The sequence below is a fragment of the Bradyrhizobium sp. USDA 4354 genome (genome assembly GCF_054060315.1).
The window spans coordinates 4,840,653-4,894,664 of record NZ_JBSSDC010000001.1 but is presented as its reverse complement, the minus strand read 5'-3'; the positions used below and the strand labels follow the sequence as shown (position 1 = coordinate 4,894,664).

58 protein-coding genes and 1 pseudogene (2 of these 59 running past the window's edge) are annotated in these 54,012 nt (G+C 65.0%); 25 read left to right on the top strand and 34 right to left on the bottom strand.

Features of this window, described 5'->3' with window-relative positions; translation table 11 throughout:
* Nucleotides 1–2,241: the 5' portion of an ATP-dependent Clp protease ATP-binding subunit ClpA gene (clpA, locus tag ACVIIV_RS22600; RefSeq protein WP_456746125.1), read on the bottom strand. Its footprint begins 168 nt before the window's first position; the window shows 2,241 of its 2,409 coding nt (coding positions 1–2,241); the start codon lies at nucleotides 2,239–2,241; its stop codon lies beyond the left edge, outside the window.
* Between the two features lie 289 nt (nucleotides 2,242–2,530).
* On the bottom strand, nucleotides 2,531–2,863 hold the full coding sequence (clpS, locus tag ACVIIV_RS22595; protein WP_453955262.1) for an ATP-dependent Clp protease adapter ClpS: 333 nt from the start codon (nucleotides 2,861–2,863) through the stop codon (nucleotides 2,531–2,533).
* A gap of 438 nt (nucleotides 2,864–3,301) precedes the next feature.
* Between clpS and ACVIIV_RS22590 the strand changes: the two genes are divergently transcribed.
* Complete coding sequence (locus ACVIIV_RS22590; RefSeq protein WP_456746124.1) at nucleotides 3,302–3,529, top strand: hypothetical protein; 228 nt, start codon at nucleotides 3,302–3,304, stop codon at nucleotides 3,527–3,529.
* Here the strand turns inward: ACVIIV_RS22590 and ACVIIV_RS22585 are convergent.
* Nucleotides 3,510–3,848 carry a phasin family protein gene (locus ACVIIV_RS22585; RefSeq protein WP_212377466.1) on the bottom strand — a complete coding sequence of 113 codons (339 nt, stop codon included), beginning with the start codon at nucleotides 3,846–3,848 and terminating at the stop codon, nucleotides 3,510–3,512. The two genes, ACVIIV_RS22590 and ACVIIV_RS22585, sit on opposite strands and share 20 nt — an antisense overlap.
* Before the next feature lie 387 nt (nucleotides 3,849–4,235).
* Between ACVIIV_RS22585 and ACVIIV_RS22580 the strand changes: the two genes are divergently transcribed.
* Entirely contained in the window at nucleotides 4,236–6,077 is a 1,842-nt protein-coding gene (locus tag ACVIIV_RS22580) for a D-alanyl-D-alanine carboxypeptidase (protein WP_456746123.1), read from the top strand.
* A gap of 229 nt (nucleotides 6,078–6,306) precedes the next feature.
* Here the strand turns inward: ACVIIV_RS22580 and ACVIIV_RS22575 are convergent, their stop codons facing one another.
* From ACVIIV_RS22575 to ACVIIV_RS22560, 4 genes are all read right to left on the bottom strand, one after another.
* Nucleotides 6,307–7,032 carry a DnaJ domain-containing protein gene (locus ACVIIV_RS22575; RefSeq protein ID WP_456746122.1) on the bottom strand — a complete coding sequence of 242 codons (726 nt, stop codon included), beginning with the start codon at nucleotides 7,030–7,032 and terminating at the stop codon, nucleotides 6,307–6,309.
* Nucleotides 7,033–7,105: 73 nt separating this feature from the next.
* Nucleotides 7,106–7,855, bottom strand: coding sequence for a VWA domain-containing protein (locus ACVIIV_RS22570; RefSeq protein ID WP_456746121.1), 750 nt, complete (start codon nucleotides 7,853–7,855; stop codon nucleotides 7,106–7,108).
* Nucleotides 7,856–8,002: 147 nt separating this feature from the next.
* A complete protein-coding gene (locus tag ACVIIV_RS22565; protein ID WP_456746120.1) occupies nucleotides 8,003–8,863 on the bottom strand; it encodes an alpha/beta fold hydrolase in 861 nt (286 codons plus the stop codon).
* A gap of 343 nt (nucleotides 8,864–9,206) precedes the next feature.
* Entirely contained in the window at nucleotides 9,207–10,130 is a 924-nt protein-coding gene (locus tag ACVIIV_RS22560) for a division plane positioning ATPase MipZ (protein ID WP_456746119.1), read from the bottom strand.
* A 284-nt stretch (nucleotides 10,131–10,414) separates the two neighbouring features.
* Here ACVIIV_RS22560 and panC point away from each other — a divergent pair, with 284 nt between their 5' ends.
* Nucleotides 10,415–11,266 carry a pantoate--beta-alanine ligase gene (gene panC / locus ACVIIV_RS22555; protein ID WP_456746118.1) on the top strand — a complete coding sequence of 284 codons (852 nt, stop codon included), beginning with the start codon at nucleotides 10,415–10,417 and terminating at the stop codon, nucleotides 11,264–11,266.
* Here the strand turns inward: panC and ACVIIV_RS22550 are convergent.
* The 4 genes from ACVIIV_RS22550 to ACVIIV_RS22535 form a co-directional block, all read right to left on the bottom strand.
* On the bottom strand, nucleotides 11,263–11,703 hold the full coding sequence (locus ACVIIV_RS22550) for a DUF1489 family protein (RefSeq protein ID WP_100174643.1): 441 nt from the start codon (nucleotides 11,701–11,703) through the stop codon (nucleotides 11,263–11,265). The two genes, panC and ACVIIV_RS22550, sit on opposite strands and share 4 nt — an antisense overlap.
* A gap of 43 nt (nucleotides 11,704–11,746) precedes the next feature.
* A complete protein-coding gene (locus ACVIIV_RS22545) occupies nucleotides 11,747–12,736 on the bottom strand; it encodes a hypothetical protein (protein ID WP_456746117.1) in 990 nt (329 codons plus the stop codon).
* 158 nt (nucleotides 12,737–12,894) lie between these two features.
* Nucleotides 12,895–13,098: a hypothetical protein gene (locus tag ACVIIV_RS22540; protein WP_456746116.1), complete on the bottom strand. Its 204-nt coding sequence runs from the start codon at nucleotides 13,096–13,098 to the stop codon at nucleotides 12,895–12,897.
* A 303-nt stretch (nucleotides 13,099–13,401) separates the two neighbouring features.
* Nucleotides 13,402–14,064, bottom strand: a complete 663-nt coding sequence (locus ACVIIV_RS22535) for a glutathione S-transferase family protein (protein ID WP_456746115.1) — start codon at nucleotides 14,062–14,064, stop codon at nucleotides 13,402–13,404.
* Between the two features lie 124 nt (nucleotides 14,065–14,188).
* On the opposite strand from ACVIIV_RS22535, the gene ACVIIV_RS22530 reads away from it, so the two are divergent.
* Nucleotides 14,189–14,905: a DUF599 domain-containing protein gene (locus ACVIIV_RS22530; protein ID WP_456746114.1), complete on the top strand. Its 717-nt coding sequence runs from the start codon at nucleotides 14,189–14,191 to the stop codon at nucleotides 14,903–14,905.
* Between the two features lie 1,052 nt (nucleotides 14,906–15,957).
* Here ACVIIV_RS22530 and ACVIIV_RS22525 read toward each other — a convergent pair.
* The 4 genes from ACVIIV_RS22525 to mgtE form a co-directional block, all read right to left on the bottom strand.
* On the bottom strand, nucleotides 15,958–16,878 hold the full coding sequence (locus ACVIIV_RS22525) for a hypothetical protein (protein ID WP_456746113.1): 921 nt from the start codon (nucleotides 16,876–16,878) through the stop codon (nucleotides 15,958–15,960).
* A gap of 49 nt (nucleotides 16,879–16,927) precedes the next feature.
* A complete protein-coding gene (locus ACVIIV_RS22520; RefSeq protein ID WP_456746112.1) occupies nucleotides 16,928–17,746 on the bottom strand; it encodes an aldo/keto reductase in 819 nt (272 codons plus the stop codon).
* 121 nt (nucleotides 17,747–17,867) lie between these two features.
* Complete coding sequence (locus ACVIIV_RS22515) at nucleotides 17,868–18,170, bottom strand: helix-turn-helix domain-containing protein (protein WP_456746111.1); 303 nt, start codon at nucleotides 18,168–18,170, stop codon at nucleotides 17,868–17,870.
* 231 nt (nucleotides 18,171–18,401) lie between these two features.
* On the bottom strand, nucleotides 18,402–19,823 hold the full coding sequence (gene mgtE, locus ACVIIV_RS22510) for a magnesium transporter (RefSeq protein WP_456746110.1): 1,422 nt from the start codon (nucleotides 19,821–19,823) through the stop codon (nucleotides 18,402–18,404).
* 83 nt (nucleotides 19,824–19,906) lie between these two features.
* Here mgtE and ACVIIV_RS22505 point away from each other — a divergent pair, with 83 nt between their 5' ends.
* Together ACVIIV_RS22505 and ACVIIV_RS22500 are read left to right on the top strand one after the other, a co-directional pair.
* Nucleotides 19,907–20,713: a polysaccharide deacetylase family protein gene (locus ACVIIV_RS22505; protein WP_456746109.1), complete on the top strand. Its 807-nt coding sequence runs from the start codon at nucleotides 19,907–19,909 to the stop codon at nucleotides 20,711–20,713.
* 156 nt (nucleotides 20,714–20,869) lie between these two features.
* Nucleotides 20,870–22,132 carry a polysaccharide deacetylase family protein gene (locus tag ACVIIV_RS22500; RefSeq protein WP_456746108.1) on the top strand — a complete coding sequence of 421 codons (1,263 nt, stop codon included), beginning with the start codon at nucleotides 20,870–20,872 and terminating at the stop codon, nucleotides 22,130–22,132.
* Between the two features lie 4 nt (nucleotides 22,133–22,136).
* Here ACVIIV_RS22500 and ACVIIV_RS22495 read toward each other — a convergent pair whose 3' ends face one another.
* On the bottom strand, nucleotides 22,137–22,511 hold the full coding sequence (locus tag ACVIIV_RS22495) for a hypothetical protein (protein WP_456746107.1): 375 nt from the start codon (nucleotides 22,509–22,511) through the stop codon (nucleotides 22,137–22,139).
* 387 nt (nucleotides 22,512–22,898) lie between these two features.
* Between ACVIIV_RS22495 and ACVIIV_RS22490 the strand changes: the two genes are divergently transcribed.
* The gene (locus ACVIIV_RS22490; RefSeq protein WP_456746106.1) at nucleotides 22,899–23,156 is read left to right on the top strand and encodes a hypothetical protein; all 258 of its coding nucleotides are present in this window, start codon (nucleotides 22,899–22,901) and stop codon (nucleotides 23,154–23,156) included.
* A gap of 85 nt (nucleotides 23,157–23,241) precedes the next feature.
* Here ACVIIV_RS22490 and ACVIIV_RS22485 read toward each other — a convergent pair whose 3' ends face one another.
* From ACVIIV_RS22485 to ACVIIV_RS22450, 8 genes are all read right to left on the bottom strand, one after another.
* A complete protein-coding gene (locus ACVIIV_RS22485; RefSeq protein ID WP_456746105.1) occupies nucleotides 23,242–23,430 on the bottom strand; it encodes a hypothetical protein in 189 nt (62 codons plus the stop codon).
* A 10-nt stretch (nucleotides 23,431–23,440) separates the two neighbouring features.
* Nucleotides 23,441–23,770, bottom strand: a complete 330-nt coding sequence (locus ACVIIV_RS22480) for a four-helix bundle copper-binding protein (protein ID WP_456746104.1) — start codon at nucleotides 23,768–23,770, stop codon at nucleotides 23,441–23,443.
* 104 nt (nucleotides 23,771–23,874) lie between these two features.
* Nucleotides 23,875–24,777 (bottom strand): NAD(P)/FAD-dependent oxidoreductase, encoded by a 903-nt coding sequence (locus tag ACVIIV_RS22475; RefSeq protein WP_456746103.1) that lies wholly within the window; start codon nucleotides 24,775–24,777, stop codon nucleotides 23,875–23,877.
* A complete protein-coding gene (locus ACVIIV_RS22470; protein ID WP_456746102.1) occupies nucleotides 24,774–25,850 on the bottom strand; it encodes a flavodoxin family protein in 1,077 nt (358 codons plus the stop codon). Before ACVIIV_RS22470 ends, ACVIIV_RS22475 begins: the two co-directional genes overlap by 4 nt.
* Nucleotides 25,851–25,912: 62 nt before the next feature.
* Nucleotides 25,913–26,113: a hypothetical protein gene (locus ACVIIV_RS22465; protein ID WP_456746101.1), complete on the bottom strand. Its 201-nt coding sequence runs from the start codon at nucleotides 26,111–26,113 to the stop codon at nucleotides 25,913–25,915.
* On the bottom strand, nucleotides 26,113–26,322 hold the full coding sequence (locus tag ACVIIV_RS22460; protein WP_456746100.1) for a hypothetical protein: 210 nt from the start codon (nucleotides 26,320–26,322) through the stop codon (nucleotides 26,113–26,115). Before ACVIIV_RS22460 ends, ACVIIV_RS22465 begins: the two co-directional genes overlap by 1 nt.
* Nucleotides 26,323–26,620: 298 nt before the next feature.
* On the bottom strand, nucleotides 26,621–26,821 hold the full coding sequence (locus ACVIIV_RS22455) for a hypothetical protein (RefSeq protein WP_456746099.1): 201 nt from the start codon (nucleotides 26,819–26,821) through the stop codon (nucleotides 26,621–26,623).
* 135 nt (nucleotides 26,822–26,956) lie between these two features.
* Nucleotides 26,957–27,139: a hypothetical protein gene (locus tag ACVIIV_RS22450; protein WP_456746098.1), complete on the bottom strand. Its 183-nt coding sequence runs from the start codon at nucleotides 27,137–27,139 to the stop codon at nucleotides 26,957–26,959.
* Between the two features lie 295 nt (nucleotides 27,140–27,434).
* On the opposite strand from ACVIIV_RS22450, the gene ACVIIV_RS22445 reads away from it, so the two are divergent.
* Nucleotides 27,435–27,629 carry a hypothetical protein gene (locus ACVIIV_RS22445; RefSeq protein ID WP_456746097.1) on the top strand — a complete coding sequence of 65 codons (195 nt, stop codon included), beginning with the start codon at nucleotides 27,435–27,437 and terminating at the stop codon, nucleotides 27,627–27,629.
* A gap of 298 nt (nucleotides 27,630–27,927) precedes the next feature.
* Here ACVIIV_RS22445 and ACVIIV_RS22440 read toward each other — a convergent pair whose 3' ends face one another.
* From ACVIIV_RS22440 to ACVIIV_RS22425, 4 genes are all read right to left on the bottom strand, one after another.
* Entirely contained in the window at nucleotides 27,928–28,686 is a 759-nt protein-coding gene (locus ACVIIV_RS22440) for a Crp/Fnr family transcriptional regulator (protein ID WP_456746096.1), read from the bottom strand.
* Nucleotides 28,686–31,856, bottom strand: coding sequence for a CheR family methyltransferase (locus ACVIIV_RS22435; protein ID WP_456746095.1), 3,171 nt, complete (start codon nucleotides 31,854–31,856; stop codon nucleotides 28,686–28,688). Before ACVIIV_RS22435 ends, ACVIIV_RS22440 begins: the two co-directional genes overlap by 1 nt.
* Nucleotides 31,857–32,213: 357 nt before the next feature.
* A complete protein-coding gene (locus ACVIIV_RS22430) occupies nucleotides 32,214–32,480 on the bottom strand; it encodes a hypothetical protein (protein ID WP_456746094.1) in 267 nt (88 codons plus the stop codon).
* A gap of 10 nt (nucleotides 32,481–32,490) precedes the next feature.
* Nucleotides 32,491–33,498, bottom strand: a complete 1,008-nt coding sequence (locus ACVIIV_RS22425) for a chemotaxis protein CheB (protein ID WP_456746093.1) — start codon at nucleotides 33,496–33,498, stop codon at nucleotides 32,491–32,493.
* Nucleotides 33,499–33,584: 86 nt separating this feature from the next.
* Here ACVIIV_RS22425 and ACVIIV_RS22420 point away from each other — a divergent pair, with 86 nt between their 5' ends.
* Complete coding sequence (locus ACVIIV_RS22420; protein WP_456746092.1) at nucleotides 33,585–33,989, top strand: response regulator; 405 nt, start codon at nucleotides 33,585–33,587, stop codon at nucleotides 33,987–33,989.
* A 50-nt stretch (nucleotides 33,990–34,039) separates the two neighbouring features.
* On the top strand, nucleotides 34,040–34,228 hold the full coding sequence (locus ACVIIV_RS22415; protein WP_456746091.1) for a hypothetical protein: 189 nt from the start codon (nucleotides 34,040–34,042) through the stop codon (nucleotides 34,226–34,228).
* Between the two features lie 359 nt (nucleotides 34,229–34,587).
* Here ACVIIV_RS22415 and ACVIIV_RS22410 read toward each other — a convergent pair whose 3' ends face one another.
* A complete protein-coding gene (locus ACVIIV_RS22410; protein WP_456746090.1) occupies nucleotides 34,588–35,370 on the bottom strand; it encodes an SDR family NAD(P)-dependent oxidoreductase in 783 nt (260 codons plus the stop codon).
* Nucleotides 35,371–35,537: 167 nt separating this feature from the next.
* Here ACVIIV_RS22410 and ACVIIV_RS22405 point away from each other — a divergent pair, with 167 nt between their 5' ends.
* The 12 genes and pseudogenes from ACVIIV_RS22405 to ACVIIV_RS22350 all read left to right on the top strand — a co-directional run bounded on the left by ACVIIV_RS22405 (nucleotide 35,538) and on the right by ACVIIV_RS22350 (nucleotide 46,128).
* Nucleotides 35,538–36,713 carry a zinc-dependent alcohol dehydrogenase gene (locus tag ACVIIV_RS22405; RefSeq protein WP_456746089.1) on the top strand — a complete coding sequence of 392 codons (1,176 nt, stop codon included), beginning with the start codon at nucleotides 35,538–35,540 and terminating at the stop codon, nucleotides 36,711–36,713.
* A 12-nt stretch (nucleotides 36,714–36,725) separates the two neighbouring features.
* Nucleotides 36,726–37,295, top strand: coding sequence for a hypothetical protein (locus ACVIIV_RS22400; RefSeq protein ID WP_456746088.1), 570 nt, complete (start codon nucleotides 36,726–36,728; stop codon nucleotides 37,293–37,295).
* Complete coding sequence (locus ACVIIV_RS22395) at nucleotides 37,276–38,880, top strand: alpha-amylase family glycosyl hydrolase (RefSeq protein ID WP_456746087.1); 1,605 nt, start codon at nucleotides 37,276–37,278, stop codon at nucleotides 38,878–38,880. Before ACVIIV_RS22400 ends, ACVIIV_RS22395 begins: the two co-directional genes overlap by 20 nt.
* Nucleotides 38,881–39,048: 168 nt before the next feature.
* Nucleotides 39,049–39,228 (top strand): CsbD family protein, encoded by a 180-nt coding sequence (locus ACVIIV_RS22390; RefSeq protein WP_456746086.1) that lies wholly within the window; start codon nucleotides 39,049–39,051, stop codon nucleotides 39,226–39,228.
* Complete coding sequence (locus ACVIIV_RS22385; protein WP_456746085.1) at nucleotides 39,225–40,379, top strand: DUF305 domain-containing protein; 1,155 nt, start codon at nucleotides 39,225–39,227, stop codon at nucleotides 40,377–40,379. The genes ACVIIV_RS22390 and ACVIIV_RS22385 overlap by 4 nt, the downstream gene beginning before the upstream one ends.
* A 73-nt stretch (nucleotides 40,380–40,452) precedes the next feature.
* Nucleotides 40,453–41,010, top strand: a complete 558-nt coding sequence (locus tag ACVIIV_RS22380; RefSeq protein ID WP_456746084.1) for a c-type cytochrome — start codon at nucleotides 40,453–40,455, stop codon at nucleotides 41,008–41,010.
* Entirely contained in the window at nucleotides 41,007–42,017 is a 1,011-nt protein-coding gene (gene coxB / locus ACVIIV_RS22375; RefSeq protein WP_456746083.1) for a cytochrome c oxidase subunit II, read from the top strand. Before ACVIIV_RS22380 ends, coxB begins: the two co-directional genes overlap by 4 nt.
* Nucleotides 42,014–43,928: pseudogene (gene ctaD, locus ACVIIV_RS22370) on the top strand (cytochrome c oxidase subunit I). Before coxB ends, ctaD begins: the two are co-directional and overlap by 4 nt.
* Nucleotides 43,925–44,527, top strand: coding sequence for a cytochrome c oxidase subunit 3 (locus ACVIIV_RS22365; RefSeq protein ID WP_456746082.1), 603 nt, complete (start codon nucleotides 43,925–43,927; stop codon nucleotides 44,525–44,527). Before ctaD ends, ACVIIV_RS22365 begins: the two are co-directional and overlap by 4 nt.
* A complete protein-coding gene (locus ACVIIV_RS22360) occupies nucleotides 44,524–44,868 on the top strand; it encodes a hypothetical protein (RefSeq protein WP_456746081.1) in 345 nt (114 codons plus the stop codon). The genes ACVIIV_RS22365 and ACVIIV_RS22360 overlap by 4 nt, the downstream gene beginning before the upstream one ends.
* Nucleotides 44,856–45,740 carry a cytochrome c oxidase assembly protein gene (locus ACVIIV_RS22355; RefSeq protein ID WP_456746080.1) on the top strand — a complete coding sequence of 295 codons (885 nt, stop codon included), beginning with the start codon at nucleotides 44,856–44,858 and terminating at the stop codon, nucleotides 45,738–45,740. The genes ACVIIV_RS22360 and ACVIIV_RS22355 overlap by 13 nt, the downstream gene beginning before the upstream one ends.
* On the top strand, nucleotides 45,721–46,128 hold the full coding sequence (locus ACVIIV_RS22350) for a c-type cytochrome (RefSeq protein ID WP_456746079.1): 408 nt from the start codon (nucleotides 45,721–45,723) through the stop codon (nucleotides 46,126–46,128). Before ACVIIV_RS22355 ends, ACVIIV_RS22350 begins: the two co-directional genes overlap by 20 nt.
* Before the next feature lie 5 nt (nucleotides 46,129–46,133).
* On the opposite strand, the gene ACVIIV_RS22345 is transcribed toward ACVIIV_RS22350, so the two are convergent.
* Entirely contained in the window at nucleotides 46,134–47,051 is a 918-nt protein-coding gene (locus tag ACVIIV_RS22345) for a c-type cytochrome (protein WP_456746078.1), read from the bottom strand.
* A gap of 227 nt (nucleotides 47,052–47,278) precedes the next feature.
* Between ACVIIV_RS22345 and ACVIIV_RS22340 the strand changes: the two genes are divergently transcribed.
* Nucleotides 47,279–48,061: a Crp/Fnr family transcriptional regulator gene (locus ACVIIV_RS22340; RefSeq protein WP_456746077.1), complete on the top strand. Its 783-nt coding sequence runs from the start codon at nucleotides 47,279–47,281 to the stop codon at nucleotides 48,059–48,061.
* A 68-nt stretch (nucleotides 48,062–48,129) separates the two neighbouring features.
* On the opposite strand, the gene ACVIIV_RS22335 is transcribed toward ACVIIV_RS22340, so the two are convergent.
* The 4 genes from ACVIIV_RS22335 to ACVIIV_RS22320 all read right to left on the bottom strand — a co-directional run bounded on the left by ACVIIV_RS22335 (nucleotide 48,130) and on the right by ACVIIV_RS22320 (nucleotide 51,481).
* Nucleotides 48,130–48,738, bottom strand: coding sequence for a cysteine hydrolase family protein (locus tag ACVIIV_RS22335; protein WP_456746076.1), 609 nt, complete (start codon nucleotides 48,736–48,738; stop codon nucleotides 48,130–48,132).
* A gap of 139 nt (nucleotides 48,739–48,877) precedes the next feature.
* Entirely contained in the window at nucleotides 48,878–49,681 is an 804-nt protein-coding gene (locus ACVIIV_RS22330) for an N-acyl homoserine lactonase family protein (RefSeq protein WP_456746075.1), read from the bottom strand.
* A 27-nt stretch (nucleotides 49,682–49,708) separates the two neighbouring features.
* Complete coding sequence (locus ACVIIV_RS22325; RefSeq protein WP_027575101.1) at nucleotides 49,709–50,095, bottom strand: carboxymuconolactone decarboxylase family protein; 387 nt, start codon at nucleotides 50,093–50,095, stop codon at nucleotides 49,709–49,711.
* A 27-nt stretch (nucleotides 50,096–50,122) separates the two neighbouring features.
* The gene (locus ACVIIV_RS22320) at nucleotides 50,123–51,481 is read right to left on the bottom strand and encodes an MmgE/PrpD family protein (RefSeq protein WP_456746074.1); all 1,359 of its coding nucleotides are present in this window, start codon (nucleotides 51,479–51,481) and stop codon (nucleotides 50,123–50,125) included.
* A gap of 248 nt (nucleotides 51,482–51,729) precedes the next feature.
* On the opposite strand from ACVIIV_RS22320, the gene ACVIIV_RS22315 reads away from it, so the two are divergent.
* Both ACVIIV_RS22315 and ACVIIV_RS22310 read left to right on the top strand, forming a co-directional pair.
* Entirely contained in the window at nucleotides 51,730–52,623 is an 894-nt protein-coding gene (locus ACVIIV_RS22315; protein WP_456746073.1) for an NAD(P)-dependent oxidoreductase, read from the top strand.
* Nucleotides 52,624–52,654: 31 nt separating this feature from the next.
* Nucleotides 52,655–54,012 carry the 5' portion of an MmgE/PrpD family protein gene (locus ACVIIV_RS22310; RefSeq protein WP_456746072.1) on the top strand. Its footprint extends 37 nt past the window's final position, so only the first 1,358 of its 1,395 coding nucleotides appear in the window; it begins with the start codon at nucleotides 52,655–52,657; its stop codon lies off the right edge, out of view.

The following is a 54,012-nucleotide window of genomic DNA, read 5'->3' as shown; positions in this document are numbered from 1 at the left end:
CTCGTCCTTGACCAGAACGACGCGAACGTGGCCGCCGCCCTTGAGCTTGCCGAACAGCACCTCGTCAGCCAGCGGCTTCTTGATGTGCTCCTGGATCACGCGGGCCATGGGACGTGCGCCCATCTGCTCGTCGTAACCATGCTGGACCAGCCAGGCCTTGGCAGGCTCCGACAGCTCGATGGTGACGTCGCGATCGCCGAGCTGCGCCTCGAGCTGAAGCACGAACTTCTCGACCACGGTGCCGATCACCTCGACGCTGAGATGGCCGAACGAGACGATGGCATCGAGGCGGTTGCGGAATTCCGGTGCGAACTGCCGGTTGATCGCCTCGTGGTCGTCGCCTTCCCGCTTGGAGCGGGTGAAGCCGAACGCCTGCTTGGCGAGATCGGAAGCACCCGCGTTCGTGGTCATGATCAGGATCACGTTGCGGAAATTGACCTGCTTGCCGTTGTGGTCGGTGAGCCGGCCGTGATCCATGATCTGCAGCAGCACATTGTAGAGATCGGGATGGGCCTTCTCGATTTCGTCGAGCAGCACCACGCAATGCGGATGCTGGTCGACGCCGTCGGTCAGCAGGCCGCCCTGGTCGAAGCCGACATAGCCGGGAGGCGCGCCAATCAGGCGCGACACGGTATGCCGCTCCATGTATTCGGACATGTCGAAGCGCAACAGCTCGACGCCGAGGCTTGCCGCGAGCTGCTTTGCGACCTCGGTCTTGCCGACGCCGGTCGGACCCGAGAACAAATAGCAGCCGATCGGCTTCTCCGGCTCACGCAAGCCGGCGCGCGCCAGCTTGATCGATGCCGCGAGCGACTCGATCGCCTTGTCCTGGCCGAACACGGTGCGCTTCAGGGTCTGCTCGAGATGCTTGAGCACCTCGGCATCGTCCTTCGACACGCTCTTCGGCGGGATCCGTGCCATCGAGGCGATCGTGGTCTCGATCTCCTTGATGCCGATGGTCTTCTTGCGCTTGTTCTCGGCCACCAGCATCTGCGCCGCACCGGACTCGTCGATCACGTCGATCGCCTTGTCCGGCAGCTTGCGGTCGTGGATGTAGCGCGAGGAGAGCTGGACCGCGGCCTCGATCGCCTCGTTGGTGTATTTCAGCCGGTGGTAGTCCTCGAAATACGGCTTGAGCCCTTTGAGGATCGCGATGGCGTCCTCGACCGTCGGCTCGTTGATGTCGATCTTCTGGAAGCGCCGCACCAGCGCGCGGTCCTTCTCGAAGTGCTGGCGATATTCCTTGTAGGTGGTCGAGCCCATGCAGCGGATCGTGCCCGAGGCAAGCGCCGGCTTGAGCAGGTTCGAAGCGTCCATCGCCCCACCCGACGTCGCGCCCGCACCGATCACGGTGTGGATCTCGTCGATGAACAGGATCGCGTTGGGATGCGCCTCGAGCTCCTTGAGCACCTGCTTCAAGCGTTCCTCGAAGTCGCCGCGATAGCGCGTGCCGGCGAGCAGCGTGCCCATGTCCAGCGAGAACACGGTCGCGGCCGCCAGAACTTCCGGCACCTCACTGTCGACGATGCGCTTGGCAAGACCTTCCGCGATCGCGGTCTTGCCGACGCCGGCCTCACCAACGAACAGCGGGTTGTTCTTCTGCCGGCGGCACAGCACCTGGATCGCGCGGTTGATCTCGGAATTGCGTCCGATCACCGGATCGATCTTGCCGTCACGCGCCTTCTTGTTGAGGTTGACGCAATAGGTCTCGAGCGCCTCGCCCTTCTTCTTGGCGTCCTCGTTGCCCTTGGTCTCGGTCTCCTCGTCGACGCCGCGCACGGGCCGTGCCTCGGAGACGCCCGGCCGCTTGGCGATGCCGTGGCTGATGTAGTTCACCGCGTCGTAACGCGTCATGTCCTGCTCCTGCAGGAAATACGCAGCATGACTCTCGCGTTCGGCGAAGATCGCGATCAGCACGTTGGCGCCGGTCACCTCTTCGCGACCGGACGACTGCACGTGGATCACTGCGCGCTGGATCACGCGCTGGAAACCGGCGGTCGGCTTGGCGTCGTCGGCGCCATCCGTCACCAGGTTCTCGAATTCGGTCTCAAGATAGTTGACGAGGCTCGTACGGAGCTTGTCGAGATCGACGCTACAGGCGCGCATGACGGCGGCTGCATCGGAGTCGTCGATCAGGGAGAGCAATAGATGCTCGAGCGTCGCGTATTGGTGATGACGCTCGTTTGCGATCGCCAGCGCACGATGCAGGGATTGTTCAAGGCTTTGGGAAAAAGTCGGCATTCGCGTCCTCTATGGCCCCCACCATCATGATCGTCATCGCCCGGTCAGGCAACAACAACCTTTGTCACATATAGTTATACAAGATCGCGGCGAAAGACCGGTTCCGCGACTCGGCGGCGACACGCCTGCGGTACTTTCGATGCAAAACCCGTTCCGATTTGGGCGGGATCGGCGCCGGTGCAGAATTCCGTAATCTTGCCGGCGGCAACGGACATCGCGCGCAGCCGTCACGCCACAATCAGACTGCAACAGACAAGAGAGCCGGTCTCAAGACGCGCCGTGCGGTGACTTACTTCTTTTCCATCACGCATTGCAGCGGATGCTGGTGCTTGCGGGCGAAGTCCATCACCTGCGTCACCTTGGTCTCGGCGATCTCGTAGGTGAACACGCCGCACTCCCCAATACCGTGATGGTGAACGTGCAGCATGATCTTGGTCGCGGCCTCGACGTCCTTCTGGAAGAACTTTTCCAGCACGTGGACGACGAACTCCATCGGCGTGTAGTCGTCGTTCAGGATCAGCACGCGGTAGAGGTTCGGTCGCTTGGTCTTCGGCTTGACCTTGGTGATGACAGAGGTGCTCGGCCCCGTCGGACCGCCCGAACGGTTCTCGTCATTGCTCATCCGGGGAGCGAGGGCGGCGGTGGCCGCGGACAGGTCGAGTCTGGACAACGGTTGCGGCATGGCTCAGGCGTTCAAATTCCCCACGGAAGCGTATGACGGTCCGCCGCAGAGCCCCGGCCTTCGGAGCTTCGCACAGGCGCGCCGCCTCGTTGGATCGCCGCTTCCAACCGATCCGGTCCAAGCCGTATCGATCGTCGACAATATGGGCCCGCCCCCGGCTCGCCGCAAGCGTGCAACGGTCCGGCCGATGCGGCCGCGGCGGTCCCGATTCCCGATCCGGACGATCCTGACCGAGGTTAATCAATCCGCACCGATTTGACAAAAATTTCCGCGCCGCTTGTTAGAACGTATCGGTCAGGAACCGGCCGGCCAACTGCTGCGACGGTTTCGCGCGGGATCATCTCCGGACTTCTACGGTCCAGGGACCCGCGAACAATCATGATCTTCGTGCAGGTGAACGCGGGCAGCGAACCCATCGCCGGCGCATTGCAATCTTGCGCGAGCGACACCGGCGAGCTCATCCTGGTCCACACATTCAGGAAGATCGACCGAAAGCTTAGCGTGGTGCCCGGGACGAACCCGTCGCGACAAATGAAAAGCCCGGCTGTTCAGCCGGGCTTTTGCTTCCTGGATATCCGGGAAAAGCTTAGTTGGCGGCCGGGGTGAACTTCGACACAATGGTCTCGACCGGCTTGAACGCCTGCTTGGCGAGGTCGCTGTAGAGGCCGGCGATCTTCTGCGATTCCGCAACGAAGGTCTCGTAGCTGGAACGGGCAAAGTCGGTCTGTGCTTCCATGGCCTTGTCCAGCGACTTCACGCCGGAAAGCTTCTCGACGAAGGACTTGGTGTCTTCAAACGACTTCTTCGTATAGTCGCCATAGGCGCTGGCGATCGCCTGGAGGCCGTGCTGCACCGAGGTCGCGGAGGCAACGCACTGCTCGAACTGCTCTTTCCCGTAGTTCTGAAAGTCTTCAACCTTGAACATGTCGGAATCCTTTTCCCTGGCTCGCGTCGGGAAGCCCCGGCTCCCTGACTGTGCCCATAATTAGTGCAACGCACAATAAAGTCAAGAATCTTGTGCGTCGCACAAAATTGGATGCAAATCGCGGAAATTTCCGGGTTTTCCCGCAAGGGTTCCTTAAGCTTTTGGAAACCGCGGCCCCCTACCCTGATTCCCTGGACGTGTTCACTTCCGCGAGCGGCCAAAAGCCGTTTTAGAACATCACCTTAGCCAGAACAGCGGCTCGGGTCCAACGTCCCCCGCGGCGAACACCAGCGGAGGGACAGCCTGAGCAGGTAATGATCCCGGGTCCATTGGGCACAATTTCGCCTCACGAGCCGGTGATCAAGTCAGAAACGGGGACGGGGTTCCATGCTTCGTAAAAACTTGTCTTCCTCGCGCTTGGCGCGGGTTGGCGTTTTCGGGCTTCTTACGGTCACCACCGCAGTCATTTTCACCACCGATGCAGCCGAGGCGCGGCGCCATCGCCGACACTATGCGCACCACCGGGTGCAGCGCGATGTATCCGAGAGCTCCAGCCCGAAATTCGCGTCCATCATCGTCGACGGCAATTCTGGTGCGGTGCTCCAGTCGAACAATCCGGACGGAATCCGCCACCCCGCCTCGCTCACCAAGATCATGACGCTCTATCTGCTGTTCGAGCGCCTCGAATCCGGCAAGATGAAGCTCGACACCGAGATGCCGGTGTCCAAGCACGCCGCCGACCAGGATCCGACCAAGCTGAACCTGCGTGCCGGCCAGACCATTCGCGTCGAGGACGCGATCAAGGGCCTCGTCACCCGCTCGGCCAACGACGCAGCCGTGGTGATCGCAGAAGCGATCGCCGGTAACGAGGACGATTTCGCTCAGATGATGACGCGCAAGGCGCGCTCGCTCGGCATGTCCAGGACGGTCTACCGCAACGCCAACGGCCTTCCCAACGACGAGCAGGTCACGACAGCGCGCGACCAGGCTACGCTGGGTCGCGCCATCCAGGAGCGCTTCCCGCGCTACTATCGCTATTTCGCGACCTCAACGTTCAATTGGCGGGGACAGTCGATCCGCAACCACAACCACCTGCTTGGCAGCGTCGAGGGCGTGGACGGCATCAAGACCGGCTACACCCGCGCCTCCGGTTTCAACCTCGTCACCTCGATGCGTCGCGGCAACCGCCACCTGATCGGCGTTGTGCTCGGCGGCCGCAGCGGCGGCTCGCGCGACGCCATCATGCGCAACCTGCTCGCGGAGAACCTCGAGAAGAGCGCGACCGTCCATACCGTCGCTGCGGTCACGGAGCGCAACGGCGCCGAGGCCAATACTGACGTCGCCGATGCGTCGGATGCTCCCCGCTCCGCCCCCCAGGTCCAGGCTGCCGCCCCTGCTGCCGAGGCCGCCCCGTCGCGCCTTGCCGCGCGTCTGTCGACGCTGGCTGCCGCGACTGCCGCGATGCCGCCCACTCAGCCCAAACCCGAAGTTCGGCCGACCGAGTCCAAGGTCGAACCCGCGCCGCTCACCAATGGCGTGATCTCGAGCCAGCCGCTCTCCATCATTCCCGGCTCGTCCGAGCCGATGAAGCCGGTTCGGGTCAAGACGGTTCAGGTCAAGGCCGGCGCCGTAAAGGTCGCCTCCGCGGCCCCGGCCCAGGTCGGCGTCCAGGTCGCGCCGCCGGTCACCAGCACCATCCCGCCCCGTTCCGACGTCGCGGAAACCTCCGGCGCCGTCGTCGCCAGGGCGGATCTCGTCAACAAGCCGGAGGCGGTGAGCCAGCCGGAAGCGCCGAAGGCCGAGATTGCCCGCACCGAACTGCCGCGGCAGCCGGCAGGCTTCGGCACCGGCAACGGTATCCTCGGGGTGCTGCCGGCCGCGACCGCCGCTGCGCCCGCTCCCGCCGCTCCGAAGCTCGCCTCCGCCGAGCCTGCGCCGCAGCCGATCCAGATGAGCGCCACGACCAAGCCGGTCGTCACTCACAGCGGCTGGATCGTCCAGGTCGGCGCGCTCGAGAGCGAGAACGAAGCTCAGCAGCGCATCGACGCCGCCCGCAACTCGGCCCGCGGCCTGCTCAGCAAGGCTGACCCGTTCACGGAGCCTGTTGTCGCCAAGGACAATCGCAAGCTCTACCGCGCCCGCTTCGCCGGGCTCGAGCGCGACCAGGCCGAGGCTGTCTGCCGCACCTTGAAGCGCGCCGAGATCTCCTGCATCACCGTCCGCAACTGATCTCCTTCTCCGTTGCAGACCAAATGCCCGCGCCTTGCGCGGGCATTTTCGTTTTGGGGATGCGGTGATGCCGAGGCTGTTCACGACAAGGCTGTTCCACGACAACCTCTCGTCAAGGATTTACGGTTAAAACTTTACTCAAGGGATCGACCACGCCGGCAAGGCGGGCGACGGCAGACAGAGCAAACAGAGCTCACGCGGTACGGGCGTTTGTAGCGTAGTGCCGGAGTTAGCCGTTATGCGTGCGAAGCAAAGTATCCTTGGCCTCGTTTACCCGGGCAGCGAGATACGTCGAGCCCCCCTGGTCGGGATGGAGTTTCTTCATCAGGGACTTGTGCGCCCGGCTGATGTCGTCGCGCCCCGCCCCCGGCTGCAAGCCAAGGATCTGATAGGCTTCCTCCGCCGTCATTTTGCTGCTCGCCGCCGTGCGGCGCTGCCGCCCTGCCGCATCGCCCTGCGCGTTCTGACGCCAAGCGGGAAACCGGCGGTCCAGATAGCTTTCAAGTAAGGCCACGCTCTCGGCGTCGAACGTCGGGACCATCGCCAGCAGGCCAGCGAGATCGAACTCGTCGAGCCTGCGCCCGGCGTGAGGCCCCGCGACGATCTGGCCCGAAAGCTGGCCGGAGTCGTGGTCGAGCCGCATGTCCAGGAATTGCGAGCGCACACGCGAGGCCTGCCCGGATGGGCGCGTCGCGCCGCCGCCGAACAGCCCTCCGACATTGCCGAAGCCAGCATTCGCCAACGGCGTCCAGCCGAGTAGCCCTGCGCCGAAAATTCCGAGCGGGATCGCAACCGCCAGTTCGCCCCGCAAGCCGGTGAAGGCCGCGACCGCCAGCGCCAGCACGCCGCCGCCGAATTTGATGGTGCGCGCCAGCACCGCCGGATTGGCGGAACGGAACATCTGGAGCAGCAGGTAAAGCGTGATAACAGCGACGGCGCCGGCAATCAGGGTCATGGCCGGAATATAGGCGCCCTCGCAGCAAAATGCATCGCATCCACCGCCGCCGCGAGCCGCGCCAGCCTGACCGCTATTTCATCTGGCCGATCAGATTCGCCGCGCCGCTCGCGGTCTTCGCCAGTTTCAACAACGCTTCGCGTCCGCCGGCGGCATAGGCCGCAGCTGCCCGCAACAGCTCGCGCAGCTGCGCCGCCGCACCGGGATCGAACCGGCACCAGGCACCGCCAGTCAGGCGGGCGATCTCGCGGAAGGCATGCTCGGCGACGGCGTCATGGCCCTCCTGAAACACGAACACGGGCACCTTGAGCATGCCGAGCTCGCCGGCCTTGGCGCAGAGCTCGTCGATCTCCTCCTCCATGGCATCGCCGACAAAGACCACGGCCCGCACGCCGGATGCGACCGCCTCGCGCCGGGCCTCGCTCAGCACCTTGCCGATCTGGGTATCGCCGCCGCGGCAATCGATCTTGCTCATCAGCGTCGCCAGCTTGGCGCTGTCGGAGATCCAACCCGTGGCGCGGCACTCGTTGAAGCCGCGATAGTAGACCAGCCGGATGTCGAGACTGCCGAGCGCCGCGGTCTCGCGAAACATGTCGGCCTGGAGCGCGCAGGCCATGTCCCAGGTCGGCTGCCGGCTCATCGTCGCATCCAGCGCAAAAATCAGCCGTCCCTTCGCGCCCGGTGCATGCGGTGACAGTGCCCGCGCCTTGGCGACGAAGGCGGCGATGTCTTCCGAGGTAGAGGTCCCCGCTTGCGGCAGAGCGCCGTCTGCTTGCGCCGAGACGGCATCGCGACCGCGCGGTTTAATGGGTTCGCCCGACATCGCCTGCACCTTGCGTGAGCAGCTAATGTGGTCAGCATATGCAGCCCGGTCAATGCGCAAAGCCTCCGCGGGCGAGCGCCGGCGGAGGCTTTGACGATCGGTTCAGTCGCGTGGTGACGTCAGCTCTTGCAGGTCAGCTCTTGTAGCTCAGCTTTTGGCAGGCGCCATCAGGGCAACCGGACCAGGCTCGAGGATCTTGGGCGGGGAAGATTGCGTGTCGACCGGCGCCACCTCGCTATCCGTCGCGCTCAGGAACTTGTCGAGCATGCCCTGGATCGAGTTCTTGGCCACGTCCGGGCCGGTGTCACGCATGTCGTTGTGCTGGAATTCGGTCTTCACGACCTGGATGCCGGCCTTCTCGCATTCCTCGTCGGTCGGGAGCACGCCTGCGTCGGTCTTGAATTGCGGATCCTGGGAGCGGAACGACAGGATCTTGAACTTGCCGGCGGTGACGAAGGGCACGCGCAGATTATCGAGCGTGACGACCTTCTTGACCTCATCCGGATACTGCTTGGCGAAGTACATCGTGATGTCGCCGCCCATGGAGTGGCCGACCATCGTCACCTTGTCGTAGTCGGCGTTGGGCTGAACCTTCTTCATCTCCTGCATGGCGAGATGGATGTTGGCGACGCCGCGCAGGATCTGCGGCAGCCGGCCGACATAGAGTTCGCCGGGCTTGGTCACCATCGGAGGATCGGTCGGCAAGTCATGCTGCGGGCTCACGACCATGTAGCCGCGCGCAGCGAAGATGTTGGCGAGGAAGCCGTATTCGGTGTTCTTGACGGTGTTGCCGTGGTTGATCACGGCGACCGGCAGCGTGATCATGCCGGCATTGGCCTGCATTTCCTTGTCGCGGCGCACCGCGATGTAGACCGGCACCGGACGGTTGTCGCGCGAGGCATCATAGAAGGTGACGGTCTCGTGCTTGATTGCCCACTTGCTCGCCGTGAAATAGGCGACACCGCAGAGAGCACTGACCGAAACCAGAACGGCAATTCCACGCTTCATTTTCGTCCTCAGCCTCAGGCTTAGCGGCCTGAATCCCTGTTGAAAATCGTGTTCTTCCGGGGCTCTTCGGCCCCTTGTCGCCTATTCCCTAATATATGTCACAGGAGCGTGACAGGAAGGCTAAATATTGTGAATCGGCAGCCCTTTCATTGTGCGTCGCACACGCTTCGTGAGCACCCCATCCTCATACCGCTACGTCAGGGTGCAAGTCACTATTCGACGCAACCGGTTTCAATCAGGTTCGATTTCGCAGTGGATCGCGGATGAAAACGCGTGAGGCACGGGCCGGGTTCCCGCGTCAAGCATCGACCGGATCGACCGAAAGTAACAGTATACCGCGGCGTCAGGCGCCGAGGATGTCGTGGACCTCGAGCGGCTTGTCGACCTGGCTGAACCACTCGGCCCGATTGGCCGCGCGGCGACGGCCGCGCTCGTCGAGCGGCAGCTTGAGCTGGCGGAGCAGGCTCGTCACCTCCTCCCGCGCGGTGAGATGGCCGAGATTGGGCCGCATGCCGAGCGTGGCCTCATCGATCTCATCGAGGGCGGTCAGGCCGCGCGGAAAAAATTCGCGGTAGACGACACGCTCGGCGAAGCCGTCGACGTAGCGGAAGCCGAGCCGCAGTGACAAATCCTTCAACCCCTCGGCGACGAGCTGCTTGTTGCGGGAGCCGAGCATGGACAGGCGGTTGCGCACGACGATCCAATCGGTGGTCGCGCCGTCGAGCTGACGGCGCTTGCGCCTGACGTCGCGCACCATCTCGGCATAGTGGCTCTCGCCCGTCACCGCATAGCTGGCGGGATCGACGGTGCCGAGCACGTCGAAATCGAGGAAGCTGTCGTTGATCGGCGTGACCAAGGTGTCGGCCATCGAATGGGCGAGCCGCATCAGGTAGCTGTCGGTGCCGGGCGTGTCGATGACGATGAAGTCGAAGCTGCTCTCGACTGCCGAGACCGCCTCCATGAACTGCTGGAACTCGGAATTCTCGTTCTCGGCGATCTGCATGGTCTCGCCGAGCTTGATGCAGCGATGCACCGGCAGTTCGAGGTCGAGCTTGGTGCGGCGGGCCCAGGCGGCGCGGTTGTCGATGTAGTGGGTGAAACTCTGCTGGCGGCAGTCGAGGTCGATGGTGGCGACCCGCTGGCCGGCCTTCAGGAGCGCAACGGCGATGTGCAAGGCGGTGGTCGATTTGCCGGAGCCGCCCTTCTCGTTGCCGAGCACGACGACATGCGCCGAGCCGGATTGGCCTTGGCTAGCCTGCACAAGCATAGCGATCCTCAACACCCCTAACGAATATCTTCGAGTTGGCCGCCTCTGCGGTCAAGTGAAATGCGTGACAGATAATGCAAATCGCAGCGCGCCCTGCTTCATCATGAATCGCTGCGCCGTCTTTCGTTTATGATCCAGCCCACAATGTCGCGACGTCCTGCGCCACCTTACGCGGGATGCTGTGCCGCATCCGGATGCATGGCGTTCACGATCGCCGCTTGTTAGGGTTAGCAGGCCGGGCGCGACGCCCGCACCTGCGCTGCTTCCCAATCCGTCGAGTCCTGATGTCCGCAAGCCCATTGATCGCCCGCACGGTCCCTGCCCTGCGACGCGCCGTCGACAATCTCCGCAAGCGAAAGGCCACGATCGCGCTGGTCCCGACCATGGGGGCCCTCCATGACGGGCATGTGTCGCTGGTTCGCCTCGCCAAGCGGCGCGCCAGCCGCGTCGTGGTGTCGATCTTCGTCAACCCGACTCAGTTCGCCCCGACCGAGGATTTTGGCGCCTATCCGCGAACCTGGAAGGCCGACATCGCCAAGCTAGCCGCCGAGGACGTCGATATCGTCTGGCACCCGGGCGTCGAGGCCATGTATCCGGAGGACTTCGCCACCCGCATCGTGCCGGAAGGGCCGGCGCTGGCCGGCCTCGAGGACCGCTTCCGCCCGCACTTCTTCGGCGGGGTCGCCACCGTCGTCGGCAAGCTGTTCACGCAGTGCCGGCCGGATTTTGCGATCTTCGGCGAAAAGGATTTTCAGCAGTTGCGGGTGGTGACACAGATGGCGCGCGACCTCGACCTCGGCGTCAAGGTGATCGGCTCCCGCACCGTGCGCGAGCGCGACGGGCTCGCGATGTCCTCGCGCAACGTCTACCTCTCGGACGAGGAGCGCCAGACCGCCACCGTCCTCTACCGGGCCATGAAGGACAGCGCCGGCCGCATCCGCGGCGGCGAAGCCGTCGCGGCCGCGATGGCGCGCGGCGCCGAGATGATCAAGACGGCGGGATTTGCGCTCGACTATTACGAGGCCCGCCATGCTGCGACGCTGGCACCGGTCACCTCGCGCAAGGACGGGCCATTGCGAATCCTGGTCGCGGCCAAGCTCGGCGCGACGCGGCTCATCGACAATATGGCTGTCTAGAGCAACCCGAGATCGCGCAGCTCGCGCCGCATCGGCTCCGGCATGGCCGCAATGGAGCCGGCGGCAGACTTGCCGAGATCGGGCGGCACGGAATCCTCGGTCAGATAGCGCCAGCCCTGGAACGGACGCATCGGCCGTGGTGAGACCGAGATCACCTTCGGCTGCATCACGATGCGGCAGCGTCCGATGCCGTCCTTGTCGCGGAACGGCTCGATGCCGATGATCTTTTCGCGCGCGGCGATCTCGCCCTTGATGACCCAATAGAGCGACCCGCCGGCGAGGATCTCGGCATCGCGCTTGGGCACCATGCGGGTGATGTGGATGTGATGTTGCGGCAGACCCTTCTTCTTGGCGGTCTGCATCCGTTCGGCCACCCACTCCTTCAATTCCTTGACGGAGTCGCAGCCGACGGCGAGCTTGATCAGATGGAGTGGCATGCCCAAAGCATTAGCCGGGCAGCCACCCATTGGGAATGCCGATCTACTCGTTATCCGCAGCCGGAGCAGCAGCTGATGCGGGCGGCGGCGCGAGCGGAACCGGCGCGGCTGCCGGCGCACGCGCGGCCTTCGGCGCCGGGGGCTTCTTCGCGGCCGGCGCAGCCGGCGCTGCGGCCTGTGCCGAGGTCGCGGCAGGCGCACGCGGTGCCGCCCCATTTGCGGCCGGCGCCGCCTGGCGCGTCGCCGCCGTAGGCGGCTCCGGATTCATGATGCTCACCGGCGGCGTCGACGAGGCGCTCGGGAACTCGGCATTGGTGGGCTTGCCGGTTGGCACCGATGGCGGCAGCCCGGTGAGCGCGGCAGTGGCCGGCATCGCCGGCGCTGTTGCGGGCGTGTTCCAGGTCGGCGCATAGCGCGCGACCAGCGTGTCGTAGAGATGGGAGTCCATGTTGGCGGCGACCTGCTGCTGGTCGGTCAGCGAGCGGAACGCGGCACAATCGAACTGCGTGCAGCCGTCGCGCATCACCAGCACATGCGCGACAAGGCCGTAGCGATCACGCTCGAGCGACTTGCGCAGCACCTTCATGTCGAGTGTCAGGCTCTTCTCGGCCGTGGCGGCGTCGCCGAGCGCGGTCAGCCGCTCGATCCTGGCGGCAGTGTAGGAGACGGCCGCAGCGGCTGCGTCAGGCGCGCCGAACAACGCCTTCTCGCAGCCAGCGGCGACGGCATCGCCGGCGAGATCGTCGAGACAGGACAGCGCCGGCAGGCTCGCGGTCACCGCACCTTGCGCACGCGCTTCGGCCGGAGCGGATTGCGCTTCCGGTCCATAGACGCGCACGGTGGCGGCCCCGGCGATCGCGATGGATAGCAGCGTAATGACGGTCAGCGCACCGTTGGCGACCGATCTGTCGGCGCGCAGCAGCGTGATCATGAGGATCAATCCGAAGAATCCGGCAGCCGCCAGCGTCATCCACATCGGGAAGGCCGGCGAACGCCAGATTTGGTCGAGCGAAGTGGCCCATGCCCAGTTCATGCGCGACGTCCCCTCACGCGAGCAAAGAGCGGATGGTCAAGCGAGCACCGCGAGTCGGCAACTGCCCCCGCCCACCCTTGTGAAGGTGAAGCGGGCCTTTTGACGGCGGCAGGACACAAATCCCCGATGGCACCAATGGCGCGGGTGCAGGTCAGCCTTCAGGTGAGCGCGAGCTGACTTTCCTTGGCGACGCGCTCGAAGGCTTCGGTCGAGCTCTTGATCCGGTACTGGCAGTCGTCGCCTTCGGTCGGCAGCAAACGGATCACCTCGTACGAGCCGCTGGCAGCGGGGCGCGCGACATTGCTGGCCGTGAACAGGACGCGCGATCCCACGGGAAATTTGTGCTTCAACACCCTCTCCATTACTCAAACAGCGCCTGCCTCGCCCAGTGTCCCACTGCGATGGCCGGCCGGAAACCCGGGCCGCTGTATAGCACGCGTCCCGTCGTTTTGGCCAGCGCCATGCAAGCATGGCACGCGCTCAATTTTCGCAGTCATTTCAGAACGATAGGGAATGACCGGCGGGCCGATGATACCGCCGGAGCGGCTCGTTCCGCCGCCTTGTCGCAGGCCGGTCGCACCTCCCCGATTCCCACGGCCCTCGCCCGTTGCCGGCCTGAGGGCCGCCGGCTGCCACGCCGCCAGCGGCCCGGCCAGACCTTTCGATCAAGCGTCCTCGAACTTTGCGATCCGAAGCGTTTCGGCCAGCCCGTCGCGCGTCCATTCCTGGAATGCCGGCAGCGCCATCATCGTCTCCATGTAGGCCTTGGTGTCCGGAGCCACCTCGATCGCATAGCTGCGGAAGCGGTGCACGACCGGCGCGTACATCGCATCCGCTGCGCCGAAGCGGCCGAACAGGAACGGTCCCTTCGCGCCATAGCGGGTGCGGCACTCGCGCCAGATCTCCTCGATGCGCGCGATGTTGGCCTTGGCGTCCGCCGACAGCGCCACGGGGCGGACCGGCCGATGCAGGTTCATGCCGCATTCGTTGCGCAGTGCCACGAAGCCGGAATGCATCTCGGCGCACACCGAACGGGCATGCGCGCGCGCAGCGACATCGTCGGGCCACAGCTTCACTTCCGGATAGCGCTCGGCGATGTATTCGATGATGGCGAGCGAATCCCACACGGTGATGTCGCCGTCGACCAGCACCGGCACCTTGCCGGCGCGGCTGAAGGACAGGATCTGCTCCTTGTCCGCGGGATTGTCGGTGTAGAGCGGGATGAGCGTCTCCACGAACGGGATGTCGTTGGCGCGGAGCGCGAGCCAGGGCCGCATCGACCATGACGAGTAGTTCTTGTTGCCGATCGCGAGTTTCAGCGCAGCCATATCACCAGTCCTTCCCGAGACGTCTTGAAGCGAGCTGCTTTTAACGCCATCGCCTGCCGCCAATCAATCGTTGCTGCGCCCCGTCATGCGTGCCAATCGTTGCGGTCCTTGCCAGGAGACAGACATGAGCAGGCATTGGGTCGACATCGCCGCCGTCGGCTTCTTCATCATCGAATGGCTGATCTATGCCCTGACGTTGGAGCACTCGGCCTATGGCCGCGACAGCCTGTCGGCGCGCATGAACCGTTATCGCGAGGTCTGGGTGCGCCGGCTGCTCGACCGCGAGACGCGCATGGTCGACATGCAGATCATGGCCTCGCTCCAGAACGGCACCGCCTTCTTCGCCTCCACCAGCCTGTTCGCGCTCGGCGGCGCGCTGGCGCTGCTGCATGCCACCAACGACGCGATCACGATACTGAGCAAGCTGCCGATCGACCTCAGCACCTCGCCCGCGATGTGGGAGCTGAAATGCGTCGGGTTGGTGCTGATCTGCGTCTACGCTTTCTTCAAGTTCGCCTGGGCCTACCGCCTGTTCAACTATGTCGCGATCCTGTTCGGCGGCATGCCGCCGGCTGACCGGCGCGACACGCCGGAGGCCGAAGCCCATGTCATCCGCACCTCGCGCCTGTTCGAATCCGCCGGCCGCCATTTCAACCGCGGCCAGCGCGCGTTCTTCTTCGCGCTCGGCTATCTCGGCTGGTTCGTCAGCCCCTGGGTGCTGTTCGTGACCACCGCAGCCGTGGTGGTCGTGACCTGGCGCAGGCAATTCGCGTCCAGTGCCTGGGCCGCGATGGCGCCGGAGGTGACGGATGGTGGCGAGGGGATGAAGCGCGGTCATTGATCTCTCGTGTCCCGGACAAGCTGCAACGCGTGAAGCGTTGCTGCGCAGAGCCGGGACCCAGAGCAACACGACACGGCGCGGATCGATGGGCCCCGGCTCTGCAGCGCACCGCTGAAGGAGCGCTGCGTCCGGGGCACGAGAGAAGCGTGTGGTACACGCTCTCTCCTCCTCGTCATTGCGAGCGCAGCGAAGCAATCCAGAGTCTCTCCGCGGTGGGATTCTGGATTGCTTCGCTGCGCTCGCAATGACGGAGTATGAGGCAGCAGCGTCGCTCTTCTCTCTTGCGTTTCGAATCGCAGACATGCCTTCGCAGCCTCGCGGCTGATTTCGCCCGAGCTTTGCTTGATCTCGCCGCCCTCTTGTCCAAGAGGGCGCAGGGAAGGCCGGGTGCCGGCTGACACCCGCGGTCTGCTGCGCTAGAGCACACGCAGGAAGAACCGCACAGCAGCATACAGGTGAAGCCCAACACACGGCCTTCCCTGCGCGATGGTCGGACGGCTTATGCCGCGCTCTCCCGGGAGCCGAGTTCCTTCTGGCCTCCCTCGCCTTCGCGAAATTCACCGGCACCGCGCCGGTTGACGCAGCTGCCGCCTTCGCAAGGGCTTGACCGTAGCAACGACGGCCAGGACCACACGGTTTTGCCGTACGCACGGCCCGCCATTTCGCCGCAGTTTTCCCAGCCCTGTCGACGGAGCCGGAAACTTACAGGCGAGACGAAGCCTAGCAGCGCCGTTCGTCCGCACGAAGCCTAAGGGCTCACGGAGAGCAATCCGCCCTGCCCCTGGCCACTCGCGCCCGACGCTGCTGCGTCCACCGCAAAGCCCGGCTCGCGACAATGACGACCTCACGATCGCCCCTCAAGGATGAGCCGGGATGGGGCGACACATACGATATTTCCGAATTTCGGTAAAGCGGAATATTTTTGCGCGGGCGGGTTGACAGCCGGGCGACACAGGCAGATGCCGTAGCCCGGATGGAGCGAAAGCGACATCCGGGACAGTGCGAGATGACGGGCGTGCACCCCCGGATTACGCCACGCTCCATCCCACACGCTACCCGCCAAAATCCTTCGGGCTGAACGGCAGGTCCAGCACCTTCCATTCCCCGTACTTGTCGGCCGGCAGCATCTTGTAGGGCTGGCAGTTCTGCAGCGCGCTCATTGCGGACTTGACGATGGCCACGCCCTTCGCAGACGGCGGAGCCTCGATCAGGATGGGCTCGCGCGCCAGCGTGCCGTCGGTGGCGAACACCGTGCGCAGCTTGACATGGACGTTGTCGGTCGGCGCGACTCCGGCGGGCAGCTTGGCGCAGCTTCGCAAATGACGACGAAGCGCGGCGATGACTTCGGCCGGCAACTTGGCTGCGATCGAATCCTTGGCATCGCCGCCGTCGTCCTTGGGTGCGCCTTTCGGCTCGGGCGGCAATTCAGGCGGCAGGCCCAGCATGACGCCATATTTGACGGTGACGTCCGGCTGGGGCGCCTGATAGGCCGGCGGCGGCGCAGCCTGCTGCTGCGGCATCGCCTGAGGCGGCGGTTGCGGCATCGGCTGAGGCTGAGCTTGCTGCGGCGGCTGCTGCGGCTGCACGTCGACCTCAGGCTGCTTCGATGCATGTGAGGGTTGCGGTTGTTTCTGCTGTGGCTCGGGCGAGGCCTGCGCTGATGGCGATGGTGCAGCCGCCTGCTGCTTGGTCGCGGGCTTCGACGCTGCGTCCGCCTTGTCGGTGACATCCAGCTTCGGCAGCTTCAGGTCGGGAAGCGGCTCCGGCGGCTTCTCCTTCGCCTCTTCCTTCTCCTCGGCCTTGGCTTCCTCCTGCTTCACCTGCTCCGGCGTGACGATATCGACCGCGACTGTCTCGGGCGGCGCGGCATGGAACGGACGGACCTCGCTGATCACGATGATCAGCGCCACCAGCGTCAGATGCGCGACCGCCGACGCTGCAATGTCCGTCCGTATGATCTTCCGCCGTTCCATCGACCGATCTTGGGTTGCCGTCGCGGTCCTAGCATACCCCGGGCTCCTCTCAATCCCATTTCGGGGCGAAGCCAAAGTCGGTTAGACGGCCCCTGGGATTTGCGAGCGCGGCGACCCGGCTCATCTCGTCCTCCGACAGCTCGAAATCTAGGATCTCGATGTTTTCCGACAGGCGCTCGACGCGCGAGGTGCGCGGGATCGCAGCGACATTCTGTTGCACCAGCCAGCGCAGGCAGACCTGCGCCGGCGTCTTGCGGTGGATGCGCCCGATCTCGGCCAGCGTCCGGTCGGTCTTGATGCGGCCCTTGGCGATCGGGCTGTAGGCGACCAGCGCGAGGCCGTGCTGGTCGCAGGCCGCCCTCACTTTCGCCTGGTCGAGATAAGGGTGATATTCGACCTGGTTGCAGACGAGCCGCTCCGGCGAGGCCGCCACTGCCTGCTCGATCAGCGCCACCGTGAAATTGGAAACGCCGATATGGCGGGTCAGTCCCATGCGCTTCGCGTGCGACAGCGCCCCCAGCGTCTCCACCAGCGGCACGTGGGGATTGGGCCAGTGCAGCAGCAACAGATCGACCGAGGGAAGCCGCAAGCGGGCGAGGCTCTCCTTGACCGAGCGATCGAGATCGTGGGGCGCGAAATGGTTGGTCCAGACCTTGGTGGTGAGGAAGACGTCGTCGCGGCGCACGCCCGAGGCGCGCAAGCCGTCGCCGACCTCGCGCTCATTGTCGTAGACCTGGGCGGTGTCGATGTGGCGATAGCCGAGCCGCAGCGCCTGCTCGACTACACGCGCGCAGGTGCGCCCTTCCAGCTCCCAGGTTCCGAGCCCGATCGCCGGGATCCTTGCGCCATTGGCCTCGACGAACAGCATGAGGAATCCTCTCTGTTGCGGCAGCCGCAAATGTCATTATGGACCCGGCCGATGATGCTGCCAACGGAAGCCGCAGCGGCCAGGGCGGGATCTTCAATGCAAGACTAACGGGAGGTGTGCGTCAGACCTTGGCGAGCGCCTGGAACACCGTATCCGGGGCGTGCGCGATCACCGCGAGCAGCGCGCGGGCCGGGCCGCGAGGGGCGCGCTTGCCCTGCTCCCAGTTGCGGATGGTCTCGACGGGCACGCCGAGCTTGGCGGCGAACTCGATCTGGGTCAGGCAGGCGCGGCGGCGCAAGTCGCGCACCGCGAGCGGGCCGGTATCAGCCGGCGCGGCATCGGCCGTCGGCTGGACCGGAAATTCCTGCCCATCCCGCAATTCAACGATCCGTCCGTCCGCCTTCAGCCGCAACCGCATGCCCATTCCCCCAAGCGCCGGCGATGATGCGGCAGGTCGCTTAAGTTCGGATTAAAGATGCGAGATCTCGTGCCCCGGACGCAGCGCAGCCAGGACACGAGAGTGAGGGTGCCCCCGTTGCCTCCCCCGTCATTGCGAGGAGCCCTTGCGACGAAGCAATCCAGAATCCCACCGCGGCGACAGTCTGGATTGCTTCGCTTCGCTCGCAATGACGGGGGAGAGAGCGTGCGCCTCCCCTTATTTCAACCCGAACCACAACGTCGCAATCCCAAGGAAGGAGAAGAAGCCGACCACGTCGGTCACGGTGGTCACGAATGTGCCCGACGCCACCGCCGGGTCGGCCCGCACGCGCTCCAGCGCCATCGGGATCAGGATGCCGCCGAGCGCGCCGGCGACGAGGTTGCAGATGATGGCGAGCCCGATGACGATGCCGAGGCCCGGGATCTTGAACCAGGCGACCGCGGCAATGCCCGTGATCACGGCGAAGGCGAGCCCGTTGACCAGGCCGACCAGCGCCTCGCGCAGCACCACGCGCCAGGCATTGGAGGAGCCGAGCTCGCGCGTCGCCAGTGCCCGCACCGCGACCGTCATGGTCTGGGTCGCGGCATTGCCGCCCTGGCTCGCCACGATCGGCGCCAGCACCGCGAGCGCGACCATCTTTTCCAGCTGGCCCTCGAACAGGCCGAGCACGGAGGACGCCAGGAAGGCGGTGGCGAGATTGACCAGCAGCCAGTTGAATCGGCCTCGCGCGATGGTCAGGAAGGTGTCCGACAGCTCTTCGTCGCTGGTGACGCCGCCGAGCGCCTTGAGGTCCTCGTCCGCCTCCTCCTCGATGACGTCGACGACGTCGTCGACGGTGATGACGCCGACCAGGCGGTCCTGGGTGTCGAGCACGGGTGCGGCGACGAGATTGTACTTGCCGAACATGCGCGCCACCTCTTCCTGGTCCTCCAGGACGGAAACGCGGCGGCGGTCCTCGTCGGTGAGCTCGGTCAGCGCCACCGGCCGGCGCGTGCGCAGGAGCACGTCGAGCGGCACCGCGCCCTGCCAGTGCTGGTCCTTGTCGACGACGTAGATCTCGTAGAAGCGGTCGGGCAGATCCGGCGTCTCGCGCATGTAGTCGATCGCCTGGCCCACGGTGAAATCCTGGGGCACGGCGATGAACTCGGTCTGCATGCGGCGGCCGGCGGAGTTCTCCGGATAGAGCAGGCTGCGCTCGAGCGCGACGCGCTCCTTGAGCGGCAGCTTCTCGAGGATCTCCTCCTGCTCCTCGGCGTCGAGGGTTTCCAGGAGCTCGACGGCGTCGTCGGATTCGAGCTCGCGGACGCCCTCGGCGACCGTCTCCGGCGGCAGCTCCTCAAGGATCTCCTCGCGGACGGCTTCGTCGACCTCGTTCAGCGCCGAGAAATCGAAGTCGCGTCCCGTGAGCTCGACCAGGCGGACGCGGTCGTCGGGCTCCAACGCGCCGATCAGGTCGCCGAGGTCGGCCTCGTGCAGCTCGGCAACGCAGGCGCGCAGCGCCGCACTGTCGCCGACCTCGATCGCACGGGCAATTTCCTCGACGAATTCGTGCCTGATATCGCCGTCTTCATTGCGCATCGGCACGTGGTCGAGTACCGAATCCGAAGCGGTGGGGGCAACGTCCATATGTTCGTCCATGGCGCGCCTCGCCGTTTGACAGGTTTGGAACAAGTGATCTGGGCTGACGGTCAGGCAATACCCACAAGGCAACTGCGAGCGCAATGGCAAAGATGCTTCGGCTGAGATGGATCTCGATGACGGCGGGCGCGCTGGCCGCGGGCATCATCGGCATCGCCTCGACGGATGCCGCCGAGTGCCCGCGCAAGGACGCGCTCGGCACCTCGCGCATCCTGAGCGTCGACGCCAAGACGTATCCGCGCGTCGGCTTGAAGAGCTTTCCGCAGACGTTGCCGCTGGCCGACCGCGAGGTCGTGCTGACCTTCGACGACGGCCCGAACCCGCCGACGACGTCGAAGGTGCTGGCGGCGCTGGCGCAGGAATGTGTGCGCGCGACCTTCTTCCTGATCGGCCTGCACGCCTCCCAGCATCCCGAGATGGTCAAGCGCATCGCGCGCGAGGGCCACACCGTCGGCCATCACACCTTCTCGCATCCATTCATGGCGCGGATCCCGTTCGACAAGGCCAGGAGCGAGATCGACCGCGGCATCGCGGCCGACGAGACGGCGCTGCACGGCGCCGCGACGACGACCCCTTCGACGCCGTTCTTCCGCTTCCCCTATTTCGAGGGGACACAAGCGCAGCTCGACCTGCTCCAGTCGCGCGGCATCGTCGTGTTCGGGGCCGATCTCTGGGCCAGCGACTGGAACGAGATGACGCCGGAGCAGGAGTTGAAGCTCGTCACCGAGCGCTTAGCTGCGGCCGGCAAGGGTATCATCCTCTTCCACGACCCCAAGGCGCGCACGGCCGCGATCATGCCGGCCTTCCTGCGTTATCTGAGAGAGAACGGATTTCGCGTGGTTCACGTCGTAGCAGCCGGCGCGCCGCAGAAGAGCGCAGATTCGCGCTGATGCCGGAATGTCACGCCGGCGCAAAATGGGGTGATTTGCGGCCAATTAACACTCTGTTCATGCTACCCCGTGCAAGTTGAGGGCGGCTGCGGCTGAACCGTTTTGGGGCATCTCCGACCTATTTAGGCGCCAATTGCATGGGGGCAGACGAGGTTCATGATCGGAAGTAGCGTTGTTTTGCGGACGCGATCGTGGACCGCCCTTGGCCTGTTGTTGGGATTGCTGACCGTCGCTTCGCCGGCGGCGCTCGCGGCCGACTGCCCGGGCCATCCGGACGCGCTCGGGACATCCCGCACCCTCGTGGTCGATCCGCGCGAGCATCCGCTGATCGGCACCATGCAGTATCGCGAGACGCTGCCGCTGAGGGATCATGAGGTCGTCCTGACCTTCGACGACGGCCCGCTGCCGAAATATTCCAACCAGGTGCTCAAGGTCCTCGCCGACGAGTGCATCAAGGCGACCTTCTTCATCATCGGCAACCAGGCCAAGGCCAATCCGGAAGGCGTGCGCAAGCTGGTCGCGGCGGGCCACACCGTCGGCACGCACAGCATGGACCATCCGCTGACCTTCGACCGGATGCCGATCGAAAAGGCCGAGGCCGAGATCAACGGCGGCATCGAATGGACCGCGGCGGCGATGACGGATCCGTCTCAGCTCGCCCCGTTCTTCCGCATCCCCGGCCTGATGCGCGCCGAGGGTGTCGAGAACCATCTGATCTCGCGCGGCATCCAGGTCTGGAGCGCCGACTTCCCGGCCGACGATTGGCGGCATGTGTCGTCCGACCGCGTCTACCAGCTCGCGATCCAGCGGCTGGAGGCCAAGGGCAAGGGCATCCTGCTGCTGCACGACATCCAGGCCCGCACGGTGGCGGCGCTGCCCAAGATCATCCGCGACCTCAAGGCGCGCGGCTATCGCATCGTGCATGTGGTGCCCGCGACCGCCGAGCGGCCGGCGACGCCGACCACGCAGGTCGAATGGCTGCTGCATCCGCCGACCGAGACGACGCCGATCGCGCGCTGGCCGCGCGTGCCAAATTTCGTATTCGCGCAGACCCGGATGCTGCCGGCACCCGCTCTTGCCGACCTCAATGCGCAGGCCGAGCATCAGCCGCTGCTGCCGCTGCGGACCATGGCGCAGGCCAATGTCGCGGCCACCCTGCCCGCGCCCGGCCGCGCGCTCTTTGCAATCCCGGAAGGCTCGGTCGAGGTGCTGCTGTCGACGACCTTGTCGCGGCGTGCCGCGACGCGGCTCGCCATGGCAGCCGAGACGCCCCGCGCGGGCAAGGGCAAGGCCGCAAACGGCAAGGCCGTCAAGCCACACCCTCCCCGGACCGCGCATGCGGCGCCGGCCGCCCCCAAGCATGCCGCTCAGGCCAAGACCACGACGCCCCGCCCGACGAGCGTGAAGAAGCGCGCTTGAGCGGCTATTGCCGCATGATTGCGGCGACGCAGAGCAGCACGATCAGCGCCAGGAAAAACAGGTCCATATAGGACTTGAGCTCGCCGTCGCGCCGCAGCCGCGCAACGTCGGCGATGACCTGCTTACGCACCGCGGTTCCGCCCGAACCGTCATTGATCGGAGCCTGAAGGCGCTTGGTCTCGGCCTCCAGCTTCTCGATCTTCTGGAAGAAGTAGAATGCGCGCAGCGTCGAGGCCGCGCGCATGGCGGCGTAGACCAGCACCAGGATCGCGATGATCGCCCGGTTCTGATATTTCTCCATGAAGTTCAGGCTGAAATAGACCATCGCCATGAAGGCGAAGTTGGTGAAGAAGCGATAGACGAAGCTGAGAAAGACCATGCGCGCTCGAGCCTTGAGGGATAGCGCAATCGGATCGTTGCGCGTACGGGATCGGGGGCCAAACCGGAACAGCCGGCCTGGATGCCGTGCAGGCCCGTCTACGCCGAATTTATTTCAACAGAGATACGATCGCCCCGCACCCGCCGCCTTTTAGCCACACGCGGCCATAATGCAAGCCGGAGCACGCCTCCGGTCCGTGGCGACACCGGCAGCCGCAACGGCTCAATGGCGATTTGGCCGAAGTCGCGATAGACTAAAGCGCGATGCGATTTGGATGAATCGTCGTCGCGCTTTAGGTTATTGTTTGAGCATGATCTTTTCGGAAAACCGCTGCACACTTTTCCGGATCATGCTCTTGGGACCTGCCGCCACATCCGGGGTCTGCCGATGTCGAAGAAGGGAATCACGGGCCACGACGACTGGGTGCTGACCGAGGCGCTCGCGACCGCCCTGGTCGCGCTGGAGCAGCTCGAGCCGAAGCACCGGCCGAACGCGCATATGGACGACATCCGCAAGCTGCTCGCGAACGGCAAGGAGCCGGCGGCGGTGAGCCTGCACCTCGCCCAGGCCAAATGCCGCCTGTTTCCCGAGCTCGACCCGCTGGAGATCTACCGGGAATACGGCATCGGCGAGGAGTACGGCTAAAGCGCGATGAGAGTCATCGCGCTTTAGCTTGTTGTTTGAGCATGATCTTTTCGGAAAACCGTGCACACTTTTCCGGATCATGCTTCTAGGGCCCGCCCGCGACCGATCCTGCGATCACCATGACCAGCGCGCCAAGATCGATCTTGCCGTTGACGGTCAGCTCCTCCGAGCGGCTCACATCGTTCGCACCCTCGACCTTGAGCGATTGCGGCCGGTCTGCGGCCTGACGCTGCAACTCGCCGACGATCGCTTCCTTGAGCTTTTCTTCCAGCATGGGCCCCTCCTCAGGCCGCCATCGCGCGGCAGGATTGGGCGCAGGAGCGGCACGTCGCGACGCATTCGTCCATGCCGCCGACCCGCGCGCAATCCTCGGCGCATTCGCTGCAGATTTCGGCGCACTCACCGCATGTATGCTTGTGATGCGGCGTGTTGATCAGCATGAAATGCGCAGCCGTCCGGCACATCTCCGCGCAAGCCATCATCAGGCGGAAGTGTTTTGGCTCAACGTGCTTGCCGCCGGTCTCGAGGCAGTGGTTCATCGCCGTGCCGAGGCATGTCTGGTAGCAGCTCATGCAAAGCGCGATGCAGCGGGTCATGTCTTCGGATTGGGCCATCGGTCGTCTCCAATTGCGCGCCCCGCTCCGCTCGACCAAAGCAGGGCAACGCGCTTCGTTCCCGGTTCCGGTCGATTGTGAGGCTTACCGCCATCCCGGCCGGGTCAGGCCAGTCGCGGCGGCAGGCTGTTGTGGATCGTGCAGGCGGCGATTGCGGCGTGGCCGAACGCGACCGAGATCTGGTGCAGGTCGGTGACGACGTCGCCGATGCCGTAGAGCCCGCGGATCGACGTGCGCTGATGGTCGTCGACCTTCAGATAACCCTCCCCGGTATGCTCGGCCCCCAGCGCCATCGCGAGCTGCGAGCGTACCTCCGCACCCATCGCGGGATAGATCAATTCGAATTGCGCCGTGCGGCCGGCGGCGAAGACCGCCTCGATGCCCTCGCCTCTCCGCCGCAAACGCAGACCGGGCGCGAATAGGACCTCCACGCCCGCCTCGGCCAGCCGTGACGTTGCGGCCTGATCGTCATCCCGCCCGATTGCGAGCAGCGTCACGTCGCACGAATAGCCGCGCAGGAACAGCGCCTTGCCCGCAGCACGCGCGAGCGGGCCGATGACGCCGATGCGGCGGCCGGTCGCCTCGAAGGCATCGCAGACGGGGCAGTAGCGCAACAGCCCATCCGCGACGGCGGCGCGCCATTCGTCGAACGGCGGATGGGTATCGACGATCCCGCAGGCGAGAACGACAGTGGCGGCTGCATGCGCGCGGCCATTCCAGCTCGCCAGAAAACCATGATCGTGTCGTTGCAATGCGGTGACCTCGGCGCCCACACGCGTGACGGCGAGCTTGTCCAGCTGGGCCGACATCCGTTCGATCAGCTCCGTGCCGGACAGGCCGTGGACGAAGCCCGGGACATTGTGGCTGCGCGGGATCAACGCTGCCCGGCTCGCACCGGTGTCCACAACGCAGACGCTCCGGCGGAAGCGCGCCAGATAGATCGCGGCCATCAACCCGGCCGGGCCGCCTCCGACGATCAGACATTCAAGCGGCGGCGCGTCGGTCATTTGCGGTTCGGGTCCGCAAGGCCGGCACCGGGATCGCCGAGGCGCCCGGCCCGAGCGAGCCGGACCGCGTTGCCCAAGGCGCGCGCCGCGTTCTGCACCTGCTGCTGGAATTCGCTGTCCTCGTCGAGATCGCGATGCGAGGTGGCGTATGGCTCCATGTAGCCGACATAGCCGTCGAGCTCGGCGTAGCGGCCCGCCGAGATCAGCTGCATGTCGGTCAACCAGTCCGACAAGGCGCGGCGCACGCCCTCGGCGCCGACCGCATCGCCGTGAACGACGATGCCGAAATGACGGCCGGCGAGATGGCGCGGATAGGGCCAGCCCTTCAGCTCCATCGCCTTGGCTTCAGCGGCGTTCTTGCCGTGGGTCGCGGTCGGATCGGGATTGCCGCCATCGGCGCAGACCATGCGGTCCATCATCGCCTTGAGCCCGGTGGGCACGTGATACCAGTTCACCGGCGCCACGATCAGAATGCCGTGGGCGGCGACCCAGAGCGGATAGATCTCGTTCATCCAGTCGCCGGTCTGGCCCAGCGAATAGTTCGGATAGCAGCTGCACGGCCAATGGCAGAGCGGCATCGCGGTCGCGACGCAGGATTTGCAGGGATGGATGGTCTTGCCGAACTCCGAGGCGAGGCGCGACAGATCGAGGATGTCGACGGCAAATCCCATCTCGATGAAAACAGGCTCGGCCAGCTTGACCAGCCGCCAGGTCTTGGACATCTCGCCGGGACAGGTGTGCTCGCTGCGGGCCGAGCCGTTGATGACGAGGATGCGCGGCGTCTCGTCCGCATCGTCATGGCGTCGCTGCGCTTGCAGGATTCTTGCGCGCGCATCGAGCCAATCGATGGCAAGATCGTAGTCGGGATCGGAGAAGCCTGCACCCGCCTTCCGCGTCAACGGCGCCTTGCGCGAATGGCTGTAGGCGTCCCAGGCCGCAGCGGTAATGGCATCGAGCTCCCGCCCGAGCGAGGCAAAGGCGGGATCGACGAACTGACGCTTGTAGCGGCGCTCGAACTCCCCGCGCGACAGCTTGACGGGCGGCATCCCCTTGCGAACGTCGGCGTCCGTCATGCTGGCTCCTGGCGAAGTCGATACCATTCGACCAACCCGGGGCGCAGCGCGCGGTTCCCGCTCTACGGGCGAGTAACCTGCTGCGGCAGATCGAATTGCGCGATCCGCCGGTCGAGCCGCCACAGCTCGATGCGATGGACCAGCACGAGCGCGGCAGCTTCGCGCTTGGCCTGCTCGTCGTCGTCGCAGGCCAGATTGATGCATCCGAACACGTGCCCGTCCGGATCGACCTGGAACGCGCGGTAATGCTTGATGCTCCCCACTAGGATTGTCCTCGTCTTGGGGAGATGGGCGCGCTCAACCAGTCTGTCAGGTTCGAGGTCACTTCGTTCTGCTTCGCGCGTTGCAGCAGCATCTCGCGTTCCCTGCCGGGCGGCAGCGTGCGAGCGCGCTCGCGGGCGTTTTCGGCGAAGGCGGCCAATCGCTCCTGGAGCGATTGGGTCTGTTTCCTGCGGTTACGTTTGGCGGTCATTTGCGCTTTCGCGGACAATTGGGTTGGAAGCGGGGGACCAGGCGCCGGAGCCCAAGCTCTCTCGTCACTCAAGTCGCTTGCCAGCTCAGGCGGCCCAGCCCGGCAATGTTTGTAGCTTCCGCCGCAACGGCCGGTTCCTGCATTTCAATAAGTTAACGCTGCGTGATTTTGCGCCAGGCGACAAGCGCGCAACCGGACTGCGCCAGAACCGAAATGCTGCCCGTCAAGCGCTCGCCCCATAACCGACGAACCCAGGGTGCGAAGCGGCGGCGCGTGCAGCCTCACGTGCTGCTGCCAACTAGTCCGGCGGCTGCAGGCCCGGCGATCGCAGCCACTCGCTCATCTGCGACCCCGTCTCCGCCTGGCGCGCCTTGCGCAACATCTCGTCGCGCGCAGCGCCGGGCGGAAGCAAGCTGGCTTCCTCGCGCAGCCGCTCCGCCTCGGCGGCCAGGCGCGCTTCCAGAGTCTCTGCATGCTTGAACCGATGTCGCGTCGTCATCAGGCGTTCTCCCAGGTGCATGAGGTCGAGCGCGCCGTTGCGTTCTGACGTCCGGTGGGTGCCGAGCCGCACAGCTTGGCAGAGGATCAACGTTGCGGAGGAGCAACGGTTGCTTTTTCTGCGAAAAGACCGGACCTACGGTTCCTCGTTGTCCCGGCGCGCCTTGATCTCCGAGCGAAGCATGGCGCTGTCCATGATGGCCAAACGCAAATCGTTCACGGTTTCGCCGTAGTGACCCGCAGCCTGTTTGTGCTGCTCCCGGAGGGCGCGGCTCTCTTCGATAGCGCGTGTAGCGCGGGCAAACAGGGTGTCAGGCATCAGCCACGATGCAACAAATCTCGAGAGCACGCTCTTGCATAGGTTACTCAAAACATGCCAATCGCCAAAAAAGCTTCGCTGATTAACTTAGATCAAGCGATCACGACCCGTTCTGACCCTGCTTCAACCAATAACCGCTGGCCGGAACGGGAATTGACCGGCAGATCCCTGATTTCCTTGGCCGAGACGGCGCGGTAGGTGTATGGTCACTTCATCACCGGCTCAGGTCCTTGCCGTAGGCGCCGGTGGCTGAGAGACCAATGGCGCTCCCGCCTGCATGATCCGGGGGCGCCTGATGGCGAAGCAGGCTCACTATCCATTGCAGTCCGATCAGAAGCACGTGGAGCAGGTTCGCAAGACCATCCGCGAGGCGCGAACGGTTCTGGAGCTTCCGCCGCCGGATACGTTTCTCGGCCGACGAACTCACGAGCCTTTTCCAAGCGAACAAGCTGATGATGCGCCGGGCGAGCAACGTCGCGAACCGCGGTGATCGCAAGAGGGGCACCTCCCGTTTCGGCGCAGGGCTATCGCATATGACTCGTTGCGGCGGCCTCAGCGCACGCCTCGTCCTTCGAGACGGCGCTTACGCGCCTCCTCAGGATGAGGCTAATCAGCGTCAGTGTCCGTTGAAAACTGCAGCCACGCGCTCCCGTCCTCATCGTGTGAGGAGCCCGCCTAAAGCGGGCGTCTCGAAGGATGGCCGTAGGGGAAAGCTCTCAAACGCGACGGTCCTGCGTTCCGGCGGGATGTCACCGACGAAGCGCGTCGCGAGCGAAGCACGGCCGGCTTCAACGTGTCGCTTCAGCCCTTCGATAGAGTTGCAGATAACTCGGCGAGTATAGGGCCGCATTCTTGAGCGCATCGAGGTCCGGGATGGTCAGCATCCGCTCGCGCAGGATGATCAGCCCCGACGCGCGCAGCTCCTGAAGAGTCCGATTGAGGTGAACGACGGACAATCCCGTGGCATCCGCGAGATCCATTTGCGTCACCGGCATGCCGCAGGAATTGCCGTCGACCATCCCAACGGCGCGAAGCCGCTCGAACGTTTCGCAGAACAGATGGGCCACGCGCTCGACCGCCACGCGACGACCGAGATTGATCGCCCATTCGCGCTGGATGGCGATGTTGACGAGGGTCTCACACCAGAACGCCTCGGCGAGCGAACGGTCGCCTGCCATCAGGCTCTCGAAGCGCGCGCGCTTGATCTCGCTGTAGACCACCGGCGTCATCGTCGCGATGGAATGATCCATCACCGAGAGCAGGAACGCATGCGCGTCGCAACTCTCGCCCGGGAAGATGAAATTGACGATTTGGCGGCGCCCGTCCTCGAGCGTCTTGTAGCGGCAGAGCCAGCCGGACAGCACGACGCGGACGCTGTCGACGGGGTCGCCCTCGGAGATCAGGTCCTCGCCCGATCCGACACGCTGGAGGCCTTCGAGCATGGCATATTCGAGCGATGCGCGGGCCTCGGTCGACAACGGCCTCAGCGCGCTCAGTCGGCGAATGACCGGCGCGAGGACGCTACGATCGACCGTCGACACCGGCATCAGGCTGCCACCACGGGCGTGTGGAAGGCGCGCTTGCTCAGGGGAATGCTGATTGTGCATTGCAGCCCCGCAGGGTTGAATGTCATCTTCGTCTGCCCCTTCAACTCGAACGCCAGCGTACGCTCCAGAAGTTCGGTCCCGAATCCCTTTCGCGGCCTCGGGGTCACGGGCGGCCCGCCGCGCTCCCGCCATTCGAACACCAGCTCCGTCGGCTCGACGCTCTCATCGACGCGCCAGGTCACTTCGATGCGACCGGTCGGCTGGCTCAGGGCGCCGTATTTGAGCGCATTGGTCGCGAGTTCGTGGATCGCGAGAGCGAAGGTTTCCGCCGCCTTGGGCTGGAAGCGCACCTTCGGCCCGGAGACCCGCATCTGCTCGCCTTCGCGGGCATTGTAGGCAAGCAGCTCCTCAATCACGAGATATTCGAGGTCGACGCCGCCTTCGGGATCGCGAGTGACCAACGCCTGGGTGCGGGCGAAGGCGTTCAGCCGGCCGTCGAGATGAGAGGCATATTCCTCCACGGTAGAGCTCGTTTCCGCCGAGCGGCGGGCGATCGACCGCACCACACCGAGCGTGTTGCGAACGCGGTGCTGGAGCTCGGCCAGCAGCAGGCGCTGGCGCTCCTCGGCGCGGGTGATCGCGGTGACGTCAATGAAGGTGATGACGACGCCCGCGATGAAATTGTCGATGCTGCGGTACGGCAGGATACGCACGATGTAACGGGTGCCTCTGTCGGGCGCGCTCAGCTCGCGCTCGACGCTTGCCAGCGTGCGCAGCACGCGGCGGACGTCGTCATAGAGCTCCTCGATCGGGATGCGCGCCTTGATATGGCTAATCGGCCGTCCCGTATCGGTTTCGACGAGATGCAGGAGCTGCGTGATCGCGGGCGTGAAGTTCATCACGCGCAGATCATTGTCGAGGAATACAGTCGCGATCTGAGTACTCTCGAGGAAATTCTTGAGGTCGCTGGTGGCGCGCGTCAATTCCTGGACACGGTGGGCCAGCTCGCCATTGACGGTGGTCAGTTCCTCGTTGACCGACTGCAATTCCTCGCGCGAGGTCTCCAGCTCCTCGTTAGCTGACTGAAGCTCCTCGTTGAGCGACTGGTATTCCTCGTTAGAGGATTTCAGCTCCTCGTTGGTGCTCTCCAGCTCCTCGATGGTCGCCTGAAGCCGCTCGCGCGTGGCGCGCAGATCGTTTTCGAGGCGCTCGACATGCTCGGTGCGTACCAGCGCATTGGGACTGCCCTGATCGGCCTCGGTCATGCGGACCGGGCCATCCTTGAACAGCACGACGAAATTGCGGTGACCGCCCGTGCCGTCCTGGACCGGCTCGACCGTGATGTCGACGAGGACACGGTGACCGTTCACCCCGAGTTGCACCTGCTCGGCATGGACGGGCTCGTTAGTCTCGACAGCGCGGCTGAGCGCGGTGCGCAACTCCAGGCGGAGATCGCGGTGCACGAGCTGAAGCAAGTCGAGCGAAGCGGCACCCGCCGTCGGCTCGATATACCGGCCGGTGCGCCCCGAGAAGTGTAGAATCTGGAAATTGGCGTCGGTGATGACGTAGGCCGGCGCATAGCGCTCTGCGATGCGCTGGGCGCGCCGCTCCAGGCCGACGTCGGGGCCGAAAGAGCGCATCGCCGGCACTTCGACCGGCACCCTGCCCGCCGCGGTCGTGATCGGAAATTCCGGCGGCAGCCGCGTTCCGGTTTCCAGCTTCTTGAAGATGCGCGCCCGGCGATCGACCGGCGCGAACAGCTTCGGGTGCCGCGTCACGTTCTCGGAATTGCCGAGGAACAGATAGCGGTCCGGCAGCAACGCGAAGTGGAACAGCGGGATCACCCGGTTCTGCAGTTCGGCATTGAGATAGATCAGCAGATTGCGGCAGGAGACGAGGTCGAGCTTGGAGAACGGCGCGTCCTTGATGACGTTGTGCTGCGAGAAGATGCACATCTCGCGCAGCTCCTTCACCACGCAATATGTGTCGCCCTCGCGGACGAACCAGCGCGCCAGGCGCTCGCTGGTCATGTCCGCTTCGATGTTGGTGCGGTAGCGGCCGACGCGCGCGGCGGCGAGGGCCCGTCCATCGATGTCGGTGGCGAAGATCTGGACCTGCGGCGCGGATTCCATCCGCGCCATATGCTCGCGCAGGAGGATGCCGATCGAATAGGCCTCCTCGCCGGTGGCGCAGCCGAGCACCCAGATGCGCACCTGCTGGCCTGCGCCCTTGCCCTCGAAGACCTTCGGGATGACCTGGGTTTCCAGCACCTCGAATTCGCGCTTGTCGCGGAAGAACTCGGTGACCCCGATCAAGAGGTCATTGAAGAGGTGCTGGGCCTCGTCCTTGTCGTTCCGCAAGTGATCGACATAGGCGGCGATATCGTCGATCTGGACCACTTGCATCCGCCGCTGCACGCGGCGCAGGAAGGTGTTCTGCTTGTAGCCGTGAAAATCATTGCCGGTCTTGGTGCGCAGGATGTCGGCAATGCGCGACAGCGAGGACGCGGCCGCGGCGAGCACCTCGTCAAAGCCCTGCTTCTCCTCCAGGCGCCTGAGATGACGGGCATAGACCTGGATGTGCTCGGGGATATCCTCGGGCGGCAGCACATAGTCGGCGATGGCGGCGGGCGTGTTGCCGTTGCGCAGATGCTCAGCTTCATTCTGGCTCGCCACCTTTTCGGCGATGGCGAGGCCGCCGTGATCCTTCAGCGTCGCCGTGCCGAGCGTGCCGTCACCGCCGGTGCCGGCAAGAATGACGCCGATGGATTGCTCGGCGCGCTCCTCGGCCAGCGAGACCAGGAAGCTGTCGATCGTGGCGCGCTCGCCGGGCGCCTGTTCGGCCTTGCGGATCGCGAACCGGTTGCTCTGGATCGTGGTGATCATCGCCGGCGGGCACAGATAGATCATGCCACCATCGATGGTGTGGCCGTCACCGATATCGGAGACCTTGCCGCCATTGGACGCCTGCACGATCCCGCGCAGCCGTTGCTCGTCGAAAGTCTCGTGATGCTGGAGCGCCAGCACGATGGCCTGATCGGCGCCTACGGTCAGTTTGGCAAAGAAGCGCTCGATGCTGTCCAGCGCACCGGGCGAGGCGCCCACTCCTATGATCAGCGGAGTCTTGATCTGGCGCTCTCCCTGGACCGGCTGGTCGCCGACTTCGTGCATGGCTCTGGCAGCTTTCGTTACAGACCGGGACCAACGGCGGCCCGGCCCCTGCAAATAGCAGGAATCGATATTACCCCAACAGATCAAAGGCAAAAATGTCCCGAACCTGTTTCGATCCGCCAACCTGAGCGTTGTCAGCGCCGGTCGGCAGGTCCATACTCCGCCAACGGCGGAGGAACCGCTATGCCGAACTCCGAGGAACTCGCCGCGCTGATCAGGCACGCCGAGCGTGCGACCGCGGAAGCCCGCCGCTTGCTGGCCGAGAACGAGCGCTGGCGCCGGTACGCGGAGCGGCAGCTCGATACCATGTTCGAGCTCAGCGCAGAGTTCAGAGCTGCCGTTCGCCCCCCCCCCCGACTACCCCGCCGCGACCTCCTGCCGGAGATACTCGACCCGCTGCTCGATTAAAACGCGGTGGCGCTCCCATTCGACCAGGGTCTGCTTGAGTAGGCTGACCAGCCGCTCCGCTTGGCGCGTGTCGTGTCCGCCCGCCATCAGCTCGCGCACCCGATCCTCCTGATCGCGGATGCGCCTCCAGCCCTCCTCGATGTCTCTATCGGCCTTCACCAGGAGGCTCTGCTCGGCATTGAGCTGCGCGGTGCGTTCGGCAAGGGAGATGGCCATGGCTCAGCCTTCAAGCCTCCCGCTCGCCGGTGGGAGGATCGAGCGATTTTAGCACGATACGCCGGATCATGTCGGCATATTCGCGGTATTCGCGTGACCGAGCTTCGTACATCTCCGCCACGGCAGCCCGCCCGCTGCGGCGGCCGTCCGCTGCCATGCGCTGCACCAGCTCCGCGCGCTCCTCGATGATGCGCAGCGCCACGCGCAGGGCTTCGTCAACGCGCCCCTCCTGCTCCTTGGCGAGCGCATCGGCCGTGAAGCCGTGCCCCACCTGGCAGCGAAAGCGCATCGGGCGCGCGTCCTTGACTTCCGAGAGCACGCCGCCGCAGGCTGGACAGGTCAGGGCGACAGGATCGGCAACCGCGCTGAGATTGTCGCTGCCGACGCGCTCCCCAGCCGCAATTTCCACCTCGAGCCTGATCTCGGGCGGGATCGGCAGCGCGGCGCCGGCCGGCTCCCTGACGAGTTCGGACAGCACGTCGCCCATCGTGGCGCCGGGAACGCAAAGGTCGACCGTGGTCGCTTCCATGGCGCGCCGCGGCATCTCGTCGGAAATTGCGTCCGCAGGGTCCTGAACCACGGCCATGCCGCCGCAGCGCTTGATGGCGTTCAGGCCGGCCGCGCCGTCCGACAACAGTCCACTCAGGAGCACGCCGATCACCCGCGGCCCGTGATAGAGGGCGGCGGAGCGGAACAGGGCATCGATCGCTGGCCGCACCATGTTTTCGCGCGGTCCTCGGCCGAGGACAACGCGATCTCCAGCGAGCAGCAAATGATGGTCCGGCGCACCCAGATAGACGTGACCGGGCTCTATCTTCATACCGTTCTCGGCCTGCCGGACCGGAAGTGGGCCGGCACTGCTGGCAACTGTCGAGAGGATGCCGATGCCCTGGGCCGGGATGTGCAGCACGACGAAGACAGCGGCCGGCAAGCCCGCGGGCAGACGGCTCAAAATCTGCTTCAGTGGCGCGGTCGCCCCAGCCGAGCCCCCGATGACGATAATGTCGCGGTTGCCCATGGAACCCACCTTCGATTGCATCGTTTGCACCAAAGTGGGTCCCGGTCTTATGTTCCTATCTGCCTGGAGGGATTGCTGGAGGGATCATGTCCAGTTCTCACGCATCGTCTCGTCAGCGCGCGCCCCTTGCAGGACGCCGTATCCTCGTGGTCGAGGACGAATATTTTCTCGCCGACGACATCGGCAATGCGCTGCGAACGCTGGGCGCCGAAATTGCGGGTCCGGTCGGGGACATCGAGGACGCGATGGCGATGCTGCACGGGGCCGGCGTGCTCGACGGCGCCGTGCTCGACGTCAACATTCGGACGGAGCTGATTTTTCCGGTCGCCAGGGAACTCAGGGCGCGCGAGGTGCCCTTCGTGTTCACCACCGGCTACGACAAAGTCAGCATCGCGCCGGAATTCCACGACGTGCCGCTCTGGGAAAAGCCGATCGATATCGTGGCCATGGCGCGGACTCTGGCGGGGCTCGTCGGCGATCGGCGGGCATGATGCGCAACGCGGCGCGTCCTCGTGCACTTCTCGCAATGGAGTGACGTTCAATGATCTTCGCACCTGATACTGCCGTTGATGAGCAGCTGCTCAGCCATTCGCGCGAGCTGGTGCGCGAGGGCCTGGCGCTGCTGCGCAGCACCGACCATCTCGTGAGCGCGCAGCGCCTGCGCGATGAACTGGAGGAAGAGTGCCGCACGCCGCCGCGCCGGGACAGCAAACCGGGACGCGCCCGCTGAGCTGCGGCGCGCAGCCGACCGAATCAGAACAGATGCGCGAAAGCAAGCCAGGCGGTCACCGCCAGGCACAGGATAATTGCGGCGTAAGGTAGCGCGACGCGCAAGACGGCAAGCTCCCCCGTTCAGCTCATCATCATCCAGACAATTGCCACCATCATCACGAGAAAACCCGTGACCGCAGTCGCGACAAAGGCCTGCTCGATGCGATCCATCGCCATCGCAGCCCCATTTCGTTTTCAGCCCGTACAATTTGACGATTTCGGGGCCGCTGCGCATTAGGCTATGTGAATCGGCGGTCGCCTTTGTTGTCGGTCCGCGACCTGGTTTTCACCGCTCCGCGAGATTGCGACGGCGTCGCTCTACGAGCTCGCGGTGCCCGGCTCCGCCATCTTGCGGTGCTGCTTCGCCAGCATCTCGTTCGGCGTGACGCTCGCGACCGTGGCCTGGATCTTGTTCTTCAGCCCGGTGACGATGTCGGCCTCTCCGCGCAGCATTGCATCGAACCCGGCCTTGGCGACATCATAGGCGCCGTCCTTCTTCTCGGTGCCGACCTTGGTGTCCATCATGTCGGCGCGGCGGAAGAACTCGGTCTCGGTCGCACCAGGCATCAGGCAGGTGACGGTGACGCCGCTGTCGCGCAGCTCCTCGCGCAGCGCGAACGAGAATGAATCCAGGAATGCCTTGCTGGCGTTGTAGGCGGCCTGGAAACTGCCGGGCATGAAGCCCGCGATCGAGCCGGTGATCAGGACGCGGCCGGCATTGCGGCGGAGCATCTCGTTGCCGACGCGGTGGATCAGATACAGCGTGCCGGTGATGTTGGTGTCGATCAGGTGTTTCACCCTGGCAAAGTCCTGGTCGAGGAAGGCCTTGCCGAGGCCGATGCCGGCATTGGCCAGCAGCGCATCGACCGGCCGGTCGCCGATCGCGGCGCAGAGCTTGTCCACGCCCTCGGTGGTGGCGAGATCGGTCTCGACTGGCTCCACGCTGCCGCCGAGCCGGCGCAGGTCGACGGCCACTCTCTCGATCTGAGGCTCGTCCGCCGCGATCACGAGGTTGAAGCCTGCCTGCGCGCAGCACCTGGCAAGTTCCAGACCGATACCGGTTGAGGCACCTGTGACGACGGCGAGTTGATTGGCGGACATGCGGCAAATCCTTGGAATTGAGTCCTTGGAATTGAGGTGATGACGCTCAATCGCCGCCCTGCCCCCTCGTTCCTATTTGCGCAGTGCGAAGAATTTGCGCGCGGCGATAGCAACCATCGTTCATTCCTGGACTTAGATGGCACGTGGTTCAACCGAGAGGACGGACGATGAAGGCGCTGGTCTGGCACGGCAAGGAGGACATCAGGTGCGACACCGTCACCGACCCGGAGATCCAGGATCCGCGTGACGCCATCATCAAGGTCACGAGCTGCGCCATCTGCGGCTCCGATCTGCACCTCTTCCACAATTTCATTCCGGGCATGCTGCCCGGCGACATCATGGGCCACGAGACCATGGGCGAAGTGGTCGAGGTTGGTTCGGGCGTCGACGGCAAGCTGAGGAAGGGCGATCGTATCGTCGTGCCGTTCACGATCATTTGCGGCGAATGCGACCAGTGCAAGCGCGGCAATTTTTCGGTGTGCGAGACCACCAACCGCAAGCGTCATCTGGCCGACAAGGTGTTCGGACACACGACGGCAGGCCTGTTCGGCTACACGCATCTGACCGGTGGCTATCCCGGCGGCCAAGCCGAATATCTCCGCGTGCCCTTTGCCGATGCCACACACATCAAGGTGCCCCCAGGCATTCCCGACGAGCAATTGCTCTTCCTCAGCGACATCTTCCCGACCGGCTGGCAGGCCGCCGTGCAATGCGACATCGAGCCGACCGACACGGTCGCGATCTGGGGCTGTGGCCCGGTCGGGCAGATGGCGATCCGCAGCGCCATCCTGCTCGGCGCCAACCAGGTGATCGCGATCGACTGCCTGCCCGAGCGGCTCAGCATGGCGGAGGCCGGCGGCGCCACCACGATCAACTTCGAGACGGAGAGCGTGGTGGAGCGGCTGAACGAGCTCACCGACGGCAAGGGACCGGAAAAGTGCATCGACTGCGCCGGCATGGAAGCCCACGTGATGCCGTCCCGGCCCGACACGGTGCTCGACCGCGCCAAGCAGATGGTGATGCTGGAAAGCGACCGGCCGCACGTGCTGCGCGAGATGATCTATGTCTGCCGACCCGGCGGCATCATCTCCGTCGCGGGCGTCTATAGCGGGCTCTCGGACAACATGCCGATGGGCGCATTCATGAACAAGGGCCTGACGATGCGGACCGGCCAGACCCACGTCAATCGCTGGACCGACGACCTGCTGCGCCGCATCGAAGAGGGCGAGATCGACCCGTCCTTCGTCATCACCCACACCGTCCCGCTCGCCCAAGGCCCGGAAATGTACCAGGTGTTCCGCGACAAGCGCGATTCCTGCGTCAAGGTGGTGCTGAAGCCCTAAAGGAGCAGACTGATGTTTCATTTCTCCAACATCGTCCGCACCAAGGGCGACCCGAAGATCGTCGAGGGCGGCCCGAGCCTGAAGCAGCCTGCGGACCAGCTCGCGCGCGCGCTCGGCTGGTTCAGCATCGGTCTTGGCGTCGTCGAATTCTTTGCGCCAAGACGTGTCACGCACACGCTGGGCATGGAAGGCCATGAGACGCTGGTCCGCGCCTTCGGCGTGCGCGAGATCCTCGCCGGCATCATGTCACTCTCGGTCGACAAGAACGCCGGCCTGTGGGCCCGTGTCGGCGGCGACGGCCTCGATGCCGCCGCGCTGCTTTCAGGGCTGACACCGGACAATCCCAAGAAGGGCAACATCGCGCTGGCGCTGCTGATGGTCGGCGGCATCGCCATGCTCGACTACCGCGCCGCGCAGGATACCAAGCCGCGGCGACCGCCGCGCAGCGCAAGGCGTAAGCTCTATCCGAATCGCAGCGGTTTCCCCAAGGGCATCGAGAGCGCCCGAACTGCGGCAAGGCAGATCGCAGCGCAGGCCCAGCATAACGAGGTGATGCAAGGCGATGAGCGTCGAGTCCCGTGACGAAGCTGCGTGGTGGGAATCCGCCGTCATCTACGAGATCGCGCTGATCTCCTTCCAGGACTCGAACGGCGACGGCAAGGGCGACCTCGCCGGACTGATGTCGCGCATCGATTATCTGAAATGGCTCGGGGTCGATGCGGTGTGGCTGACGCCGATCTGCAAGAGCGCCTTCCGCGACCTCGGCTACGACATCTCCGACTATTGCTCGATCGATCCCGTCTTCGGCAGCCTTGAGGAGTTCGACCGACTGCTCAAGGCGCTGCACGCCGCAGGCATCCGGCTCATCCTCGATCTCGTTCCCAATCACACCGCGAACGATCACGCATGGTTCGTCGAGAGTTCGAGCTCGCGCAACAGTGCGAAGGCGAATTGGTACATCTGGGCCGATCCTGCCGAGAATGGCGGCCCACCCAACAACTGGCTGAGCCGCTTCGGCGGCAGCGGCTGGGAATGGTGCGAGGCGCGGCGACAATATTACTATCATTCCTTCCTGGTCGAGCAGCCCGACCTGAACTGGCGCAATCCGCAGCTGCGCGCCGCGATCCGCGACGTGATGCGCTTCTGGCTCGACCGCGGAGTCGACGGCTTTCGCGTCGATGCCAGCGCGGTCCTGATCAAGGACGAGCTGCTGCGCGACAATCCGGCGAACCCGCAGGCCAAAGGCAAGCCGCCGCCGCAACGGCAGACGCCCGTATTTACCGACGACCGGCCCGAGACGATGGATTGCATCGAGTTCATCCGCGAGGTGATCGACGCCTATCCAGGGCGGATGCTGTGCGGCGAGGTCCAGGGCAAGACCGACCGCATCGGCCACTTCTACGGCAACGACCGGCCGCGCTTGCATCTGCCGCTCAATTTCGCCCTGCTGGATTCCGAGTGGGACGCCTTGTCGCTGCAGGCGACGATCGACGCTTATCTCAACGCCATTCCTGAACATGCCTGGCCGGTCTGGGTGATCGGCGGCCACGACAAGCAGCGCATCGCGAGCGAGATCGGCGAGGCACAAATGCGCGTGCTGGCGATGCTGCTGATGACGCTGCGAGGAACGCCGTTCTTCTTCATGGGCGACGAGATCGGCCGCAAGCGCGTTCCCATTCCGCCGGACCGCGTCCGCGATCCCTTCGAAAAGCTCGTGCCCGGATATGGCCTGTGCCGCGATCCCGAACGCGCGCCAATGCGATGGGATGACAGCCCCGACGGCGGCTTCACCACAGGCAGCCCATGGCTGCCGCTGGAGCGGCCCGAGGGCGCGGCCAACATCGCCGGGCAGCAGCGAGACGAACGTTCGATCCTGGCGCTGTTTCGCGCGCTGATGGCGCTGCGGCGCGAGCATGCCGGCCTACGACGGGGCAGTTACGAGCCGCTGCGGTCGCAGAACGATGTCCTTGCCTACAGGCGGACGGACGGCCGCAGCGAGGTTCTGGTCGCGCTCAATATCGCGGCTGAACCACGGACATGGCACTGGCAGGGTCGCGGCCGCCTCGTGATGTCGACGCAGCTGGACCGGCCGCCCGAGCCATTGCCGGACGCTTCCATCCTGCTCCGAGGCAACGAAGGCGTGATTATCGCGCTCGAACCGAGGTGACGGCCCGGAGGAACCATCCGCGTCCCGAAGAGTCTCATCAACGCTCCCGGCGTCTTCCCCCCGCCGCCGGAAGCAATTTGGACGAAACCGCAGCCCCGGCGCTCATGCCCCCTTCAGGCGCCGGGGTAGCGGCGTCGGCCCGGCGGCAGGACATATCGGAGGCAGCTCATGGGCAAGACCAAGGGTCTTCAGCAGCGGATCGCCGGCAAGACCAAGCAGGCTGTCGGCGAGATCATCGGCGACCAGGATCTGCACGATGACGGCAAGGCGCAAGCCGAGCGCGGGCGCGACGAACAGGACAAGCCGAGCAAGCTCAATCCGCTGAAGAAGCTCAAGCAGTTGACGTGAACGCGGAGCCGCGACCGGCGCTTGCCCGCGGGGCGCGGCGCACCACCGGCGAACGGCGACGTTCGCGCTGGATCGCCGCGGCCGAACTCGGCCTGATCAGCAGCACTTTCTCGACCATCGTCAGCCAGCTTTTCGCTGCCCGCATCGGCCGCGATGCCGCGGTCGACTGGATGACGGTCGCCGCCATCCCTGCGCGCGACTGGGCCATCAGCAGCGAGCCATCCTGGAGCGCGATCCTGACCGGGATCGCCTTTCACCAATGGGCGGATTTTTCCTGGGCATTGTTCTTCTTCGGCGTGCTCGGGCGCTGGACCGCCGACTTGCGGCCGGTGACGATCCTGCTGCTGGCGCTGCCCTGGGCCGTGTTCTCTTCCAGCATGGAATGGTTCGTGCTGGTGCCGCTGTTTCCGTTCTGGCAGCCGCTGTTCACGCTGCAACAGCCCTACTGGATCGGGCTGCTGGTCCATGGCTCCTCGGCCGTGATGTATCCCCTGTTCGCCCGACTGCGCTGGAGAGCCGGGAATGCGCCTGACAGCGACGTGCGGTTCACCAATATGTGGACGACCGGCGCGGTGGCCGTGATGGCGGTGCTCGGGGCGATCGCTTTGTTCGGCAATCGTGGCTACGAGCCGCCATGGCTGGGCCGCGACAGGGATCACGACCAGACTTACATCCGTCACATGACCACGCATCACACCCAGGGCATCGAGCTGGCGCGGACGGCCGCGGAGCGCGCGCAAGACCCGCATCTGCGAAAGCTCGCGATGCTGATGGTCGCGAGCCAGACCGGCGAGAACCGCATCTTCGAGAATTGGTGGCTGAGCTGGTTCGACACGGAGATGCCCGATTGCAGCACAGAGGAGCGTGCGGCGATGCCGGGCTTTCTGACGCCGACCGAGATGCGACAGGTCAAGACCGCGCCGCCGGACCAGTTCGACAAGTTGTTCGTCGAGACGATGAGCAGGCATCACCGTGGCGCGGTCAAGATGGCGGACCAGATGTGGCACAGCCGCGGCGATCTGCGCCTGCGCATCATGGCGCACGCCATTCGCCACGAGCAGCAGGGCGAGATCGCGCTGATGCACGGCACGAGCGGCCTTGCCGCCGTCACCACCGCCGTTCGCAACATGCTCGGCGACAACGTCAATTGAGCGCGAGGAACCTTGGATCGGCGAACCGATTGAGGATTGTGGCTCCCTGAATTCAAGCGATCAGATGCAACGGATGGCCGGCGTTCTCCTTGGTCTTGCAACCGCTTTGGCGGGATGCCAGCGGGAAGAGCGGCAGTTGCGGATCGATCCGCCGATCGCAGATGCGCTCGACAGAGTAGCGCTGATGCCGAACCGCATCAGCGGCGCCCCGCCGGACGTCTATTTCGTGCTCGGCAAGCCGTATGAGGTCAACGCCTACAATCTCAGCCAGGGCAAGCGGCTCTATGCGTGGTTCGGCTGCAAGAGCTGTCATGGCGACGGCCAGGGCGGCAGCGGCCCCGGCTTCCTCGACGGCTGGTGGTCCTACGGCCCGGAGATGGTCTCGATCTTCGCCTCGATCCGCGATGGGCGGCCGCACGGCATGCCTGCGTTCGGCAACAAGATGACGACGGATCAGATCTGGCAGCTCGCCGGCTATGTACAGGCGATCGGCTCCTACGAAGGCAAGACCGCCGCGCCGAGCCGCAACGACGAGAAGCAGACCCGGCCCGCCGAGAACCGCGCGCCGGCAAAGCTGTTGTTCGATGAAGGCCCCTCGCCCGTCCATCCGGATCAGGGACCGACGCCGTGATCCGCGCCGCCCGCAGAGCCTGTTCGAGCGCAATGCTCGCCGCGCCGCTCGCCGGCTGCGCGGGCAATTGGCAATCCGCGCTCGACGTCTACGGCACCTCGGCGATCAGCCTGAAGCACCTCATCATCCTGATCGTCGCGGTCTGCTCCGTGGTCTGGATGCTGGTGATGGTCGCGCTGATCGCCGCGTTGTGGCGGAGCCGCGATGCGCGGCCGGCGGCTCCCGAACCGGGACGCGAGCGACGAATGACCATTGCCGTCACCGGTGCCGTCGTCGCCACCGTTCTCATCATCGGCACCTTCACCATCATGAGCTTCGTCGCGACGCGCGCGCTCACCGTCGCGGGACAGGACGATCTGACGATCCGGGTGCGCGGCCTGCAATGGTGGTGGGGCCTCGAGTATGTCGGCCCCGATCCCGCAAGCCGGTTCGAGACCGCCAACGAGATCCACATTCCGGTCGGCCGCAAGGTGCGTCTCAAGCTCGAAGGCCTCGACGTGATCCATTCGTTCTGGGTCCCGAGCCTCGCCGGCAAGCAGGATCTCGTTCCCGGCCGTCCGAACGAGCTCACCATCCGCGCCGAGCACGCCGGCATCTACCGTGGTCAATGCGCCGAGTTCTGCGGCATGCAGCACGCCCATATGGCGCTGCTGGTGATTGCCGAGCCGCAGGACGCTTTCGACAAATGGGCGACTGCACAGCGGCAGGCGGCGGCGCAGCCCGCCGATGAGGAGACCGCCACGGGATTGCAGACATTCCTGGCCAAGCCCTGCGCGGCCTGCCACACCATTCGCGGCACCGCCGCGGTCGGCACCACCGGGCCCGAACTCACCCATGTCGGCAGCCGCCGCACCATCGCCGCCGGCGTGTTCGAGACCACACGCGGCTCGCTCGCGGCCTGGATCGCCGATCCCCAGACCATCAAGCCCGGCAACAACATGCCGATGGTGCCGTTGACGCCCGACGAGCTGCGCGCAGTGTCCGCATATTTGGCGAGCCTGAAATGATTCGTCCTGCTACAGCGCCCGATAGGCGCGATGTCGATGGAGAGCGCACGCACCTGACCGACTCGCTGGCGGAGACATGGAAGACCCCATCCGGCCCCTGGGGGGCGCTCGCGACCGTGGACCACAAGATCATCGGCCGCCGTTATATCTTCACCGCCTTCGTCTTCCTTGCCCTTGGCGGCGTGCTCGCCGCCCTGATGCGAATTCAGCTCGCGCAGCCCGAGGCGCGCCTGCTCGGACCCGATCGCTACAACCAGATCTTCACGATGCACGGTGCGAATATGATGTTCCTGTTCGCCGTGCCCGTGATGGAAGCAGTGGCGATCTATCTCGTGCCGCTGATGGTCGGTACCCGCAACATCGCTTTCCCGCGCCTGAACGCCTTCTCGTACTGGATTTATCTTGCCGGCGGCGCGCTGCTCTGGACCGCGTTCGCGCTCGACATGGGGCCTGACGTGGGCTGGTTTGCCTATGTACCGCTGTCCGGCCCGCAATACGGCGCCGGCAAGCGGGCCGACATCTGGGCCCAGATGATCACCTTCACCGAAATCTCCGCGCTCGCGGTCGCAGTCGAGCTGGTCGTCACCATCTTCAAGCAGCGTGCGCCCGGCATGACGCTCGACCGCATCCCGGTCTTCGTCTGGGCCATGCTGGTGACGTCGTTCCTCGTCATCATGGCGATGCCGGCGATCGTGCTCCTGAGCACCAGCCTGATCCTCGACCGCCTCGTCGGCACGCATTTCTACAATCCAGCCGAGGGCGGCGACGTGCTGCTCTGGCAGCATCTGTTCTGGTTCTTCGGTCATCCCGAGGTCTACATCATCTTCCTGCCCGCCGCGGGCATGGTGTCGACCATGATCGAGCCGTTCGCGCGGCGGCCGGCCTTCGGCTATCTCGGCCTGGTGATGGCGCTGATCGCGACGGGCATCCTCGCCTTCGGACTGTGGGTGCATCATATGTTCGTGGCAGGACTGCCGCGGCTCGGCGACAGCTTCTTCACAGCCTCCAGCATGGCGATCGCGATCCCCGCCGGCATCCAGGTCTTCTGCTGGCTTGCGACGCTGTGGGACGGCAGGCCGGTGTTCAAGAGCCCGCTGCTCTTCATCATCGGCTTCATCGTCACCTTCGTCATCGGCGGATTGACCGGCGTGATGGTCGCGTCCGTACCGTTCGACAACCCAGGTGCACGACACCTATTTCGTCGTCGCGCATTTTCACTACGTGCTGATCGGGGGCGCCGTGTTTCCGTTGCTTGGCGCCATCCACTACTGGTTTCCCAAGCTGACCGGACGCATGATGAGCGAAACACTCGGGCAGTGGTCATTCTGGCTGATCTTCGCTGGCTTCAACGCGACGTTCTTTCCGATGCACATCCTCGGGCTCGAGGGCATGCCGCGCCGCATCTACACTTATCAGCCCGACCTGCCCTGGCACGGGCTCAACCTGTTCGTCAGCCTCAGTGCAGTGATCCTTACAGCGGGTTTCCTGCTGTTCTTCGTCAATGCTATCCGGAGTGCGCGCCTCGGAGAGATTGCGGCAGACAATCCCTGGGATGCGCCGACGCTGGAATGGGCCACGACATCCCCTCCCCCGAGCCACAATTTTGCGATGATCCCGGTCGTCGTCAGTCTGCACCCGCTGTGGGACGACCGCGACACCCTCCGCGTCGCCGATGGCTTGCGCACCGATCGCCGCGAACTGATCGTGACCACGCTGGCAACCGCCGAACCGCAGGCGCGCGAAGCCTCACCGCAGAATTCCATCTGGCCCCTGTGGGCGGCGATTGCGACCACGATCATGCTGATCTGGTCGATCTTCTCGCCGTGGGCCGTGGTGTGGGGCTCCATCCCCGTCGCGGTCGCGCTGATCGGCTGGTTCTGGCCCAAGGCTACGCCGGAGGACGAGGCATGAGAGAGAAGATCGTGCTTGATTTCGGCAAATTGCCACGGCACGGGGTCGGCACCGCGAGCGTCACCTGGTGGGGCACACTCGCTTTCATGCTGATCGAAGGTACCGGCTTCGCGCTCGCCATCGCCGTCTATCTCTACCTGATGAGCCTGGCGACGGCCTGGCCGATCAATTCGCCGCCACCCGATCTACTCCCGGGCACGCTCATGACGTTGATCCTGCTGGCCAGTCTCGTCCCCAACATGCTGCTCTCGCGCTGGGCCGAGCAGCAGGACCTGCGCAAGGTACGACTCGGGATGGTGATCATGTCGATCGTCGGCATCGTCCCGCTGATCGTGCGCATCTTCGAATTCCCCGCCCTCAAGGTCAGCTGGGACAGCAACGCCTACGGCTCGGTGGTTTGGACCCTGCTCGGCCTTCACACCAGCCACATCATCACCGATCTCGTCGATACGCTGGTGTTGGCGACGCTGATGTTCACGCGGCACGGCCGGAGCCCAAGGAGGTTCGGCGACGTCCAGGACAACGTCATGTATTGGAACTTTGTCGTGGCGACCTGGCTTCCGATCTATGGCTGCATCTATTGGCTGGCACGGCTATGAGCGCGTCAAAGCTCCTCACCCATCTCTCGGTCTGGGCGGGCCTCTGGCTCGCGCCGCTGGTCTGGGCCGCGAACATGCAGCTCGGGCAGATCCTGCTTTATGCCGATTGCCGCTCGCAGCTGCACGCCTCGGCCATCACTTCGTTCATCGGTGCGGCGCTCACGACGGCGTCGGGCCTCGCATCGTGGCTGTCCCCGCGGCGGGTGATCGGCGATACCGACGGACACCGGTGCAATGCCGATTTCGGCAGCGCCGTGAGTGCGCTCTCCGCGGGCCTCTTCACTTTCGCCCTGCTGATGCAGGGCGTCGCTGCAATGGTGTTGACCGGATGCGAAAAATAACCATCGCCGCGATCGCTTGGTCGATACCGCACGCGGTCTATGCCCATGGTTCGGCTCCGCAGACAGCGGCGCCGAGCTGGACGCTCGACCCGTGGATTGTCACGCCACTAGTGCTTTTCGGCCTCATGTACGGCATCGGCAGGCTGGTGCTGGCACGGAAGGGCCGCAAACGCATCGCGCAGGACGTCGTCTGCGGCGCAGGCTGGCTGACGCTGGCAGCCGCGACGGTGTCGCCGCTGCATTGGCTCGGCGAGCGCCTGCTCTCGTTCCACATGATCGAGCACGAGATCCTGATGGCCGTGGCGGCACCGCTGCTTGTGATCTCGCGTCCTGTCGGATCGTTGCTTTGGTGCCTCCCGCGCCGGGCGCGACTTACGATCGGCCGCGCGATGCGTCATCCCCTCGCCACGCGGCTCTGGACTTGGCTGAGCACCGGCGGCAACGCCACGCTGCTGCATGGGATCGCGATCTGGGCCTGGCACGCGCCGGCACTGTTCGATGCCGCGGTCGAGAATGTCCTCCTGCACCGGGCACAGCATCTGAGCTTCTTCCTGACCGCGATCCTGTTCTGGTGGTCGGTGTTCCGACGCAGCCAAATCGGCAGCGCTGCCTGGCATGTCTTCGTCACCATGCTGCACACGAGCATCCTCGGTGCGCTGATGGCACTGGCCCCGCACCTCCTCTATCGGCAGCAAGCCGATGCCGCAGCGGCCTGGGGCTTGACGCCGCTCGAGGACCAGCAACTGGCCGGCATCATCATGTGGGTGCCGGCGGGAACGATCTATGCCGGCGCGGCCCTCGCGCTGATCGCGCTCTGGATCCGGCGGGCCGGCCAAGACAGGGAGCGAGCCGATGCGCTTCACGCGCTCTAGTTGGGCGGCGCTGGCGATCGGAGTGGCGAGCCTTCTCGCCGCGGCGGTCGCGGCCGGCCTCGCGCGCAGTGAGCGCCGGCAAAATGAAAGCATCGCCCGCGCCATGACCGGCGGCGATCCGGCCCGCGCGCCGGCGCTGATCCGCCGCTACGGCTGCGCGGGGTGCCATACCATCCCAGGCATTCCCGGCGGCGACGGCCAGGTCGGTGCGTCCCTCGCCGATCTCAGGACGCGCGTCTACATCGCCGGCGTTGCGGCCAACGCGCCGGGCAATCTGGTCCAGTGGATCGTGACACCACAGGCCTTCTCACCCCGGACGGCAATGCCCGCGACCGGTATCACTGAAGCCGAGGCGCGCGATATTGCGGCTTACCTTTATGCGCAGTGAGACGTTCAGGGATTGGGCGTCGGCCGCGCCGGCAATGATTTCACGAAGGCGGCAATCGCCTGGCGGTCGCTCTCGGGCAGCATCGCCGTGTTGGTGACGACGCCGGCCATGGACGACCCGACCCGGCCGTGATTTGGCGTGATCCCCGTTTTCAGCATCGCCGCCAATTGCGCTTCCGACCAGTCGCCGAGGCGCGCGGCCGTGATGTTGGGATAGAAACCGGTACCGACGGGGTCCTGTCCGCCAGCATAGCGTGTACTCGCCTTGATGCCGCCGAAGATGTCGCGGGAGGAATGGCACTCCGCGCAATGGGCCAGCGCCTCACTGAGATAGCGACCGCGATTCCATTTTTCGTCATGCGCCGGATCCGGTGCGATCGGGCCCGGCTTGAAGTACAGCATCTTCCAGACCCCGACGAAGCGGCGAATGCCGAATACCGGATTGAGCTCATGGTCCGGCGGACGTCCCTTCACCGCCGGCAGCGTCCGCAAATAAGCCATCAAGTCTCGCACGTCCTCAGGACGCATATGCGTGAAGCTCGCGTAGGGAAAGACCGGATAATAGTGGCTTCCGTCCGGAGACACGCCGCGCAGCAGCGCATTGGCGAGATTCTGGGCGGTCCAGTTCCCGATGCCGTCGACTCGGTCCGTCGAAATGTTGGGCGCGCGAAAAGTCCCGTAAGGGGACGCCAGGGCGAGTCCACCACCAAGGCGCAGACGATCGGACTGGCCCGGCGATGCATGGCAGGAGGCGCAATCGCCAGCCGCAAACACGAGCTTGCCGTGCTCGACGTCGCCAGCCGTGTCAGACACGGCCTCCGTCTTGCTCGAACCGAAGCGCTCCGGCGCGGTGATGAACCATACCCCCGCAGCGACTGCGCACGCGACGAGGATTGCCGACAGCAGCCAGAAGCGCCCGCGCATCCGCTTTCCGTTTCCTCCACCGGACCACCCGTCCAGTAACGGACACGAACCTTGGCTGTTCCTGCTCGGCAGATGCCGCTGCGCCCAGATCAATAGGAACAATGAACAATACGACACGTCTTTATCCGGGCGCTTCGCTGCACCGGAGCAAACGTATCAAAGGTTAATGCCTCTTGCCGTCCTTCTCGGTCAAAGTCGGACCCGGGCGGCTGGTCATCGGACATCACATGCAGGCAGGATTTGCTTTCTCGAAACTCGCCGATCGCCTGACGAGCCTTGTCGAATTGACCGCCGACGATCTCGATCTGCTTGCGGATATGCCGAGCAGCATTGCGCATTTTGGCGCCCATCAGACCATCCTGCGACACGGCGATGAGGCCACGCAATGCTCCCTGCTGCTCCAGGGGTATCTGTCCTGGCAGAATCACGAAAGCGCAGATGGCCAGATCACCGCGATCTGCGTCCCCGGCGACATCGCCAATCTGTACACCCTCCATCGCCCGCGCATCGACGGCAATCTGGTCGCGCTCGGCCCCGCCATCGTCGCGCTCGTGCCACACCGCTTCTTTCGCGAAGTCGCGGCGCGTTCGCCGGCGATGTCACATGCGATGCTGTTGATGCTGCTTGCCGACCATGCCATCCAGCGCAATTGGACGGTGAATCTCGGCAGCCGGGACGCATTGACGCGCGTGGCACATCTGCTCTGCGAGATCACCGTTCGGCTGCAAATCGTCGGGCTCGCCAAGGATTTCAGATTGTCCTCGCCCTTCACCCAGTCCGACCTTGCTGCGGCCTGTAGCATTTCCCCGGTCCATGCCAACCGCACCATCCAGGAGCTGCGCCGCTGCAATCTGCTACAATGGCAAGGCAAGACCTTGGCGATCACGGACTGGCCGGGCCTGGTCCGGCTCGCCGGCTTCGACCCGGCCTATCTGAGCATTCGATCCGGCGCGAACGATGCGCGGCCACCATACGCAAAGTTGGCGACAGCCGGTGTCGCGGTCGCTTGACACGCGTCGAGGGCGCCAGAGGCGCGTTGCGCGCCTTGGAAATTGCGGATCGTATCCCGCTTCGCAACCTACTCCCGCCAGAACTCGGCCAGCTCGTCCGCCGTCACCAGATCGACCTGGCCGTGGAAGCGGGTGCGATACATCGTCATGAGCGCATCGTGCCCGACATCGGACGAACTGCACAGCGCGTCCTCGACGATGACGACCCTGAAGCCGAGATCGACGGCGCTCAGGACCGTCGAGAGCACGCAGACGTCCGTCTCTGCGCCTGATACCACGACGGTACCGACGTTCTTTTCGACCAGCAGGCTCGCGAGGGCGGGATTGCTGAACGCGGAGTAGGCCGGCTTGTCGATGACGGCAGCCGGCGGAACGAACTTGGTCAGCGCGGGCACGAGCTCGAGTGCGGATGGCGGCAGATGCCTGCGCGTGGCCTGGCTCCAGCGATGAAAATAGCTCCGCCACTGGCCGGGACGATCTTCCGGATCCTGCGGCGTGATGAAGCGCGTGAAGATGGTTCTAGCTTGGTGGCGCGAAACGATCGAGACGATCGCCGGCAGTACCCGTTCCATCCACGGCGTCGTCCACAGACCACCGGGGGCGAAAATGTTCTGCATGTCAATGCAGAGGTGAACGGCCTCCCTGATGTCGGCCACGTCCGACGTGCTGTCCCTCATCGTCCTCCACCCTCAAGCGCATTCGGCGATCAAATGCGAATGCGAATGCGAAGGCTTTGGTTCCGAACCACTGCGGTGCAGAGGCGGACTTGGAACTCGCTACGCGCGGTCACGCCGGCGTTCGCTGGAGACCTTTCTCCTAAGCGCCCGCGGCCGGCGCCACGTCGAGGCGAACTGCTATCCCATTCAGCTCCGGGCTTGGCGCCGGGTAGAGGTTCATGACGAGCGGATCATGACCGGGAACGATATGGTCCGCGTCAGGCGCCGCGGCGCGCAGCCTGTCGAAGCCAACCAGCATGTCGCCGACGTGAAACGCCGTCGTGAACGGACGCTCGCTGGTCATGTTCTCGTAGAAATGGCTGACGTCGGAGGCGAGCACGACGGGGCCGCGGCGTGTGTTGACGCGGACGAATTGAAGACCGGCTGAGTGGCCGCCGGCCGCATGGACCGTCAGCCCGGGCGCGATCTCGGCGTCGCCATCGTAGAACAGCACGCGGCGTGCGTAGTTCAGCCGTACGATCCCGCAGATATCCTCGACCTCGAACGAATGCGACAGCCTCGGATAATGCATGTAGCGACCGGTGGCATAGGCGAGCTCGCGCTCCTGGAGGTGAAACCGCGCATTCGGAAACCGGTCGAAATTGCCGGCATGGTCGTAGTGCAGATGCGTGAGAATCACATCCTCGACGTCGGCCGGGTCGATATCGAATGCGCGCAGCGTCTCCACCGGGCAGCGCAGGAACGTCCGCCTGCGCTGCTTCGCGATCTCGGCGTTGAACCCGGTGTCGATGACGAAGATGCGCCCGCCTCCCCTCGCCAGCCACATGAAATAGTCCATCGGCATCGGCCCGTCATGCGGGTCGCCGCCGATGAAGTGCTCGCTCCGCCGGGCCTCCCGTGTTGCGTAGCGGATGGCGAAGAGCTCGTATTCCGGGTCAGCCATGGAGCTCTCCAATCAAGCGGCGGGCCTTCAGGACCCCGCGTCGACCTCGTTGAAGGCCTCGCGCGCGTTGCGGAAGGCGTCGATGCCGGCGGGAACGCCGCAATAGACGGCGACCTGGAGCAGGATCTCCTTAATCTCCTCCTTGGTCAGGCCGTTCTTCAGGGCGCCTTTGACGTGCAGCTTCAGCTCGTGCGGCCGGTTCAGTGCACCAAGCATCGCGAGATTGACGATCGAACGCGTGCGCCGGTCGACGCCGGGCCGGGTCCACAGAGCACCCCAGCAGAACTCGGTCGACCATTCCGCCATCGTGCGCGTGAACTCGTCGGCGCCTGCGATCGACTTGTTGACGTAGTCCTCGCCGAGCACTTCCTTGCGGACTTTGAGGCCCTTCTCGAACAGTTCAGTCTTGCTCATGGTCGTCCTTTCCGGTCTTGAGAGATCCTAGTGAGGGTTGGAAGCTGTGTGGCGCGACGCCGATGGCGGCCGCAGCGATTGCAGGAGATTGGCGACGTCATCCGTCGCGTCGAGCCGCCAGATCGCGTCGATGACACGTTCCGCGTCCCAGTCGCTGCGACCGCTCCGCACGCCGTCGCGCAGCTTGGCCTCGATGTCGCGATCTTCGAGCGGCGCAGCCTGGCTGCCGCGCGGTGAGATGACGGTCTCGGTGAGAACCTCACCGGACAAAAGACGCAAGGTGACGCGCGCGGCACCATCGGGCATCTCGCTGTCCAGCTCCGCCCTCACCTTCTGCCGGAATAGCGCGATATCGCGCCGGACCACTGTCTCTCGGGCGAACTCGGCGACTCCGGCCGTGCCGAGCAGCAGTCCGCAGGCCACGCAATGATGGATACTGACGCGCGCATCGCGCTGGTTGTTGACGGGGCGATCGCCGCGGGCGAGCAGCAGCGCCGAGCCCTGCACGATCACCGACTCGATCTGGTCAATCCGTCCAGCGATCCGTTCCCGCAGCAGGAGGCAGGCGTCGATAACCGCGTGAAAGACGATTCCTGCGGGATAGGGTTTGTAGGTATTCTTCGCGATCTCCCAGCTCTTGCCGAGACCATCGAACAGCTGCGACTGATCGAGTTCATCTCCCATGGTCCGGGCCCAGCCGAGAGCACCTTCGATCGCGCGGGGGGCCGCCTCGTAGCCCTGCTGCGCAAGCAGCGCTGCAAACAAGCCATTGCGCGCAGCGTTGCCCACGCTGACATTCTTGGCGGCGCTGGGCAGGTTTTCGACATTGCCGGCCGACTGGCTCGCCGCAATTCCGATCGCATTGGCAATCCCCTCCGCCGGCAGGCCCAGCAGCCTCGCGCTTGCGGCCGCCGCGCCGAATATTCCGCAGGTCGAGGTGATGTGCCAGCCGCGCGCGTAATGACCTGGCGAGACCGCATTGCCGATCCGGCACTCCACGTCGACACCGAGGATGAAGGCCGTCAGCACCTCGCGTCCCGACATCCTGCGCGTCTCCGCAAGCGCCAGGACGGGAGCTGCAACCGGTGCTGCCGGATGAATGATCGTGTCGGGATGGGTGTCGTCGAAGTCGAGCAGATTCGCCGAGATGGCGTTGAGAAACGAGGCGCACAACGCATCCATTCGCTCGGGATGGCCGATGACCGTCGCTGTCGCGGCGCCGCTGAACGGAGACAAGGTCCGCATCGCGGCCTCGACCACCGGATCGCGTGCCGAACCCAGCGCCGTCGCGAAGAAATTGAGAATCGAGCGCCGCGCCTCACGGCTCTGCGCCTCCACGTCGGCCCATGACGAGGCAGCGACGAAATCGGCGAGCGTCTTGCTCACACTCGGAATCGGATCTTGCGGCACGCGCGACGTCTTCCTCGTTTTCTTTCGACCTTATGCCGATCCGCGGCAAACTGTCGACCCAAATGTTATGCTTGACAGCTTGTCTGACAATCATAACAATCCGGCCCGCTGGCGCCGGATCCCGTCGCCGCAACGACGGCGGTCGGCACGGCCGGCGGGCGAAAGAACAACGACAAGATCAAGAAGGCGCACCCGTCACGGGACCGCGCGACAGGGAGTGAACGATGGCGGGAGAAACGCTCGGCGTGATCGGCACGGGCCGCATGGGCGGCCCCATGGCGGGACGATTGATGGACGCGGGCTATTCGCTCGTCGTCTTTGACACGCAGGCCGAGGCAACCCAGCCGCTGGTCAAGCGCGGCGCGCTGCTCGGCAAATCGCCGGCCGAGGTCGCGTCGCGCGCCGACATCGTGCTTGCCAGCCTGCCGACCCCCGACATCGTCAAGACCGTCACGCTCGGCCAGGACGGCATCAGCAGCGGCAGCCGTGCCAAGATCGTCATCGATCTGTCGACTTCTGGGCCCGGCGCGGCGAAGCTCGTTGCGGAAGGCCTGAAAGCCAAGGGAATGACGCTGGTCGATGCGCCCGTGAGCGGCGGCATCAAGGGCGCCGTCAACGGTACGCTGGCCGTGATGGTGTCGTGTCCGCAGATGATCTTTGAGACCGTGCAGCCGATCCTGAAGAACTTTGGCAAGCTGTTCTACACCGGCGACAAGCCCGGCGTGGCGCAAACCGCCAAGCTCGCCAACAATCTGATGGCGGCGGCGGCCCTGGTGATCACGTCGGAAGCCGTCGCGATGGGCGTCAAGGGCGGCGTCAACGCCAAGGTGCTGATCGACATCATCAACGCCAGCAGCGGCCGCAACAGCGCCTCCGAGGACAAATTCCCCCGCGCGGTGCTGCCCGGCACTTTCGATTTCGGCTTCACCACCGGTCTTTCCTACAAGGACGTCCGCCTGTGCGTGGACGAAGCCGAGGCCATGGGCGTGCCGATGGTCTGCGGCGCGGTCGTGCGGCAGATGCTCGCGATCACCAATGCCAAGTACGGCGCTTCGTCCGATTTCACCTCGATCGCCAAGGTGCTCGAGGAGTGGGCCGGCGTCGAGATGCGGGGCTGATTGCGCACACCTTCAGGGAGAACGCTCCGCGATGAAGATCGGCCCGACCGTTTCAGGCAAAATATCGCTCGCACGCCAGATGGCGCGGAGCGTGCTTGCGCTGGACCTCGGAGAGTTCGGGCCGGAGGTCGTGGCCAAGTCAAAGCTCTGCCTGCTCGACTTTCTCTCCTGCGCGTTCGAGGCGGGCCAGCATCCCTGGAGCCGCCAGGCGGTTGCGATCGCGCAAGGAGGCGGCAGCGCAACGATCATCGGCACGTCGCAACTCTCGTCCCCTGCCGACGCGGCCTTCGCCAATGCCGTCATGGGACATGGTCTCGTGCGCGAAGACATGCATGCCGCGAGCATCGCACACCACGGCGTCGTGATCTGGCCTGCCCTGCTCGCGCTGTCGGAACAAACGCCGCTGCACGGCGCCAGGCTGCTCGCGGCCGCCATCATCGGCTATGAGACCGGCGCGCGGATCGGCCGCGCGCTGATGACCTCGGATCTCGCTCGCCTCTACCGCCCGACCGGCCTCGTGGCCCCTCTGGGCGCCGCGCTCGCGGGAAGTTTTTCGCTCGGCCTGTCCGAGGACCAGGCGACCAGTGCCATCGCGATCGCGGCCAATACGTCCAGCGGTCTCAACGAGTGGCCGCATGCCGGCGGCTCGGACATGTATTTTCACCCGGGTTTTGCCGCCAGCAATGCGATCAAGGCGGTTGGCCTTGCCGCAGCGGGCGCGTTCGGTTCGGAGACGATCCTCGAAGGCGAGGCTGGTCTGTTCGCCGCCTATCGCCGCCAGGCCGCGCCCGACAGCATCGCTCTCTTCCCGAACGGCGAATGCGAAATCATGGCCGTCTACAACAAGCCGGTTCCCGCCTGCAATTTCGCACAGACCGCGGCACAGGCCGCGCTTCGCGTCTCGCACGAGCTTGCCGGCGCCGACGAAATCGATCGCGTTGTCATCTGCGCGCCAGATGCCGCCGTTCGCTATCCCGGTTGCGATTCAAGAGGGCCCTATCGCAACGCACTCCAGGCCAAGATGAGCATTCCCTTCAGCGTCGCCGCGACCCTGGTGCGGGGTGAGATCGAGGACGAGAACTACGCGGAACTCGATGACGCCGACATCGTCCGCCTGGTTGCGGTCACCGACCTCAAGGCAGACCCCGGCTTCACCGCCGCCTTCCCCGGAAAGCAGGGCGCGGATGTGACCGTGCACCTGCGCGACGGCCGGACCATCCGGCACGCCTTGCCCGACGTCATCGCCGCAACGCCTTCAGACATTCGCGCACGCTTCCGCAGCTCCGCTAGTCGCGTGCTCGGCGAGGACCGCGCACATCGGCTCGAGCATTTCATCGATGACTGCGAACAGCTCGACGATGCCGGAATCATCGCCGCGCAGTGCCGCCT

Excerpts from the sequence above, each read along its gene's own strand:
- ACVIIV_RS22535 (WP_456746115.1), bottom strand. The coding sequence starts at position 14,064 with ATGGCTGCGCTGAAACTCGCGATCGGCAACAAGAACTACTCGTCATGG.
- ACVIIV_RS22500 (WP_456746108.1), top strand. The coding sequence starts at position 20,870 with ATGATCGGAAGTAGCGTTGTTTTGCGGACGCGATCGTGGACCGCCCTT.
- ACVIIV_RS22425 (WP_456746093.1), bottom strand. The coding sequence starts at position 33,498 with ATGGGCAACCGCGACATTATCGTCATCGGGGGCTCGGCTGGGGCGACC.
- ACVIIV_RS22390 (WP_456746086.1), top strand. The coding sequence starts at position 39,049 with ATGGGCAAGACCAAGGGTCTTCAGCAGCGGATCGCCGGCAAGACCAAG.
- ACVIIV_RS22420 (WP_456746092.1), top strand. The coding sequence starts at position 33,585 with ATGTCCAGTTCTCACGCATCGTCTCGTCAGCGCGCGCCCCTTGCAGGA.
- ACVIIV_RS22455 (WP_456746099.1), bottom strand. The coding sequence starts at position 26,821 with ATGACGACGCGACATCGGTTCAAGCATGCAGAGACTCTGGAAGCGCGC.
- ACVIIV_RS22335 (WP_456746076.1), bottom strand. The coding sequence starts at position 48,738 with ATGAGGGACAGCACGTCGGACGTGGCCGACATCAGGGAGGCCGTTCAC.
- ACVIIV_RS22365 (WP_456746082.1), top strand. The coding sequence starts at position 43,925 with ATGAGAGAGAAGATCGTGCTTGATTTCGGCAAATTGCCACGGCACGGG.
- ACVIIV_RS22360 (WP_456746081.1), top strand. The coding sequence starts at position 44,524 with ATGAGCGCGTCAAAGCTCCTCACCCATCTCTCGGTCTGGGCGGGCCTC.
- ACVIIV_RS22460 (WP_456746100.1), bottom strand. The coding sequence starts at position 26,322 with ATGACCGCCAAACGTAACCGCAGGAAACAGACCCAATCGCTCCAGGAG.
- ACVIIV_RS22445 (WP_456746097.1), top strand. The coding sequence starts at position 27,435 with ATGGCGAAGCAGGCTCACTATCCATTGCAGTCCGATCAGAAGCACGTG.
- ACVIIV_RS22560 (WP_456746119.1), bottom strand. The coding sequence starts at position 10,130 with ATGCTTGTGCAGGCTAGCCAAGGCCAATCCGGCTCGGCGCATGTCGTC.
- ACVIIV_RS22530 (WP_456746114.1), top strand. The coding sequence starts at position 14,189 with ATGAGCAGGCATTGGGTCGACATCGCCGCCGTCGGCTTCTTCATCATC.
- ACVIIV_RS22315 (WP_456746073.1), top strand. The coding sequence starts at position 51,730 with ATGGCGGGAGAAACGCTCGGCGTGATCGGCACGGGCCGCATGGGCGGC.
- ACVIIV_RS22340 (WP_456746077.1), top strand. The coding sequence starts at position 47,279 with ATGCAGGCAGGATTTGCTTTCTCGAAACTCGCCGATCGCCTGACGAGC.
- ACVIIV_RS22575 (WP_456746122.1), bottom strand. The coding sequence starts at position 7,032 with ATGACCCTGATTGCCGGCGCCGTCGCTGTTATCACGCTTTACCTGCTG.
- ACVIIV_RS22475 (WP_456746103.1), bottom strand. The coding sequence starts at position 24,777 with ATGACCGACGCGCCGCCGCTTGAATGTCTGATCGTCGGAGGCGGCCCG.
- ACVIIV_RS22405 (WP_456746089.1), top strand. The coding sequence starts at position 35,538 with ATGAAGGCGCTGGTCTGGCACGGCAAGGAGGACATCAGGTGCGACACC.
- ACVIIV_RS22470 (WP_456746102.1), bottom strand. The coding sequence starts at position 25,850 with ATGACGGACGCCGACGTTCGCAAGGGGATGCCGCCCGTCAAGCTGTCG.
- ACVIIV_RS22505 (WP_456746109.1), top strand. The coding sequence starts at position 19,907 with ATGGCAAAGATGCTTCGGCTGAGATGGATCTCGATGACGGCGGGCGCG.
- ACVIIV_RS22410 (WP_456746090.1), bottom strand. The coding sequence starts at position 35,370 with ATGTCCGCCAATCAACTCGCCGTCGTCACAGGTGCCTCAACCGGTATC.
- ACVIIV_RS22570 (WP_456746121.1), bottom strand. The coding sequence starts at position 7,855 with ATGTCGGGCGAACCCATTAAACCGCGCGGTCGCGATGCCGTCTCGGCG.
- ACVIIV_RS22330 (WP_456746075.1), bottom strand. The coding sequence starts at position 49,681 with ATGGCTGACCCGGAATACGAGCTCTTCGCCATCCGCTACGCAACACGG.
- ACVIIV_RS22380 (WP_456746084.1), top strand. The coding sequence starts at position 40,453 with ATGGCCGGCGTTCTCCTTGGTCTTGCAACCGCTTTGGCGGGATGCCAG.
- ACVIIV_RS22495 (WP_456746107.1), bottom strand. The coding sequence starts at position 22,511 with ATGGTCTTTCTCAGCTTCGTCTATCGCTTCTTCACCAACTTCGCCTTC.
- ACVIIV_RS22545 (WP_456746117.1), bottom strand. The coding sequence starts at position 12,736 with ATGAACTGGGCATGGGCCACTTCGCTCGACCAAATCTGGCGTTCGCCG.
- ACVIIV_RS22395 (WP_456746087.1), top strand. The coding sequence starts at position 37,276 with ATGAGCGTCGAGTCCCGTGACGAAGCTGCGTGGTGGGAATCCGCCGTC.
- mgtE (WP_456746110.1), bottom strand. The coding sequence starts at position 19,823 with ATGGACGAACATATGGACGTTGCCCCCACCGCTTCGGATTCGGTACTC.
- ACVIIV_RS22580 (WP_456746123.1), top strand. The coding sequence starts at position 4,236 with ATGCTTCGTAAAAACTTGTCTTCCTCGCGCTTGGCGCGGGTTGGCGTT.
- ACVIIV_RS22450 (WP_456746098.1), bottom strand. The coding sequence starts at position 27,139 with ATGCCTGACACCCTGTTTGCCCGCGCTACACGCGCTATCGAAGAGAGC.
- ACVIIV_RS22435 (WP_456746095.1), bottom strand. The coding sequence starts at position 31,856 with ATGCACGAAGTCGGCGACCAGCCGGTCCAGGGAGAGCGCCAGATCAAG.
- panC (WP_456746118.1), top strand. The coding sequence starts at position 10,415 with ATGTCCGCAAGCCCATTGATCGCCCGCACGGTCCCTGCCCTGCGACGC.
- ACVIIV_RS22325 (WP_027575101.1), bottom strand. The coding sequence starts at position 50,095 with ATGAGCAAGACTGAACTGTTCGAGAAGGGCCTCAAAGTCCGCAAGGAA.
- ACVIIV_RS22355 (WP_456746080.1), top strand. The coding sequence starts at position 44,856 with ATGCGAAAAATAACCATCGCCGCGATCGCTTGGTCGATACCGCACGCG.
- clpS (WP_453955262.1), bottom strand. The coding sequence starts at position 2,863 with ATGAGCAATGACGAGAACCGTTCGGGCGGTCCGACGGGGCCGAGCACC.
- ACVIIV_RS22440 (WP_456746096.1), bottom strand. The coding sequence starts at position 28,686 with ATGCCGGTGTCGACGGTCGATCGTAGCGTCCTCGCGCCGGTCATTCGC.
- ACVIIV_RS22565 (WP_456746120.1), bottom strand. The coding sequence starts at position 8,863 with ATGAAGCGTGGAATTGCCGTTCTGGTTTCGGTCAGTGCTCTCTGCGGT.
- ACVIIV_RS22515 (WP_456746111.1), bottom strand. The coding sequence starts at position 18,170 with ATGGGCATGCGGTTGCGGCTGAAGGCGGACGGACGGATCGTTGAATTG.
- ACVIIV_RS22430 (WP_456746094.1), bottom strand. The coding sequence starts at position 32,480 with ATGGCCATCTCCCTTGCCGAACGCACCGCGCAGCTCAATGCCGAGCAG.
- ACVIIV_RS22590 (WP_456746124.1), top strand. The coding sequence starts at position 3,302 with ATGATCTTCGTGCAGGTGAACGCGGGCAGCGAACCCATCGCCGGCGCA.
- ACVIIV_RS22525 (WP_456746113.1), bottom strand. The coding sequence starts at position 16,878 with ATGGAACGGCGGAAGATCATACGGACGGACATTGCAGCGTCGGCGGTC.
- ACVIIV_RS22345 (WP_456746078.1), bottom strand. The coding sequence starts at position 47,051 with ATGCGCGGGCGCTTCTGGCTGCTGTCGGCAATCCTCGTCGCGTGCGCA.
- ACVIIV_RS22400 (WP_456746088.1), top strand. The coding sequence starts at position 36,726 with ATGTTTCATTTCTCCAACATCGTCCGCACCAAGGGCGACCCGAAGATC.
- ACVIIV_RS22540 (WP_456746116.1), bottom strand. The coding sequence starts at position 13,098 with ATGGAGAGGGTGTTGAAGCACAAATTTCCCGTGGGATCGCGCGTCCTG.
- ACVIIV_RS22480 (WP_456746104.1), bottom strand. The coding sequence starts at position 23,770 with ATGGCCCAATCCGAAGACATGACCCGCTGCATCGCGCTTTGCATGAGC.
- ACVIIV_RS22485 (WP_456746105.1), bottom strand. The coding sequence starts at position 23,430 with ATGCTGGAAGAAAAGCTCAAGGAAGCGATCGTCGGCGAGTTGCAGCGT.
- ACVIIV_RS22550 (WP_100174643.1), bottom strand. The coding sequence starts at position 11,703 with ATGCCACTCCATCTGATCAAGCTCGCCGTCGGCTGCGACTCCGTCAAG.
- ACVIIV_RS22585 (WP_212377466.1), bottom strand. The coding sequence starts at position 3,848 with ATGTTCAAGGTTGAAGACTTTCAGAACTACGGGAAAGAGCAGTTCGAG.
- ACVIIV_RS22490 (WP_456746106.1), top strand. The coding sequence starts at position 22,899 with ATGTCGAAGAAGGGAATCACGGGCCACGACGACTGGGTGCTGACCGAG.
- ACVIIV_RS22415 (WP_456746091.1), top strand. The coding sequence starts at position 34,040 with ATGATCTTCGCACCTGATACTGCCGTTGATGAGCAGCTGCTCAGCCAT.
- ACVIIV_RS22350 (WP_456746079.1), top strand. The coding sequence starts at position 45,721 with ATGCGCTTCACGCGCTCTAGTTGGGCGGCGCTGGCGATCGGAGTGGCG.
- ACVIIV_RS22520 (WP_456746112.1), bottom strand. The coding sequence starts at position 17,746 with ATGCTGTTCGTCGAGGCCAATGGCGCAAGGATCCCGGCGATCGGGCTC.